Raw genomic sequence first — 55,659 nt, 5'->3', positions numbered from 1 at the left:
CCGCATCCGGGTCGCCGAGCAGCAGCGCGACGTCGTGTCGGGACTGCAGGACGCCGGTCTGGCCGACGCCGGCCTCGCGATAGCGCCGCTCCATGTCGGCGTGCAGCGCGGTGACGCGCTCCCGCGGGAACCGGCTGTTGCTCGCGAGCCGCCCGGCCATCCACTTGTACTGGAACAGCAGGTCGACGTGCACGCCGGGGTCGATCGGAAAGCGCACGGGGTCCGCATCGTGCTTGCCGACGCACCATCCGAACGACGCGAGCATCGTGTCGGTGTCGCCCGCCATGTGCGCCGACGGGGTGAGGTGCATGCGCGCGCGATAGGCGAGCTCCTCCTCGCCCGCCTCGTCGGCGAGCCGCACGGCCTCGTCGAGCAGCGCGCGCTCCTCCGGTCCGACCGGAAGCTCCGCCGCCTCCTCGAGAAGCCGCTCGATCTTCCGCGCCTTGCGGCTTCCGGGTGCGCTCATGCCTGTTCCCCTTCGAGGTCTCCGGCGATCCCGACGCTCAGGGTCACCATGTCGTTCATCGCCGACGTCAGCATCCGGCGATCGGCCGCGGTGAGCGGCCGATGCGACGCGAGCAGCGCCTGCACGTACAGCAGCTTGACCGTGCGGTCGAAGACGAGGTCGTCGCCGAGCGCCGCGAGGCGCGCGACGAGCGGGCTCGTCCAGTTCAGGCAGAGGCGCACGGTCGCGGCCTCCCTGCCGTCCTCGCGGCGGCGCTCCTCGATGAGGGCGCTCACGTCGCCGAGCACGTCGCCCCAGATCCCGCCGGATGCGACCTCGCGCGCGCTGTCGCGCTCGATGCGGCGCACGACCTCGGGATCCACGACGCAGAGCGCGGGCAGCTCGGCGGGAGCGAACCCGCGAGCCGAGACCGAGCAGCCCACCTCGGCGAGCGCGGCCGTGGCCCGCTCCTCGAGCGCGACGGCCCTCGCCCGCTCGGCAAGCGGCGGCGGCGTGAGCTCGTCGAGGAGCTCGCTCACGGTGACCCGCGAGACGGGGAAGTCCAGCAGCTCGGGCAGCCGCCGCAGCAGCGCGGCGTCGTACGCGTATCCGCCGTTCACGACGGGAGCGTCGGACGGCACGATCGCCGCGACCTGGCGGAATTCGTCGACCGTCTCGGCGTAGCGCGCCGCGTCGTGCCGCCGGGTCAGGTCGGCGATGGTCATGTCGCCCGCCGACGTCTCGACGGTCAGCCACGGCAGCACCGTGCGCGCGAGCTCGTCGTCGTGCGCCGCCATCGCCTTGAGCGCGAGCTGGTGCACGGCGAGGAACTCCTGGAACTTCCACGGCCGGGTGGTCGCCTGCCGCAGGATCCACGCGCGGATGGCGGCACCCAGCTGCTCGCGGGTGTGCTCGAGCGCGGGGTCCTCCACGAAGGCCTCGCGGCTCGCGGTCGGCGAGAGCCCCGACGTGTCGAGCACGCATCGGGCGAAGAAGGCCCAGTCGGGCAGCAGGCCGTCCAGGTGCTCGCTCACGAGCATCCGACCCAGGTGCACCGTGCTCGCCTGGCGCGCACCGGGCGGCGGCGCGAACGGGAGCACGAACGCCACACCCTCCGTCCCCGTCCCCGGGACGGAGAGCGGGATGACGTCGAGCGGCCGCCGGCCGAGCAGCTCCGTGCCCAGCGCGAGGAGCTCGTCGGACGGCTCATCCGCCGCGGCCCCGAGGAAGACGGGCGTGCGGGTGACGGTGTCGAGCGTGGCGTCGTCGTTGCGGATGGCGACCGAGACCGGCAGGTACTGCCCGAAGCGCGTCGCGAGGGCCCGGACGCGGTCGGGCGCGAGCAGAGCCGCGTCGTCGGGGCGCGGCTCCAGCACGATCTCGGTGCCCACGGCCATCCGCGCGGTCTCCTCCGGGTCGAGCTCCCGGATGCCGAACTGCCCCGATGCGTCGCCGATCCACTCGATCGCGGGCGCGCCCTTCGCCGATCGGCTGCGCACCACGATCCGGTCGGCCACCATGAAGCAGCTCAGCAGGCCGATGCCGAACTGGCCGAGGTAGTCCGCGCGTCGGGCCTGCAGGAGGTCGTCGCGCTTCGACGAGCGCCCCACGGTCGACAGCAGCTCGGCGGCCTCCTCGGCCGTGAGGCCCACGCCGTTGTCGCGGAAGCGGAAGGGACGTCCGGAGGCGGCCGGCTCGATCTCGAGCACGCCGGCGGGAGCTCCTCCGTCGAGGTCGCGGCGCGCCCGGATGGCGTCCCGGCCGTTCTGGAGCAGCTCGCGCAGGAAGACCTGGGGGCTGGAGTAGATGTGGCGGCTCAGGAGGTCGACGACCCCGCGGAGATCGACCTGGAAGGGCCGGACGTCAGGGGCACCCGATTCGAACCGCACCCGTCCAGCCTACGGATGTCGGTGAACTCCCGGTGCGCGCGGGGCCGTCAGGCGACGGGCGCATCGGCTTCGCCGCTCGCGTCGAACTGGGCGGCGAGCTCGAGGCCGCGGCGCGCCCACGCGATCTCCTGGCGCGCCTGCTCGATGAGGCCGTCGTAGGCGAACACCTTCCACGCGACGATCCGCTCGTGCTGGGCGACGGGGTGGCGCTCGAGCCGCCGACGCAGTGTGGGATGGCTTCGGTCGAGGAGCGAGGCGCGTGTCGACTCGAGCTTCTCGAGATGCGCGGAGTAGAACGCGATGTGCTCGTGCATCCGAGCGCGCACGGCGTCGGCGTCCGCCCACTCCAGGTAGGCGGCCTTGAGATACGCGGGGTCGCGCTGTCGGCGATGGGCCGTCGGCGCGGCGAGCCAGGAGCGGAGCTCAGCCATCCCGATCTCCGTGATCCGGTAGAGCTTCTTCGTGCCGCGCCCGCCGTCGTCGATCTCCTCGACCTCGAGCGCTCCCTCCTCGGCGAGGCGCCGCAGCTCCGGGTAGATCTGCGAGTCGGGTGCGTGCCAGACGTGCGCGACCGACTGGCTGAACTGACGGGATACCTCGTAGCCGGTCATGTCCTGCCCGCTGAGAAGCGAGAGAAGCGCATAGCGGAGACTCACCCGATCACCCTATGCACTCGGCGCGAGCTCTTGCGGATCCCTCTGCTCATAGGTATGGTCAGCCGCACGGTTTACCTATCTTCATAGGTATCTGCTCGAGGAGGAGCGATGGAACAGCCACCCCGTTCGGTGACCGCGAAGGTCTTCGACTTCCCGCGCAACGCCTGGTACGTCGCGGGCTGGGACCACGAGATCACCGGCGCGAAGCCCTTCGCGCGCACGATCGCCGGCATCCCGATGGCGCTGTGGCGGACGACGGACGGCGCGGTGAGCGCCCTCGCCGACGCCTGCTGGCATCGCCTCGCTCCCCTGTCGATGGGCAAGGTCATGGGCGACGAGATCCAGTGCCCCTACCATGGCCTCCGCTACAACTCGTCGGGGCGCTGCACGGCGATGCCCGCCCAGCGCACTCTCAACCCGAGCGCGCTCGTGCCGTCGTACCCGGTCGTGGAGCGGCACCGCTACGTCTGGGTCTGGCCGGGCGATCCCGACCTCGCCGACCCGGCGCTCATCCCCGACATGCACCAGATGGACGACCCCGCGTGGGCCGGCGACGGGCTCACGATCGAGGCCGGGTGCAACTACCAGCTCATCCTCGACAACCTCATGGATCTCACGCACGAGGAGTTCGTGCACTCCTCGAGCATCGGGCAGGAGGAGCTGAGCGAATCCGAGTTCCACCTGACGCGAGACGGCGATCGACGGGTCACGGTCACCCGCTGGATGCTCGACATCGAGGCGCCGCCGTTCTGGCGGAAGAACATGCGCGACCGCTTCCCGGGGTTCGAGGGACGTGTGGACCGATGGCAGATCATCCACTACGAGGCACCCGGGACCATCCTCATCGACGTGGGCGTGGCCAAGGCCGGCACGGGCGCGCCCGAGGGCGACCGCAGCCAGGGCGTCAACGGCTACGTCATGAACACGATCACGCCCGAGACGGACCGCACGAGCCACTACTTCTGGGCATTCATGCGCAACTACCGCCTCGAGAGCCAGCGCATCACCACCCAGCTGAGAGAAGGTGTGAAGGGCGTGTTCGCGGAAGACGAGGCGATGCTCGTCGCCCAGCAGCGCGCGATCGACGCGAACCCCGAGCACGCGTTCTACAGCCTCAACATCGACGGGGGCGGGATGTGGGTGCGGCGCATCCTCGACGAGATGCTCGCGGCCGAGGGCAGGGCGTCCAGCGCCGATCCCGCCCTCGACGGCGCGACGTCTCGGCTCCAGGCCGTCACAGCGGGCTGAGCGGCGACCAGGATGGCCATCGACAGCATCGTCACGTGGGGCATCTCCGAGGTGCTCGAGTCCGAGCTCGTCTCCGATCGCGTGCGCCGCATCGTGCTCGCCCCGCAGGAACCCGTGCACGCCCGACCCGGCACTCACGTGGACGTGCGCCTGCGCCCCGACCTGGACGGGACGGCGAAAACGCTCACCCGGTCGTACTCGATCGTGCGCAGCGAAGACGACGGGCGCCGTCTCACCCTCGCCGTACAGCTGGCTGCGCGCAGCCGCGGCGGCTCGCGTCGCATGCACGCTCTGCGCCCCGGAGATCGGATCCCGACCACGGCGCCCCTGCAGAACTTCCCCCTCGGCGTCGGCGCCGCCCGCTACGTGCTCCTCGCCGGCGGGATCGGCCTCACCGCCACCATCGCGATGGCCGAGACGCTGCGCGTTCGCGGGTCCGACTACCGGCTCATCGTGATCGGCAGAACCCGTGAGGCGCTGCCGTTCCTCGACGAGCTCGCCGAGCGGCACGGCGACCGACTCGAGCTGCGGCTGACGGGCGCCGTTGGCCGTCCCGACCTCGCACGCCTCGCCGAGGACGTCGCCGCGCACCCCCTCGCTGCGCGCACGGAGATGTACCTGTGCGGGCCGGTCCCGCTCATGGAGGACATGAAGCGCGCCTGGCTCGGGGCGGGCCTCGCTCTGCCCAGCCTCCGCTTCGAGACCTTCGGCAATTCCGGATCGTGGGAGCCCCAGGACTTCGTCGTGCGACTCCCCCAGCTCGGACGCAAGATCGGAGTGCCGGCAGACGCCACGGTTCTCGAGACCCTCGAGGACGCGGGCATCGCCGTGATGTCCGACTGCCGGAAGGGCGAGTGCGGTCTCTGCGCCGTCCGCATCCTCGAGGTGTCCGGCCGCGTGGACCACCGCGATGTCTTCTTCGACGACGCGCAGAAAGCCGCCGACGACCGTCTGTGTCTGTGCGTCTCGCGTGCCGCCTTCCCCCCATCCCCTCAGGCGCCGGCCGGCCGCGGCGTCCTCACCCTGGAGCTCCCATGACAGCGCCCACCACTCGGCCGCCCGCTGCGGCGCGCCTCAGACGACGTACTCCATGAGCTCGCGGCCGAGTGCCCGGAACGCCTCGTGCGCGCGGTCACGGTGCAGGATCCCGGCGTCGTCGAACTCGACGAAGAGCGCGTAGGCCACGGCGCCGCGCGCTCCCGCGAGCACGCCGGCCTCGGCGCGCACGTCGGGCGCCCTGCCCGTGCGATTGAGGAAGAGGAGCCCGTGGGGGTCGTCGTCGTGAGCGAACGGGTCGAGCCCCGTCGCGCTGCCCACGAGGCTGAGATCGTGACCCTGCGTCAGCCATTCCGCACCCTGCGCGCTCACCGCGGCGTTCACGACGCGACCCGACACGATGTCGGCGAAGAGCCGCGCGAACTCGCGCGCCGTTCCGAGCGCGACGTGCGGGGCATCATCCGGCCCTCGCCGTTCGCGGAAGTGGTCGAGCAGAGCCGACCGCGGCATCCCGAGTGAGACGAAGCGCCGGGTCACCCTCTCGTGCCCGACCCGGTCCAGCAGGGCGTTCGCGGCGAGCGCGTCGTCGGTCGTGGCGGCGAGGATCGCGAGGTCGCCGGCGGGGAGCTCGCGCGTGCGCAGGTGCCGCCACACCCCTGACATCCGCACGGGGTCGAGCGGATCCCGCGCGACGATCTCGTCGGGATCCAGCTCTCCGGCGTCGAACTGCGCGGCGGCCTCGATGAGCAGCGGCACCGTGCCCACGCCGCCGACCGGCAGGGTCACGTGGTCGTCTCCGCTCAGCAGCACCGTCTCACGGTCGAGGTCGACGACGTGCACGCCGGCGCGGGCGTCCGCCGCGACGAGGGCCTCGATCGAGCGGAGCGTCGCGGTGAAGGTCGGCTGCAGGATGGCACGGCGACGCAGGCGGCGCGCCTCCCGACGCTCGCCGCGCAGCGAGACGGCTTCCTTCTGAGGCTCGATGGCCACGGGTCCCTTCCCATCCGCTCGCACCCGCGAGCGGCGACGTCGGGGTGCTCTCGGCGACGCCCGCTCCGCGATGGATGCAGGTGTGTCTCGATTATGCCCGCGCGGGAGCCGCCCTCAGCGAACTCTCACCAGATCGTCACGCGCTGGTCCTCGGGGAGCCACAGCGCGTCGCTCGGCTGGACGTCGAAGGCGGCGTAGAACGCGTCCACATTGCGCACGATCTGGTTGCACCGGAACTCGTTGGGCGAGTGCGGGTCGATCGTGAGGAGGCGGATGGTCTCGGCCTCGCGCGACTTCTGCTGCCACACCTGCGCCCACGACAGCAGAAGGCGCTGCACACCGGTCAGGCCGTCGACGATCGGCGCCTCCTCGCCGCCGAGCGAGAGCTCGTAGGCCTTGAGGGCGATGCCGAGACCGCCGAGGTCGCCGATGTTCTCGCCGATCGTGAGCGCTCCGTTGACGGTGTGCGACGCGTCGAGGCCCTGCGGGACGAGGGCGTTGTACTGCTCGATGAGCGACCGGGTGCGCTCCTCGAAGGCGGCGCGGTCCTCCTCGGTCCACCAGTCGTTGAGCGCCCCGGTCCCGTCGTAGCGGCTCCCCTGGTCGTCGAACCCGTGGCCGATCTCGTGCCCGATGACGCCGCCGATCCCGCCGTAGTTCGCCGCGGGGTCGCGATCGGCGTCGAAGAACGGCGGCTGCAGGATCGCCGCGGGGAAGACGATCTCGTTCATGAGCGGGTTGTAGTACGCGTTCACGGTCATCGGCGTCATGAACCACTCGTCGCGGTCGATCGGCTTGCCGACCTTGCCGAGCTGCCGGTCGTGCTCGGCGATGTTCGTGCGGCGGACGTTGCCGATGAGATCGGTCGCGGTGATCTCGACGGCGTCGTAGTCGCGCCACTTCGCGGGATAGCCGATCTTCGGGGTGAAGGTGTCGAGCTTCTCGAGCGCCTTCTCGCGCGTCGCAGGGCTCATCCACTCGAGCGTCGAGATGCTCTGGCGGTACGCCTCGGTGAGGTTCGCGACGAGCTCGTCCATCGCGGTCTTCGCGCTCGGCGGGAAGTGCCGCTCGACGTAGACGCGGCCGATCGCGTCGCCCAGCGCTCCCTCCGCGAGCGACACACCGCGCTTCCAGCGCTCGCGGATGGTCGGCACGCCGGTGAGCTCGGTGCCGTAGAAGGCGAAGTTCTCATCGACGAAGTCGTCGGACAGGTACGGCGCGAGGGCGTGCACGACCTGGAACCGCAGCCACGCCTTCCAGTCGTCGAGGCGCTCGGCGACGAGGAGCGAGCCGAGGCCCTCGAGCGCCGAGGGCTGGTAGACGACCGCCTCGGCGAACACCTCGGGCCTGCCCGGCGCGACCGCGTCGCGCCACGGCGCGAGGTCGACGCCCGCGAGCTGCTGGATCTCGTCCCACGACTTCAGGTTGTAGGTCGCGACGGCGTCGCGGCTGCGGACGTTGTCCCAGTGGTGCGACGCGATGTCCTTCTGCAGTGCATAGAGGCGCTCGGCCTGGCCCGCGGCGTCGTCGACGCCCGCCAGCTCGAGCAGGCGCTCCACGTGACGGCGGAAGGCCGCGCGCGTGCCCTCGAAGTTCTCGAGGCGGAAGTAGCTCTCGTCGGGGAGCGAGATGCCCGACTGGACGAGGAACGGGACGTAACGCGTGGGGTCGCCCGGGTCGGGCTCGACGAACACGCCGATCGGGCCGCCCAGGCCCTCGCGGTCGAACTCGCCGGCGGTCCGCAGCAGCGACGCGACGTCGGTCACGGCGTCGACGCGCTCGAGCAGCGGAACGAGCGGCGCGGCGCCGAGGGCGTCGATGCGCTCGGTGTCCATGAAGCTCGCGTACAGGTCGCCGACCTTGCGCGTCTCGGTTCCCGGGTCGGCGCCCTGCGCCTCCTCGACGATCGCGCGCACATCCTTCTCGGCCTGCTCGGCGAGCTGGTGGAACGCGCCCCAGCGGGCCTTGTCGCCCGGGATCTCGGTCCGGTCGATCCAGGCGCCGTTGACGTGGCGGTAGAGGTCGTCCTGCGGCCGGATCTCCTCACTGAGCTCGTCGAGGGCGATACCGGAGGGGAGCGATTCAGCCGTCATGCGCTCCATCGTATGCACAGCCCCGGACGCGGGCGCCGCGTCGTCGTGACTACAGAATCATCATCGCGGTGATTGACTACGAAAACGTAGTCGGATAGCCTGACGACGATTTCGACATCAAGTAGGGGGTGCCGTGTACGAAGGAACCGTGCGCAGACCGGACGACCTCGGCCTCGCGCTCCAGCAGGCCCGCAAGGCCGCGGGGCTCTCGCAACGCGAGCTCGCCGCGCGGATGGGGATCACGCAGCGCTATGTGAGCGAGATGGAGTCGGGGCGACCGGTGACCGCGGTCGCCCGTCTGGTGGAGGCGCTGCACGAGGTCGGTGCGGTGCTCACGGTCGCCATCCCGGAGGGCGACGACACGGATGGGTGACCTCGTCGTCGGGCTCCACGGCGACGAGATCGGCGCCCTCGTCGGGAGCGGCTCATCGTTCGACTTCCGCGCCTCGACCGAGGCCATCCGACGTCACGGAGTGAACAGCACAGTGCTCTCGCTCGCCGTCCCCCTCACTCCGCGGCCGGAGCCGCGACGGCGCGCGATGCGACAGAACTTCTTCTCCGAGCTCCTGCCGGAGGGCGACGCCCGACAGCAGCTGGCACGCCAAGCGGGGATCCGGGACGAAGACGACACGATCGCCCTGCTTCGGGCCTACGGCCGCGATGTCGCCGGTGCGATCCAGATCTGGGACCCGACGGTCCCCGGAGAGCCGCGCACCCCGTCGGTCGCGCCGCTGGACGAGGCCGCGGTCGCAGACCTGCTCCGAAACGTCGCCGCCCACCCACTCGGCAACGCACCGCAGCGCGGGAAGTCGTCGCTCGCCGGCGTCCAGAGCAAGGTCGTCCTCGTGCGGGACGGAGACGCTTGGGCCAGGGCTGTGGACGGATTCCCGTCGACGCACATCATCAAGCCCAAGGTGGCGAGGCACCCCCATCTGATCTTCGACGAGGAGTACGGCTCCCGATTCGCCCGAGCGCTCGGCCTCGCCGGATTCGAAACGGCTGTCCGACGCTTCGAAGACATCGACGCCCTCATCATCGAACGCTACGACCGAGCTCGCGATCGGGCGGATGGACGGATCCATCAGGAGGACTTCAACCAGGTTCTCGGGCTGCGCCGGAACGACAAGTACGAGGCGTATGGCCGGAAAGGACTGAGGGATGTCGCCGCCCACCTCTCGCGAGACGACCGCCTCAGGCTTCTGCGGATGACGGCCCTCTCAGTGGCGGTCGGGAATCTGGACATGCATCTGAAGAACATCTCGCTTCTGCATGAAGCGGACGGAGGATTCACGCTGGCGCCGATGTACGACGTCGTCCCTCAGCACTTCCCCGAGTACGGGAACGACGGAGAGGTGGCTCTCAGCATCGCCGGCGTGTTCGACTTCGCCGGCGTCCGCCGAGATCACCTGGAGGCGGAAGCGGACTCCTGGGGAATCCGCGGCGCCGACGCAGCGGTCGCCGATCTGCTCGCGGACGTCATGCGGATCGCAGAGCTCGAGAGGCCGCATCCTGCGGCCCATCCTGGCCTCGAGGAGATCGTGCGTCGCACGGCTGAGAACCTGCTCGCCGGCAGGACCGCGACCGGGCTCGACGAGGCGCCGCCTCGACGCCGGGCACCCGCAGGTGCTTGGGAGTGGCGGAACGCGACCGGACCCGCGGCGGGATGGTGACCGCCCGCCGCTCCCTCGACCGCGACATCCTGCGGCTCGCGGTCCCCGCTCTCGGCTCGCTCATCGCCGAGCCGCTCTTCCTCGCGGTGGATGCGGCCATGGTCGGGCACCTCGGCATCGACGAGCTCGCGGGCCTCGGCATCGCGTCCGCGGTCCTCACCACGATCGTGGGCCTCATGGTGTTCCTCGCGTACTCCACGACCCCCGCGGTCGCGCGCCGCTTCGGCGCGGGCGACGTCCGCGCGGCCGTCTCGGTCGGCATCGACGGCATGTGGCTCGCGCTCGGCATCGGCGCCGCCCTCGCGGTCGCCGGGACCTTCGCCGTCCCCGCGCTCGTCGCGGCGTTCTCGCCGGACGCGGCGGTCGCCGGGCACGCCGAGGCGTACCTCGGGATCTCGATGTGGGGTCTTCCCGCGATGCTCATCGTGTTCGCCGCGACGGGCCTCCTGCGCGGGCTGCAGAACACGATCGTGCCGCTGTGGATCGCGGGCGCGGGCTTCACGCTCAACGCCGGGGTGAACTGGCTGCTCATCTACGGGCTCGGATGGGGCGTCGCCGGGTCGGCGGCCGGAACCGTCCTCGTGCAGTGGGGCATGGTCGGCGCCTACGTCGTCGTCATCGGGCGGCTCGCGCGACGCCACCGCGCGACGATCCGTCCGCACCGCGAGGGGCTCGGCGGCTCCGCCCGCTCGGGCGGATGGATGTTCCTGCGCACCGTGAGCCTGCGCGTCGCGACGCTCGGCACGGTCTGGGTGGCGACCGACCTCGGCACGCGCGAGCTCGCCGGATGGCAGGTCGTCTTCACGATCTTCTCCACGACAGCGTTCGCGCTCGACGCGCTCGCGATCGCCGCGCAGGCCCTCGTCGGCAAGGCGCTCGGCGAGAGGGACCCGCGGCAGGTGCGCGCCGTGCTCGGCCGCACCGTGCTGTGGGGCGTGTGGGGCGGCGTGGCGGCCGGCGTCGTCATCGCCGCGCTGTCGGGCGTCATCGGCGTCGTCTTCACGGGCGACGCGGAGGTGGCCGCCGACATCCAGCCCGCGCTCCTCGTGCTCGCGGTCTCGCAGCCGATCGGCGCCTTCGTGTTCGTGCTCGATGGCGTGCTCATGGGCGCGAACGACGCGCGCTACCTCGCGATCGCGGGAGGCCTGAACCTCCTCCCCTACCTGCCCGCGCTCATCGCGCTCGCGTGGCTCTCGCCATCCGGACCGGGAGCGCTCGCGTGGCTCTCCGCGACCTACTACGGGGTCTACATGCTCGCGCGCGGCGTCACGCTCGGCGCGCGCATCCGCGGCAGGGCGTGGATGGAGCAGGCCGCGTAGCTCAGGCGCTCTCGAGCTCGGCGATCACGACCTTCTTCTGCTGCATCATCACCTGGATGGCCGCGGGGCTGCTCACGAGCTCGCCCATGTTGCGCGGGATGATCTGCCAGCTGACGCCGAACCGGTCCTTGCACCATCCGCACTGCTCGGCCTCGGGCACGTGCGACAGCGCCTCCCAGTAGCGGTCGATCTCCTCCTGCCCGTCGCACGAGACGACGAACGACACGGCCTCGTTGAAGGTGAAGAGGGGCCCGCCGTCGAGGCACACGAAGTCGACCCCGTTGAGCGTGAACTGCCCGTTGAGGACCTTCCCGCTCATGCCCGTGAAGTGGGCGTCGAGCTTCTCGTCGGGGTACTCCTCGATGCTGCGGATGCGCGAGTTCGGGAAGACGGAGACGTAGTACTCCATCGCCTCCCGCGCGTTATCGTCGAACCACAGGCACGGCTGGATGCGGGCGAGCTCGGCCATTTCGGACTCCTTCGGCGTCGACGGTCGCTGACGCCGCTCACGCTACGCCCGCGCGCGGGTCGCGTCGAGGGGTGGCATCACGCGTCACGCGCGTATCGCCGGGCCCACTCGTACATGACGATCGCACCCGCCGCGGAGGCGTTGATCGAGCGCGTCGAGCCGTACTGCGTGATCTCGATGTGGCCCGAGGCCGCGGCGAGCGCCTCGTCCGTCAGGCCCGGCCCCTCCTGGCCGAAGAGGAGCACGCACCGCTCTGGCAGCTCGGCCCTGTCGACGGGCACGGCGTCGCCCACGTTGTCGACCGCGATGATCGGGAGCGCCTCCTTCGCGGCCCAGGCCGCGAACGACGCGACATCCGGATGGTGGACGACGTGCTGGTAGCGGTCGGTCACCATCGCGCCGCGCCGGTTCCAGCGCTTGCGGCCGATGATGTGCACCGACTCGGCGAGGAACGCGTTGGCGCTGCGCACGATCGACCCGATGTTCATGTCGTGCTGCCAGTTCTCGATCGCGACATGGAACGGATGGCGGCGCGTGTCCAGGTCGGCGACGATCGCCTCCATGCGCCAGTAGCGGTACCGGTCGACGACATTGCGCGAATCGCCGTTCGCGAGGAGCTCGGGGTCGTAGTGATCGCCCTCGGGCCACGCGCCGGGCCAGGGCCCGACGCCGTGGGTCGACGCCTCGCGGTGGGGCTCGGGCTGCGCGTCCGTCACCGGACGAGGCTACCGGGTGTCAGCGCAACACGGCCCCGGCGCCCAAGTCCACCTGTCGGACCCGTGGGGCTCGTGTGCGCGTGTCGACCCCACCCGGCGACACCAGCCCCAGCCATCCGAATCCGCACACGCACACGCACACGCACACGCACACGCACGCCGGCAGCGCCCACGCAACACGGGGCCGCTGCCCGAGCCCGCTCAGCGCACGTGACCCGTGTGCCCAGGGACGACGGGCGTCTCGACCCACTGCCCCGACGCGGCCGACTCCTCGGCCGCGGTCAGCACCTGCGCCGACGCGAGCGCGTCGTGGATGGTCGAGGTGTCGGATGGCTGCCCCGCCACCGCGAGCAGGAACTTCTTCGCCTCGATCGTCTTGAGATCGTCGTAGCCCATCGACGTGCCGGACCCCGGCTGGAAGCGCGCGAACTCGGGGAAGGTCTCGTCGGCGAGCAGCCGGGTGTACCCGAGGCTCTCGCCGGAGCGGCGGATGGCGAGCTCGAGCTCGTTGAGGCGCTCGAAGTCCCAGCGCAGCGAGCCCTCGGTGCCGAAGACCTCGATCGCGTACTCGGCCTTGGGTCCGACCGCGAGCCACGAGGCGTCGAGCGTGCCGAGCGCCCCCGCGGCGAGCGCGGAGTCGTCGAAGCGCAGCAGCATGTTCGCGTAGTCGTCGTTCTCGACCGGGAGCATCCGCCCCTCGTCGGGCGTCCCGGCGAGGCCCGGGCGCTCCGTGATGAACGTGCCGGTCGACGCGGTCACCGAGCCGATCGGGCCGAGCAGGAAGTGCACGAGGTCAACGAGATGGCCCATGAGGTCGCCGAGCACGCCGGATCCGCTCGTCTCGCGCACGAAGCGCCATGCGCGCGGCGACTGCGGGTCGGCGCTGAAGCCGCCGAAGAAGCGACCGCGCACGTTCGTGATCCGGCCGAGGGCGCCCTCCCCGATCAGCTGGCGTGCCCGCTGGATGGCCGGCGGCTGGCGGTAGTTGAAGCCCACGGCCGACTGCACGCCCGCGTCGACGACGGCGTCGCGGATGGCGGCGGTCTCGTGCGCGCCGCGGCCCGCGGGCTTCTCGATCCAGATGTGCTTGCCCGCCCGCGCGGCCGCGACGCCCACCTCGGCATGCAGGAAGTTCGGCGCGCAGATCGAGACGACGTCGACGTCGGGGTTCGCGAGCACCTCGCGATAGTCCGCGACGGCGCTCTCGTAGCCCAGCACATCCGTCGCGTACGAGCGGCCCGCCTCCGCGGTATCCGCGGCCTGGACGAGGCGCGGCCGCAGACCGAGCTCAGGATAGACCAGCGGGAGCGCGCGGTAGGCGCGGCTGTGCAGCCGGCCCATCCAGCCGACACTGACGAGGCCGACGCCGATCTCGCGGACGGGGGATGCGGTCATCGACGACCTCCGGGGCACGGGCGACGACGACGTCGCGGGAACGGGACCACACCACGCTACGATCGCTCATTCCTTTTGTCAAGACATTAGCTCTTTCACGACCGCAGCGCGCCGCCGTAGGCTGATCGCGTGGCTTCACCCGCGGCGGACGACTACCTCAAGACGGTGTACTCGCACACCGAGTGGCAGGACGACCCCATCACGCCGTCGGTGCTCGCCGGGAAGCTCGGCGTCGCCCCGTCGAGCGTGACCGAGATGGTGAAGAAGCTCGCGGCAGCTGGCCTTGTCTCGCACGTGCCCTACGGCGCCGTGCGGCTCACGGAGGAGGGCGAGCGTCGCGCGATCGGCATCATCCGCCGGCACCGTCTCATCGAGACGTGGCTCGTGCGCGAGATGGGCTACGGCTGGGACGAGGTGCACGACGAGGCCGAGGTCCTCGAGCACGCGCTGAGCGACCGGCTGCTCGAGCGGATCGACGAGCGCCTCGGGCGCCCGTCGCTCGATCCGCACGGCGACAAGATCCCGGATGCCGAGGGCCAGATCGAGCGCGAGGCCTTCGTCCTGCTCGCGGATGCCCCGGTCGGGCACGTCGGCCGGGTGCTGCGCGTGCGCGACCGCGACCCCGAGCTCCTGCGCGAGATCGAGGGCGCCGGCATCGACGTCGGCCGCGAGGTGGCGGTCACCGAGCGCGGCGTGCTGCTCGACGGCGACGACGTCGTGCTGCCCGAAGGTGCGGCCGACGTGATCTGGCTGACGGCGTAGTACCGCAGTACCGCACCGCCCCGCGAACATCCGCCTCCGCGCCGACGCGGCAGGGCACCTGTCCTCCGTAGCGTCGGAGGCATGATCACGGCAGAGAACCTCACGAAGCGCTTCGGCGCCAAGACCGCCGTCGACGGCATCTCGTTCGAGGTGCGGCCGGGGCAGGTCACCGGCTTCCTCGGGCCCAATGGCGCGGGCAAGTCGACCACCATGCGCATGATCGTCGGCCTCGACCGGCCAGACGCCGGCTCGGTCACGGTGAACGGGCGCCCGTTCGCGCAGCACGCCGCTCCCATGACCGAGGTCGGAGCGCTCCTCGACGCGAAGGCCGTCCACCCGGGGCGCACGGCGGAGGCGCACCTGCGCATGCTCGCCGCGACGCACGGCATCGGGATGGCCCGGGTCGCCGAGGTCATGGAGCTCACGGGCATCGCCGGAGTCGCGAAGCGCCGCATCGGCGGCTTCTCGCTCGGCATGCACCAGCGCCTCGGGATCGCCGCGACCATGCTCGGCGACCCGCACACGCTCATCCTCGACGAGCCCGTCAACGGCCTCGACCCCGAGGGCGTGCACTGGGTGCGCGGGTTCGTCCGCTCGCTCGCGGCCGAGGGGCGCGCGATCTTCCTCTCCTCGCACCTCATGAGCGAGATGGCGCAGACCGCCGACCACATCATCGTCCTGGGCAAGGGCCGCATCCTGGCGGACGCGCCCGTGGGCGACTTCCTGCGCGGGTCCGAGCGCGAGCGCACGCGCGTCCGCTCCTCCGACGCGCGCCGGCTGGGTCTCCTCCTCGCCGACCCGGGCGTCGCCATCACCCAGGCGGCCGCCGACACGCTCGACGTCGAGGGCCTGCCCGCGGCGCAGATCACGCGCGTCGCCGTGAACGCCGACATCGACGTGCACGAGCTCGTCCCCCTGCGCGGCTCGCTCGAGGAGGCCTACCTGGCTCTCACGGGCGACGCCGTCGAGTACCGCAGCGACCCCGCCGCTCTCGCGGCCTGAACGGAGTTCCCATGACCGCCATCGCCGCGGCTCCGCGCCGCACCGCCTCTCTCGGCGCCCCGCGCCTGACCTTCTCCCACCTCGTCCGCGCCGAGTGGATCGGCCTGACGAGTCTGCGCGGCACGATCGCCTCGCTCGTCGTCGGGACCGTGCTCGTGCTCGCCGTCTCGGTCGGCATGACCGCCCTGCTCCTCGCCGTGAACGGCGACCCGGCGGGCGCGCCGCCCGCGCTCATGATGACCCTCGGTGCCGCGACCGTCGCGCAGATCATCGCCGTGCTCGTGGGCGTGGGCGTCTTCGCGAAGGAGCACGCGACGGGTTCGCTCCGCACCCAGCTGGCGGCGGCACCGCGCCGCGTCGCGACGGTCGGCGCGAAGGCCGTGGTCGTCGCCGTGAGCACGTTCGCGTGGTCGCTCGCCTCACTGCTCCTGTCGTTCGCGGGCGTCGTCGCCGTCGGCGCCGTCTGGGGCGTCGAGCCCGCCCTCGACGACGCACTCACGGCCATCCTGCTGCCGATCGTCGGCGCGGCGCTGTTCACGGCGCTCGTCGGCGTGCTGTCCCTCGGCGTCGCGGCGCTCCTGCGCTCCGAGACCTGGTCGGTCACGCTCGTGCTCGTGTTCCTCCTCGTGCTCCCGACCGTGCTGCTGACGCTGCCGTTCGAATGGGCGCCGACGATCCACGACGCGCTCATGGCACCCGCCGGCGACGCCCTCATGACGCCGAACGCAGACGTCGACGGCGAGACCGTCCGCGACATCGCGATCGCCTTCGCGTGGCCGATCGCGGCACTCGTCGCCGGGATGGCCGTGGTCCGCCGCCGCGACGCGTGACCATCCGCTCATCGGGCCGATGGCCCCGTCCCGCGCGGGACGGGGCCATCCGCATAGGGTCGGAGACGTGAGCAGCGCAGAGGGCACGAGGACGGGCGGACTGGACCTCGCCCTCCCCCGCCCTCCCGGCGTCATCCGGCGATGGGTCGATCGCCATCCGCGGATCGTCGACGTCCTCATCGTCTTCACGTGCCAGATCGCGCCGGCCCTGCTCACGCTCGTCCTCGCGGCCGCGGTCCCGGAGGACTTCCCCCTCGACGGATGGTCGGCAGCGGGCGCCGCCGCATCGATCGCCGTCGGCTCGGTCGCGCTCGTGGTGCGGCGCGAGCGCCCCCTGATCGCCGCGATCGTGTGCGGCAGCCTGGCCGTCCTGCCGCTCCCCTTCAGCATGGGCGGCCATCTCGCCGTCTTCGTCGCGCTCTACGCGCTGGGCGTCCACAGCACCCCGCGGCGCACCTGGATCGGCTACGGGATCGTGGCGGCGGTGACGGTGATCGTCTCCGGCGTGGCGACGTGGCTCACCCTCTCGGGTGCCGTGCTCCCGGAGGACCCGGACATCAGCCCCGCGGCCACGGCCGTCCCGAACGCGATCGTCTACCTCGTCCCGACCCTGCTCGGGCTCTCGGTCGGCAACCGCCGCCGGTACATCGACGCGATCATCGCGCGGGCCGCCGACCTCGCGCGCGAGCGCGACCAGCGCGCGCAGCTCGCGGTCGCGGATGAGCGGGCGCGCATCGCGCGCGAGATGCACGACATCGTCTCGCACAGTCTCACGGTGATGGTGACCCTGTCGGAGGGGGCGGCGGCGCAGGCCGAGACGGGCGGGCCGCGCGCCGCCGAGGCCATGCGCCTCGTGGCTGAGACCGGCCGGTCGTCGCTCGCCGAGATGCGGCGTCTGCTCGGCGTCCTGCGCGCGCCCGACCAGGCGGCGCAGCTCGCGCCGCAGCCGGGCGACGCGGATCTCGAGGTCCTCGCCGAGCGCTTCCGCGAGACGGGCCTCCCCGTCCGCCTCACGCGGATCGGCACCCCGATCGCCGACCGCGCGCTGCAGCTCGCGGTCTTCCGGATCGTCCAGGAGGGCCTCACGAACGCCCTCCGGCACGCGCCGGGCGCGCGGTACGCGGCCGTGACCATCCGCCGCGAGGACGGGATCGTGACCGTCGAGGTGCGCAACGACGCGCCCGCGCGGCAGAGCACCGCGCCTCCCGGGCGCGGGACAGGCATCATCGGGGTGCGGGAGCGCGCCGCTCTGTACGCGGGTCACGTGGACGCGGGGCCGACGGCGGATGGCGGATGGCTGCTGCGCGCGCAGCTGAAGGAGGAGCAGGGATGACCGGGGAGCGGATCCGCGTCGCGATCGCCGACGACCAGCAGCTCGTGCGGATGGGGCTGCGGATGGTGCTCGACGCCCAGCCCGACATCGAGGTGGTCGCCGAGGCCGAGGACGGCGAGCACGCCGTGGCCGTGGCCAGCGACGGCGGGGTCGACGTCATCCTCATGGACGTGCGCATGCCGCGGCTCGACGGGATCGCGGCGACCGAGCGGATCGCGGCCGCGGGGCCCCTCCCCCGGGTGCTCGTGCTCACGACCTTCGACCTCGACGAGTACGCGTTCGCCGCCCTGCGCGCAGGCGCGAGCGGCTTCCTCCTCAAGGACGCGCTGCCGGCCGACCTCCTCGGCGCGATCCGCGCCGTGCACGCGGGCGACGCCGCGCTCGCGCCGAGCGTCACCCGCCGGATGATCGAGCAGTTCACCGCGCACGCCGCACCGCGGCCATCCGCCGAGCTCGACGCGCTGACGCCGCGAGAGCGCGAGATCTTCGCGGCCATCGCCGAGGGCCTCACGAACGACGAGATCGCCGCGCGGTTCTACCTCGCGTCGTCGACCGTGAAGACGCACATCGGGCGGCTCCTGCAGAAGCTCGGGGCGCGTGATCGCGTGCAGCTCGTCATCCTCGCCTACGAGGCAGGGATCGCCGGCAGCTGACGCGTCAGCGGCCGGCCAGGCGCGCCCTTGTTCACGACGGCTCGTCGCCTTCCAGAATCGCGGCGACGCCCTGCGGTCGAATCCTCGAATGATCGGCGATCTGATCGCGTGTCATGCCTGTCCTCGCCAGCTCCGCGACGAGGGGTGCCAGCTCCTCGAGGATCTGCCGGTGATCATCGCCCCTCCGCGCCGAGGCGATGATCCGCTGGACCTCGCCCAGAAGCTCGCGCTGTCTTTCGGATGGCCGGAAGGGGGCCGTCCCTGCGTGGATCGTCCAGCCCCTTCTCGCTTCCACCGGGGGCCGGTCATTCCGGGCGGAGCGCGGGTCCGCAGACGGGTCAGACATGATGACCTCCTTGTCAGCGCAACGTACCAGTGCCTCGATCGCGCCATCCATCAGGACGCGCGCCCCGAAGCGCCCCTGCGCGGGTTTGCAATCGCCGGGATCGCGGGCAGCTGACGCGTCAGCGGCCGGCCAGACGAGCCGCGCGCGCGAAGGGCCACTCCATGCCCGAGAGCCGCTCGCACGTCTCCCAGATCCGCTGACGCACCTCGGGGTCCGACGACGTGCGCGAGGGCTGCTGCCGGGTGGGCTCACCCCGCGTGATGAGGCGCGGCCCCCAGTACTCGCCGCCCGTGATGGCGGGGTCGACGAGCGCGCGCACGAGCGAGGCCGCGCCGCGCTCCTTGGACTGCGCGATCGGGGCCTGGAGGCCATCCTTGAAGCGCTTCCACGCACTCGGCTCGTTCACGCCCTGCACGCGCGGCGTGCGCCCGCCGATCGAGTACCCGGGATGCGCGACGACGCTCTCGACGGGCACGCCGGCGTCGCGCAGGCGGACGTCGGCCTCGATTCCGAGCGCCTGAACGACGACCTTCGACTGCACATAGGCGCGATACGCGTGGTACCCGCGCTCGAGCTGGATGTCGACGGGGTCGTACGCGCCCATGCGCGTCGACATGCTGCCGAGCCACACCATGCGCGGCGTCCAGGTGCGGGTCGCCGACTTCGACAGCGTCGTCAGCAGCTCGGCGGCGAGCACGAAGTGCCCGAGGGCGTTCGTCGCGAGGACGAGCTCGCGGCCGTCGCGGGTCGTCTCCCGCTGGCGCGGGGTGTGGACGATGCCCGCGTTCAGCAGCACGCCGTCGAGGCGCTGCCGCTTGAAGAGGCCGCCGCGCACACTCGCGGCCGCCGCGCGGATCGACCCGGTGTTGCTCACGTCGAGGAGGAGGGTCTGGACCGAGGCATCGGGCACCCGAGCCTCGAGTGCGTCGTGCGCTGCGGCGAGCTTGTTGGGGCTGCGCCCGCTGAGGATGACGTGGGCGCCTGCGCGCGCGAGCTGCTCGCTCGCGAAGTAGCCGAGACCCGCGTTGGCGCCGGTGATGAGGTAGGTGCGGCCGGTCTGATCCGGCAGGCGCGCCGGATCCCAGCTCCGGGGCGCGTGTTCGGTCACGAGACGAAGATACGCCGAACGGCATGCCTTCGGGAGCATGCCGCGAGCGCGCGCCGGAAACCGCGTCTCGGCGCGCGGAGCGTCGCGGCCGAGCCGCACGCTCTCTAGGCTGATGCCATGGCGCGACGCGACGAGATCGAGTGCTGGCTGACCGACATGGACGGCGTCCTCGTGCACGAGGAGCAGCCCATCCCCGGCGCGTCCGAGCTGCTCGCGCAGTGGCGCGACACCGGCACGCCGTTCCTCGTGCTCACGAACAACTCGATCTTCACGCCCCGCGACCTCGCGGCCCGTCTGCGCGGCTCGGGCATCGACGTCCCGGAGGAGCACATCTGGACGAGCGCCCTCGCGACGGCGGCGTTCCTCAAGCAGCAGAGCCCCGGCGGCTCGGCGTTCGTCATCGGCGAGGCCGGCATCCTCACGGCCATGCACGAGGCCGGGTTCATCATGACCGAGACGAATCCCGACTACGTCGTCGTCGGCGAGACCCGCAACTACTCGTTCGAGGCGCTCACGAAGGCCGTGCGCCTCATCAACAACGGCGCCCGGTTCATCTCGACGAACCCCGACGCGACCGGGCCGAGCGCCGAGGGCGTGCTGCCGGCGACGGGCGCGATCAACGCGCTCATCACGAAGGCGACCGGCAAGGAGCCCTACATCGTCGGCAAGCCCAACCCGATGATGTTCCGGTCCGCCCTCAACCGGATCGGCGCGCACAGCGAGAACACGGGCATGATCGGCGACCGGATGGACACCGACATCGTCGCGGGCATCGAGGCGGGGCTGCACACCGTGCTCGTCATGACCGGCATCAGCACGCGGACCTCGATCGAGCAGTACCCGTTCCGGCCCGACGAGATCGTCACCTCGGTCGCGGAGCTGCTCGACCCCGAGGTCGAGGGCGAGGGCGGCGCCGAGCTCGACGCGGGGGTCTGAGGATGTCCGAGCGCGACCTGCTCTTCGCCGCGACGTTCGTCATCACGGCCGGCACCCTCGTCGCGTTCGTCTGGCAGTACATCCGCCGCAACCGCGACGACGACTGAGCGCCTCGACGTCGAGGCTCCTCCCGGGGTCCGCCGCAGACCCGCGGGTACGATCTCAGACGTGAGTCTGAACGAGGTGCTGCTGCGCATCGACCGACTCGCAGCCGGGCGCCAGCGCGACATCCGCGTGCCCGCCGTGCGCCTCGCCGATCCGACCCTGCACCGCGACTGGCTCGTCGTGCGCGTGCTCCTCGGGGTCGCGATCATGCTCGGCGTGAGCGCGCTCGGGATCGCCTTCTGGCTCACCATGCAGGGCATGCCGGAGCCATTCATGGTGTGGATGCGCAGCGCGGTCGTGCTCGGACTCACCGGCGGGCTCGGGTACTTCTCGTTCCGCGCCGAGCAGGGCTGGTACTGGGCCTACTCGCGCATGCGCCTGTTCTCGTTCATCTTCCCGTGCGTCACCCTCGCGATCGCCGCCATCCCGGGGATCTACCCGCTCTGGATGACCGTCGAGCAGCTTGCCTTCGCCGCTCTCATGCTCGGCGTGGGCGTGCTCCTCACGACACCGCGCATGCGCGCCGCCTACCGCCGGGCCTGAGCGGGTCGCGGCGTCGGCGGAATCGGATGGCCGAGGCGCGTGTGCGCGTGTCGGTCCCGCGGGTCCACACCAGCCCCAGCACTCCGATTCCGCGTACGGGTCAGGCGCGCAGCACGAGCGCGGCGGCGCCGATGATCGGCCCATCGCCGCCGAGCGCGCTGCGGACGACACGGGTGCGCTGCGCGTACGGCAGGGCGGCCCAGTCGCGCAGCGCCGCCGCGACGAGGTCGACGTAGTCGTCGGACACGTTCGAGAAGCCGCCGGAGATCGCGATGACCTCGAGGTCGAGCAGCGACGACGCGTCGGCGAGCGCCTGGCCGACCGTCTTCGCCGACCGCTCGATCGCCGCGCGGGCGATGCGGTCGCCCTCCGCTGCCGAGCGCGCGAGGTCCTCGCCGGTCTCGCCGTGCCATCCCTGCAGCTGCGCCCAGCGGACGCTCGCGGGGCCCGCCGCGATCTCCTCGACGGTCAGCTCGCCGACGTGCATCTGGCCGAGGTGGCCGGCGTTGCCCGACGCCCCTCCGATGGGGATGCCGCCCATCACCACTCCCCCGCCCACGCCCGTCGAGACCACGAGCGACAGGGAGGTGCGCGCGCCCGCGGCGGCGCCGAGCCACGACTCGGCGAGCGCGAGGCATCCGCCGTCGTGTCGGAGACGGACGATCGGATCGAACTCCCCGCTCGAGGCGATGACGGCATCGCGAACCGCCTCGACGAGACCGAAGCCGTGCACGCCAGGCATGTTCACCGGATGGATGGAGCCGGTCGGGAGGTCGATCGGCCCTGCGCTGCCGATGCCGGCGCCCGCGAACTCCGCACCCTCGGGCAGGTGCGCCAGCGCACGCGAGACGACGTCGGTCACGGCCGCCCGGAGGCCGTCGGGCGTGATGGCGGGCCCCGTGGGTCGACGGTTCCGGCTGGGCGCGAGGATCGCGCCCTCGTCGTCGACGAGTGCGGCGTCGATCTTGGTGCCGCCGAGGTCAACGGCGAGCGCGATGCGGGTCATGAGAGCTCCTCTGCGGATGGCCCGAGGCGCGGGCACCCCACAGCGTAGCGGCGACCGCGATCGCCGCTGCGACTACTGGGCCTCGAGCCCCAGGTCGTCGAGGTCGATCGCCGCGAGCCAGCGGAGGCCCTCGGCCTCGATGCGCTCCTGCGCCCCCGTCCGCCGGTCGACGATCGTCGCGACCGCGACCACCTCGGCGCCCGCCTTGCGCAGCACCTCGACGGCCTTGAGCGGCGATCCGCCCGTGGTCACCGTGTCATCGAGCACGACGACGCGCTTGCCCTCGACCTCGGCTCCCTCGATCTGGCGCCCGCGACCGTGGTCCTTGGGCTCCTTGCGGACGACGAAGGCGTCGACGGGCGTGCCCGCAGCCACCGAGGCGTGCACGACCGCGTTGGCGATGGGGTCCGCACCGAGCGTGAGCCCGCCGACCGCCGAGACGCCGTCGATGTCGCGGATGAGGTCGAGCATGATGCGGCCGATCGCGGGTGCCGCGCGGTGATCGAGCGTCAGCTTGCGCATGTCGACGTAGTACGTGGCCTTCTTGCCGCTCGAGAGCGTGAAGTCGCCGTGGAAGACCGCGTCCTCCTTGATGAGCCGGATGAGCTCCTGGCGGTCGGCTTCGAGTTCGGGCGTGGATGCGATGGCCATGCGCTCCAGCTTAGAGACGATGGGCTGCCGCGGAGGACGGCGACGGCGCCGTTGACGGCACCCACCCCGCCCAGGTCGCAGTTGGCGGCCCCCAACCGCCGATTCCGGACGCAAACCGCGACCGGAACGGCACCTCCTTCGCCCAGGTCGCAGTTCGCGGCCGCCAGCCGCCGATCCAGGACGCAAGTCGCGACCTGAACGGCACCCACCCCGCCCAGGTCGCAGTTCACGGCCCCTAACCGCCGATTCAGGACGCAAACCGCGACCCGGACAGCGCGACGGCCCCCGACAAGCCACGACGCCGCCAAGCGACGGCCCCGCGGGGCGACGGCCGTGTCCGCGGCGGGAAATAGGCTGGGAGCATGCGCCTTGCCACCTGGAACGTGAACTCGATCCGCGCGCGCGTCGACCGCATCGTGTCGTTCGCCGAGCGCCAGCACATCGACGTGCTCGCCATGCAGGAGATCAAGTGCAAGCCCGAGCAGTTCCCGTACGCCGCGTTCGAGGCGGCGGGCTACCACGTCGAGGCGCACGGGCTCAATCAGTGGAACGGCGTCGCGATCGCCAGCCGAGAGCCCCTCGAGGATGTGCAGCACGCCTTCGCGGGGATGCCCGGGTTCAAGAAGGGGTACGACGGCGACGACGCTCCGCACGAGGCGCGCGCGATCTCGGCGCTCGTCGGAGGCGTCCGCGTATGGAGCCTCTACGTCCCGAACGGCCGCTCGCTGAACGACCCCCACTACCAGTACAAGCTGCGGTGGCTCGAGGCGCTCCGCGAGGCGACGCGCGCCCAGCTCGCGGCGGAGCCCGACCTCCCGCTCGCGCTCGTGGGCGACTTCAACATCATCCCGTTCGACGAGGACAACGGCGACCCGGACATCGTGCCGGGCGTCTCGACGCACGTCTCGCAGCCCGAGCGCGACGCCTTCTTCGCCCTCGAGACCGCCGGCGTCTCCGACGTCGTCCGCCCGCTCGTCCCCTCCGGCTACACGTACTGGGACTACCAGCGCCTGAAGTTCCCGCGTGACCAGGGCATCCGCATCGACTTCATCCTCGGCTCCCGGGCGCTCGCCGACGCCGTCACGGGCGCGTTCATCGAGCGCGAGGAGCGCAAGGGCGACTCCCCGAGCGATCATGTGCCCGTCGTCGTGGACCTCGACCTCTCCCCTGCGGAGGACGACGACGTGCCGATGATCTTCGGCTGATCAGCCGAGCGCGTCGAGCCAGTCCGCGACCTCGCGCGCGGTGCGCAGCCTCACGAGCGTCACATCGGGCCAGCTCTCGAGGCGCGCCGGGAGCGACGCCTCGCCCGTGCGGTACTTGTCGCGTGTGCGCCACGCCCACCGCACGATGTGGTCGGGGTCGACGAGCGCCGAGAGGATCGGCGGCTCGACGTTCCCCGCCCGCCACAGGCGCTCGCGCCGGATCCGGCGCCGGATGGTCCGGCGGATGACGCGCGCCATCGTGACGCGCGTGGGCAGGTCGATCCAGACGACCGCCTCCGCGCGGGCGAGCAGGACCGGCCGCGCGCCCGTGTACTGCCACTCCGTCACCCACGCGTCGCGCGCCGCGAGGTCGCGGACATCGGCAGCGAACGTCGGCCGGGGCTGCCAGCCAGGGCCCCAGTGGAGATCGTCGAGCTCGACGTGCGGGATGCCCGTCCGCTCCGCGATGCGGGCGGCGAGCGTCGACTTGCCCGAGCCGGACACCCCGGCGATGAGGATGCGCCGCGCCGTGAACTCCACCGGAGGAGCCTATAGGCGCGCGCCCTCCCGTCGCTCAGTCGAAGGTCCCGGTGCGCACCTCGAGATCGACCGGCGCGTACCGCAGCAGGACCGCTCCGCTCTCCCCCGCCACCGGCGGCGCCGTGAGCCGCAGGGTCGCCGGCGCCGCGCCATCCGGGAAGACCTTCTTCCCGCGGCCGAGCACGACCGGGTACACCCAGAGGCAGAGCTCGTCGAAGAGCTGACGCGAGAGCAGCGTCTGCACGAAGTCGATGCTGCCGATCACGGCGGTGAGCGCGTGACGCGAGCGGATGGCCGCGATGTCGGCCTCCAGATCGTCGCCGATGCGCGCGCTCCCCTGCCATGAGAGATCGGGCTCGCCGCGGGAGGCGACGTACTTGGGCACGGCGTCGAACTTCCGCCCGATCGGCCCGTTCTCACCCGTGGTGTGCTGCGGCCAGTAGCCGGCGAAGATGTCGTAGGTGCGCCGGCCGAGCAGCAGCGCATCCATGGCCTCGATGGCCTGTCCGACCTCGCGGCCGACGGTCTCGTCGAACAGCGGCGCCTGCCAGCCGCCGAAGGGGAACGCGCCCGAGGGATCCTCCTCGGGGCCGCCGGGCGCCTGCGCGACGCCGTCGAGGGTCGTGAAGAGGTCGATGCGGATGCGGCCTCGCGTGCTCGTCTGCTCGTCCATGAGCTCCTCCTGGGGTCAGGCCGCCTCCGCCGTGGCGGTCGAACGGCCGGGATCGATGTGGAAGGTCCTCGCGAAGCGCTCGAGGTGCGAGACGTCGCCCACGAGGAGGTGCGCGATCTGCCGATCGATCGCGTCCTGCGGCGCGATCTCGCCCGAGATCACGCCGCGGATGCCCGGACCCGCCACGATGACGGCGTCCGGTTCGCCACTCGGGGTCGCCCCGCCGACGGGCGGCGTAGGCGGCGCGAGCTGCGCGATCGCGAGCTGGCCGCCCGCGACGTCGGCGCGCAGCACGACGTCCCCGACGTGCAGCTCATATGCCGTGCTCGGAATAGCCTCGGCGACATCCGGTCGGAACGCGGTGCGCAGAGCCATCGTGAGCGAGTCCGGCGTGACGGCGTCGCCCTCCTCCGGCTCCCCCATGCTCTGGAATCCCCAGCGCCCCAGCGCGAGGACGATCGGCTCGAGCTCGCGCCCGTACGGCGTGAGCTCGTAGACGAGCCCGCAGCGCGCGATGGGCACGCGACGCACGACGCCCCCCGCCTGCAGCTCCTTGAGCCGCGCGCTGAGGATGTTCGTGGGGATCCGGGGCAGGCCCTGCTTGAGATCGGTGTAGCGCCGAGGGCCGACGAGCAGGTCGCGGATGATGAGCAGCGCCCACCTCTCCCCGACCAGCTCGACGGCCGTCGTCACGCCGCAGTACTGCCCGTAGCTGCGTGCTGCCAAGCGATCAGGCTCCCTGCTCGGCGAAGAAGGCCTCGGGGCCCTTCTCCGCCGCCATCGGGTCCATCCACAGGAACTCGATGATGTTGCCGTCCGGGTCGGCCATGCTCACGGAGTACATGAAGCCGTAGTCCTGGGGATCCTTGTTCTCCGATCCGCCGGCCTCGAGGATCTTCGCGCGGATCGCGTCGACGTCCTCGCGGGAGTCGCGGCTCAGCGCGGTGATGACCTGCGCGCCCTCCGAGCCGAGCACGACCGACTTCGACGTGAAGGTCGCGAAGTACTCCTTCTTGAGGACCATGAAGAAGACGTTCTCGTCCCACTTCACGCACGCGGCGTTCTCGTCGGTGAACTCGGGGACGATCGTCGTCCCGAGCGACTCGTAGAACGCCTTCGCGCGGTCGAGGTCGGTGACGGGCAGGTTGACGAAGATGTGAGTGGCCATGACGGTGTGCTCCTCGCGTATCGCTCTGGTCTGTTTCGCGCCGCCTCTGTGCGGCACGGCACCAGCTTGTTAAAAGCAAGCACTCTTGTCAAGAGCAAGTTCTTCCGTCTCGCGACGGATGTCGGGACGGCGCAGAATGCCTACGGTGGAGGGATGACCGCCACGACCGCGCCCGCCGAGCCCGAGGCGGAGATCGACGAATCAGAGCCGCTGAATCGGCGCGTCACGCCACGGGACCTGCGCAAGGACGCGATCCTCGCGGTCGCGCTCTTCGGCGCGGCCATCGTGAGCATCGCCCTGACCGCCGTCTCCGGCGCGTACCTCACGGAGCCCGAGAACGCGGGGTGGTCGCTCCTCGCGAGCGTGTTCATGACCCTGCCGCTCGCGCTGCGCCGACGGTTTCCCGTCACGGTCGCGGCCGTGATCTGCACCGCGTACTTCGTGGCCACGTCGTTCCAGGTTCCGGAGATCTACGTCAGCCAGGTGACGATGTTCATCGGCATGTTCACGATCGGCGCCTGGGTCGACGATCGACGCCGGGCCGCGCTCGCGCGCGTCGTCATCATCGTCGGCATGTTCGTGTGGCTGCTCGTCACGACCTTCGTCGGCGCGACTGACACCGAAGCGCTCCAGGAGAACTTCCCGGGCGGACTCTCCCCGTACATCGCCTACATGCTGCTCATGTGGCTCATCAACGCCGCGTACTTCGGCGGCGCCTACTATATGGGCAATCGGGCATATGCCGCCGCGCGCGACCGCGCTGTGCTGCAGCGGCGCACGCGCGAGCTCGAGGAGGAGCGCGAGCTCACGGCGGCCCAGGCGGTCGCCCTCGACCGCGTGCGGATCGCGCGCGAGCTGCACGACGTCGTCGCCCACCACGTCTCGGCCATGGGGGTGCAGGCGGGGGCCGCCCGCACCGTGATCGAGCGGGACCCGGAGGCGGCGCGCCGCGCCCTCTCGGTCGTCGAGCAGTCGGCGCGCTCGGCGATCGCGGAGCTCCGCCACCTCCTCGACACCCTCCGGTCGCTCGACGGCGATCCCGACTTCGCGGTCGGCGCGCCGTCGACGCTCACCCTCGAGGGGCTGCCCGCCCTCGCGGAGGTGATGACCGCGTCGGGGACGCCCACGCGGCACGTCGTCGTGGGCGCCCCGGTGCCCGTCCCAGATCTCGTGCAGGTCAACCTGTACCGCATCGCGCAGGAGGCGCTCACCAACGCCCGTCGGCACGGCGGCCCCGACGCCCGCGCCGAGATGCGCGTGCGCTACACCCCGGACACCGTCGAGCTCGAGGTCGTCAACACCGGCCGCGTCGCGCTGGACGCACGTCCGGGTCTCGGTCAGCTGGGGATGCGCGAGCGCGCGATCGCCTCGGGCGGCCAGCTCGAGCTCCGCCCGCGCGAGCAGGGCGGCTACCTCGTGCGCGTGACCGTGCCGCTGGCCGCGCCCGTCACCGCAGAGGAGGATCCGTCATGACCTCGCCCATCCGCGTCCTGCTCGTCGACGATCACGCCACGATGCGCGCCGGATTCCGGATGATCCTCGAGGCGTCGGGGATCGACGTCGCGGGGGAGGCGGCCACGGGGGAGGAGGCGGTCGCCCGCGCGGCCGAGCTGCGCCCCGACGTCGTCTGCATGGACGTCCAGATGCCCGACATGGACGGCATCGAGGCCACGCGCCGCATCGTCGCGGCCGGAACGGCGGCTCAGGTCGTCATCGTGACGACCTTCGACCGCGACGACTACCTCTTCTCCGCGCTCGACGCCGGTGCCAGTGGATTCCTGCTCAAGAATGCGGGCCCTGAGGAGCTCGTGGGCGCCGTGCGGGTCGTCGCCGCGGGCGACGCGCTGCTCGCTCCCGAGGTGACGCGGCGCGTCATCGAGCGGCACACGGCGTCCGCCCCTGCCGCGTCCGCAGGCCCTGGGGACCCGTCTGCGGCGGGTCTCACGGAGCGCGAGCTCGAGGTGCTGCGGCTGCTCGCCCGGGCCATGAGCAACAGCGAGATCGCCCGCGAGCTGTACATCGGCGAGGCGACTGTCAAGACCCACGTGTCGAACCTGCTGCTGAAGCTCGGTGCGCGCGATCGCGTCGCCGCCGTCGTATACGCGCACCGGCATGGACTGACCTGACGCCTCACGCGGGAGGCGGCTCCCCCGCGCGACGGAGGCGCGCGTTCCTCCCCGCGGGGGACGCGCGCCTCCGCGCCCGCCCGTAGCGTGTGAAGCACACGATGAGGAAGGGAGCGCGGATGCTGAGACTGCGCGGGATCACCAAGCGATACGGCGAGCGGCAGGTGCTCGACGACGTCTCGTTCGACGTCACGCCCGGCCGCCTCACGGGCTTCGTCGGCGGCAACGGCGCGGGCAAGACGACGACGATGCGGATCGTCCTCGGCCTGCTCACCCGCGACGGGGGAGAGGTCACGCTCGACGGCGCGCCGCTCACGCCGGAGGAGCGCCGCAACTTCGGCTACATGCCCGAGGAGCGGGGCCTGTACCCCAAGATGAAGGTCCTCGACCACATCGTCTACCTCGCCCGCCTGCACGGCTTCGGCAGGGCCGAGGCCACCCGCAGGGCCACCGAGCTGCTCGAGCAGCTCGGCCTCGCCGAGCGCCTGGGCGACAACGTCGAGACCCTCTCGCTCGGCAACCAGCAGCGCGCGCAGATCGCCGCGTCGCTCGTGCACGAGCCGCGCGTGCTCATCCTCGACGAGCCCTTCTCGGGGCTCGATCCGCTCGCGGTCGAGACCGTCGCGTCGGTCCTGCAGCAGCGCGCGGCCGACGGCGTCTCCGTGCTGTTCTCGTCGCATCAGCTCGACGTCGTCGAGCGCCTGTGCGACGACCTGGTCATCATCGCGGGCGGCACCATCCGCGCGGCCGGCGGGCGGGACGCCCTCCGCGAGCAGCACGCGACGAACCGCTACGAGCTCGTGTCGGATGGCGATGCCGGCTGGCTCCGCGGCGAGCCCGGCGTGCAGGTGGTCGACTTCGCGGGCGGCTTCGCGGTCTTCGACGTCGACTCCGACGACACGGCGCAGCGCGTGCTGCGCAAGGCCGTCGACCTCGGGGCGGTCGCGAGCTTCGCGCCCCAGCACCCCTCGCTCTCCCAGATCTTCAAGGAGGTCATCCAGTGAGCACCCCCACGAGCGTGCGGTCGACGCACCGCACCCCGGCGCCCGCCCCCACGACCGCGCAGAGCGTGTGGCTCGTCGCCGAGCGCGAGCTCGCCGCGAAGCTGCGCAGCAAGGCGTTCCTCATCTCGACCGCCATCCTCGTGCTCGGCGCCCTCGCGGCGGTGCTGTGGATGGGCTTCTCGGCCGCAGGAGGGGGCACGACGCCGGTCGCCGCGACGCAGGCCGTGGCGGCGCAGCTGAGCGCGGCGGACGCCCTCGAGGTCATCGAGGTCGACGATCGAGCCGAGGCCGAGCAGCTCGTCGCAGCGGGCGAGGTGGATGCGGCCGCCGTGCAGGACGACGCGTCGCCGACCGGCGTCACCGTCATCGCGCAGAGCGAGGCGCCGGCGTCGGTCATCGCGGCGCTGTCGCTGTCGCCGACGGTCGAGCTGCTGGATGCGGGAGCGGGGGAGGAGGGCCCCCTGCGCTACATCCTCGGGATCGTGTTCGGCATGGTCTTCTTCATGGCCGCGATGTCGTTCGGCACGCCCATCACGCAGAGCGTGATCGAAGAGAAGCAGACCCGCGTCGTCGAGATCCTCATCTCGGCGATCCCGGCCCGCGTGCTGCTCGCGGGGAAGGTGCTCGGCAACACCATCCTCGCCCTCGCGCAGATCGTGGTGCTCATCGCGGTCGCCGTCGTCGGCCTCATCGTGACGGGGCAGACGGAGTTCCTCCAGGGGCTCGGCGCGCCCATGGTCTGGTTCGCCGTGTTCTTCCTCTTCGGATTCATCCTGCTCGCGGCCATGTTCGCCGCCGCGGGCTCCCTCGTCTCCCGACAGGAGGACTCGGGTCCGACCCTCACGCCGCTCATCTACCTGACGATGATCCCGTACTTCCTCGTCATCTTCCTCGGCGACAACCCCCTCGTCATGACGATCCTGTCGTACGTGCCGTTCTCGGCCGCGGTCGGGATGCCGCTGCGCCTCTTCTTCAACGAGGCGCAGTGGTGGGAACCGCTCCTCTCGCTCGTCGTGCTGCTCGGCTCGTGCGTGCTCGTGATCGCGCTCGGCGCCAAGATCTACGAGAACTCGCTGCTGCGGATGGGCGCGCGCGTCAAACTCAAGGACGCTCTGAAGGGCTGAGCCCGACGCGCGAGACGCCGTCGCCCTCGCGGGCGGCGGCGTCTCGCGTTTCCGCGTGTTGCGTCGGCTCGCGGCGAAGAGCATGCGCCGGAATACAATCGTCCCCGCGGAGGTTCCCTCTCCCATCGGGCAACGGCGCCCACCGAGTCCACCGACCAGCAAGGAGCACGCCATGGGCGCCACGACCCTCGACCGCACCGCGGCCACCGACCACCCCGTCCTCGATGTCCTCGCCGACCGCTGGAGCCCGCGCGCCTACGACGCGACCGGCGCCGTCGACGAGGCCAAGCTCGCGAGCGCCCTCGAGGCCGCCCGCTGGAGCCCGTCGGCCTACAACGTGCAGCCCTGGCGGTTCATCGTCGCGCGCCGCGGCACGGCCGAGCATGCGTCGGTTGTCGAGTCGCTCGTCGAGTTCAACCAGCTCTGGGCCGCGAACGCCGCCGTCCTCATCGTCGCGGTCGCCGAGACGGCGAACGAGGAGGGCCGCGCGAACACGCACGCGGTCTACGACCTGGGCCAGGCCGTCGCGCACCTCTCGGTGCAGGCCCACCACGACGGACTCGTCGTCCACCAGATGAGCGGCTTCGACCCCGAGGTCGTGCGCGAGCGCTTCTCGCTCGACGCGCGCTTCGCCCCGACGACCGTGGTCGCGCTCGGCGAGCTCGGCGACGTCGACGCCCTCCCCGAGGCGCTCCGCGAGCGCGAGACCGCGCCGCGCGAGCGCCGTCCGCTCGCCGAGACGGTCATCGTCGACGCGCGCTGACCTGACGAGCGCGAGGTGGTCGCCCGCGGCGTCGACGTCGACGCGCACCGTGTCGCCGTCATGCACGCCGCCCGACAGGATGGCCATGGCGAGGCGGTCCTGGATCTCCTGCTGGATGAGGCGGCGCAGCGGCCGCGCACCGTACACCGGGTCGTAGCCGCGCTCGGAGAGCCAGGCGCGGGCATCCGGCGTCACCGCGAGCGTGAGCCGACGGTCGCCCAGCCGCTCCTGCAGCGCGTCGACCTGCAGCTCGACGATCTGCGCGAGGTCGTCCTGGCTGAGGGCCTGGAACATCACGATGTCGTCGAGACGGTTCACGAACTCCGGCTTGAACGCCTGCCGCACGAGGAGCATCACCTGCTCGCGCTTGGCCTCGGCGGAGATCGTCGGATCGATGAGGATCGGCGATCCCAGGTTCGAGGTCAGGATGAGGATGACGTTCTTGAAGTCGACCGTGCGGCCCTGGCCATCCGTCAGCCGTCCGTCGTCCATGACCTGCAGGAGCACGTCGAAGACCTCGGGGTGGGCCTTCTCGACCTCGTCGAGAAGCACCACGCTGTAGGGCCGCCGGCGCACCGCCTCGGTGAGCTGCCCGCCCTGCTCGTAGCCGATGTAGCCCGGAGGGGCGCCGACGAGGCGCGAGACCGAGTGCTTCTCGCCGTACTCCGACATGTCGATGCGCACCATGGCGTGCTCGTCGTCGAAGAGGAACTCGGCGAGCGCCTTCGCGAGCTCGGTCTTGCCCACGCCCGTGGGGCCGAGGAACAGGAACGACCCCGTGGGCCGGTTCGGGTCGCTGATGCCCGCACGCGAGCGCCGGACGGCATCGGAGACGGCCTTCACGGCCTCCTTCTGACCGATGAGCCGCCTGCCGAGCTCGGCCTCGAGGTGGAGCAGCTTCTCCGTCTCGCCCTGCAGCAGGCGCCCGACGGGGATGCCCGTCCACGCCGCGATGACCGACGCGATGTCGGCGTCGGTGACCTGGTCCCCGACCATCCGCTCGTCGCTGCGCTCGGCCTTCTCGGCATCCGCGAGCTCGCGCTCGAGACCCGGGATCTCGCCGTAGAGCAGGCGCGACGCGCGCTCGAGGTTGCCCTCGCGCTGCGCGCGCTCGGCCTCGCTGCGTGCGGCGTCGAGCCGGGTCTTGAGGTCGCCGACGCGGTTGAGCGACGCGCGCTCGGCCTCCCAGCGCTCCTGCAGTCCCTTCAGGTGCGCCTCCTCCTCGCGGAGGGTCTCGCGGAGCTTCTCGAGCCGGTCCTTCGACGCGGCGTCCTTCTCCTTCTTGAGGGCGAGCTCCTCGAGCTTCAGGCGGTCGACGTGCCGGCGCAGCTCGTCGATCTCGAGCGGCGCGGAGTCGATCTCCATGCGCAGCCGCGACGCGGCCTCGTCGATGAGGTCGATGGCCTTGTCGGGCAGCTGCCGGCTCGGGATGTACCGGTGCGACATCCCCGCAGCCGCGACGAGCGCGCCATCCGAGATCGCGACCTTGTGGTGCGCCTCGTAGCGCTCCTTGAGACCGCGGAGGATGGCGACGGTGTCCTCGACGCTCGGCTCGCCCACGTAGACCTGCTGGAAGCGGCGCTCGAGAGCGGCGTCCTTCTCGATGAACTCGCGGTACTCGTTGAGCGTCGTCGCGCCGATCATGCGCAGCTCGCCGCGGGCGAGCATCGGCTTCAGCATGTTCGCCGCGGCCACCGACCCCTCGCCGCCGCCCGCGCCCATGAGCACGTGCAGCTCGTCGATGAACGTGATGACGCGGCCCTCGGACTCCGTGATCTCCTGGAGCACCTTCTTGAGGCGCTCCTCGAACTGGCCGCGGTACATCGCGCCCGCGACGAGGGCGGAGATGTCGAGGGCGATGAGCTCCTTGCCCTTGAGGCTCTCGGCGACGTCGCCGGCGACGATCCGCTGGGCGAGCCCCTCGACGACCGCGGTCTTGCCGACACCGGGCTCGCCGATCAGCACGGGGTTGTTCTTCGTGCGCCGCGTGAGCACCTGGCTCACCCGGCGGATCTCGCTGTCACGGCCGATCACGGGGTCGAGCTTGCCCTGCTTGGCGCGCTCGGTGAGGTTGATGCCGAACTGCTCGAGGGCGCTCTGCTGCTCCTCCTGCTGCGGCATCTGGTTCGCCTGCATTCCTGTCCTCCCTGAGTCACGGTGACTCTAAACCTGAGTCGAAGTGACTCAAGTTTATCAGCCACCTGACCCGCGGGGAAGGGCGCGGCTCAGATCCAGCCGCTCTCCTCGGCGACGAGCACGGCCTGCTGCCGTGTCTCGACCCCGAGCTTGCCGAGGATCACCGAGATGTGGTTCCGGACCGTGCCCGGCGCGAGAGACAGCGAGCGCGCGATCTGCCCCGTGGTCTCGCCGCGTCGTCCCACGCGCAGCACGTCGAGCTCGCGCGGGGTGAGCGGGCAGCGCTCGTCCGCGAGGGCGTCGGCCGCGATCTCCGGGTCGACGTACCGGCCACCGGCTGCAACTCGCCGGATGACCTGGGCCACCTCGCCCGCGCCGCGCGACTTCGGCAGGAACCCCGCGACGCCCGAGGAGAGCGCGCGGCGCAGCACGCCCGGCCGCGCATGGCGCGTGACGACCACGCACCGCGTCGCGATGCGCCGGCTCAACTGCGCGGCGACCTCGACGCCGTCCAGACCCGGCATCTCGAGGTCGAGGAGGCAGACGTCCGGCTCGACGCGCAGCGCCTCCGCGACCGCCTCGGAGCCGTCGGCGCACTCGGCCACGACCTCGATGTCGTCCTCGAGGCGCAGGAGCGCCGCGAGCGCGGAGCGGATCATCGCCTCGTCGTCGGCGAGCAGCACGCGGATCATCGGACGACCTCCTCGGGAACCTCCACCACGACGGCGAACGCGTCGGGGTCCCGTCGGACGTCGAGACGCCCGCCGACCTCGGCGACACGGCGTCCGATCCCCTCGAGGCCGGCGCCGTCGCGCGCCTCGGCGGCCCCTGCGCGGTCGTTCGCGATCTCGTAGCGCCATGCGCCGTCGACGCGCGCGAGCGAGAGGCGCGCCATCCGCCCCCCGCCGTGCCGCAGGACGTTGGTCGTGGTCTCCCTGATGACAGGCCCGAGCACGGCACCGGGCGCCTCGTCGGCATCCGGTGGCATCTCGAGCGCCGCCGCGACCCCCGCGGCCTGCAGGAGGTCGCGCGCGTTGGCGAGCTCATCCGACAGCGGCGCCGACCGGAAGCGCGTCGCGAGGTCGCGCGTGCCCTGCGTGGCATCCGCGACGCTCACCCGCGCGGCCCGCACCTGCTCGAGCGCCGCGCCGGTCTCGCCGCGGTCCATGAGCTTCTCGGCCAGCTCGAGCTGCAGCGCGATCACCTGGAGGTGGTGCCCCTGGAGGTCGTGCACGTCGGTCGCGACCCGGAGCCGCTCCTGCGTCGCCGCGAGCCGCGACTCCGCGACCCGCGCGCGGTCGAGCGCGACGAGCACATCCCACCACCACAGCGACAGGACGGCCACTCCCGGCAGCATGACGCAGAAGGCCGCGAGCATCGGCGCCCCCTCGACCGCGAGGATGCCCCCGCCGCCGCGCGCGTCGACCCACCATGCCGCCGCGAGCGCGGCCGTCATCGCCATGACGAGGCGCAGGCGGACGCCGCGAGACCAGTTGAGCAGGACCACGGCGTGCGCGGGGAGCAGGAGGCCGAGGAGCCAGCTGTGCGTCAGGACGCCGAGGACCGCGCCCGATGCGGCCGCGACGAGCACGAGCGGCACGAGGCGCTTCGCCACGAGCGGGTCCGACTCGCTGCGCGACCGATGCACGAGGAGGAGGGGCACGGTGCACGCGACCCACACGACGCCGACGGCTCCGGCGAGGAGCCCCTGCCACGCGGCCCCGCTCGCGACGGCCCAGGTCGTCGTCCAGAGCAGGGCGATCATGGCCTCGAAGAAGATCACCGCGCTGATCGTGTACCACCATGTCGCGGCGATGCCGCGCGTCAGATCGATCGCGCCCCGACGCGCGTCCCCCGATGTCGCCTTCACTCTCACCACAGTACGGCCGTGACAGATGTCACCCCCTGCGCGTGCAGCTCTCCCGCACTCCGGTGACACCTCGGCACTGCCGCGATCGGCCGCGGCGCGATGGAGTGGAGACATCGCCGGAGAGACCCCTCCGCAGCACAGCCGACAGGAGCACAGCATGAACCTCATCGAGACCTTCCAGAACCTCGTCGCCCAGGTCCCGGAGTTCGCCCAGCCGCTCATCGTCGCCCTCGCGGGCGCCGTCCCGTTCATCGAGGGCGAGGGAGCCGCGGCGATCGGCATCATCGGCGGCATCCACCCGGCGATCGCCGCCGCGGCCGGCGCGATCGGCAACTTCCTCTGCGTCGCCGCGCTCGTGCTCCTCGGCTCGGGCACCCGACGCGCGATCGTGACGCGGCACCGCGAGCGCGTGGCGGTCGCCGCGGGCGGCGGCGCGATCACCGAGGGCGGCACCGCCGTCGCGGCCCCCGCTGCGTCGCCCCGCAGGGAGAAGTTCCAGCGGGCGCTCGTGCGCTACGGCGTCCCTGGCGTGAGCCTCCTCGGTCCGCTCCTCCTGCCGACGCAGTTCACCGCGACGATGCTCGCCGCCGCCGGCGTGGGCCGCGCGCGCATCCTCTTCTGGCAGGGCATCGCGATCGTCGGCTGGACGACCCTCATCACGCTCGCCCTGACCGGCATCATCTCGATCGCGAGCTGACCCCCGCGCTACGCGGCGACGAGCGGATCGGCCCCTGCGGCCATCCGCTCGTCGCCGTCTGCCATCTCGGGGCACGCGAAGCGCGCGCGATACGCGGCCGGCGAGATCCCGAGCACGCGCGAGAAGTTCTGGCGCAGCACCGCGGCCGAGCCGAAGCCGCAGTCGGCCGCGATGCGGTCGAGCCCCCAGTCCGTCCGCTCGAGCAGGCGCTGCGCCTGGATGACCCGCTGGCGCGCGAGCCATGCGGCCGGCGTCGTGCCGAAATCGGCCTTGAACCGCCGCGCGAACGTGCGCGGCGACATGTGCGCACGGTGCGCGAGCTCGTCGACGGGAAGCTCGCGGTGGAGGTTCTCGAGAGCCCAGTCGGCGACCGGCGCGAGCGACAGGCTCGCCTCCGCCGGCAGCGGGTTCAGGATGAACTGGGCCTGGCCGCCGTCGCGCTGCGGCGGGACGACCATCCGCCGCGCGATGTGGTTCGTGAGCTCGGCCCCGATCTCCTGTCGAAGGAGGTGCAGGCAGGCATCGAGACCGGCCGCCGTGCCCGCGCTCGTGATGATGCGGCCCTCCTGCACGAAGAGGACGTCGGGGTCGACCTCGATGCGCGGGTACATGCGCCGCATCGTGTCGGCGTACATCCAGTGCGTCGTCGCCCTGCGCCCGTCGAGCACGCCCGAGGCCGCGACGACGAACGAGCCGCTGCAGACGGTGAGCACCCACGCTCCGCGTGCGACGGCGCGACGGATGACCTCGCACACGCGCTCGTCGACGGCACCCCACGACGACCGGGGGATCGGGGTGACGACGACGAGGTCGGCCTCGTCGGCGAAGGACAGGTCGGCGTCGACCGTGATCGAGAACCCGAGGTTGGATGCCACGAGACCGGGTGTCGGGGAGACGAGACGGAAGTCGAAGCTCGGCACGCCGTCGGCGCTGCGGTCGAGGCCGAACGCCTCGCACGCCAGCCCGAACTCGAACGGGGCGAACCCCTCCTGGACGATGCACGCGACGGTCTTCATGAGCGCTCCGGTTGGCAGAAATGCGACGATCTGTGGCCATCCTGCCACTCGCGGCAGGAATCGCACAACCGTAGCGTTCCTGCCATGCTCGTCGTCGTCATCGTCACCGCCCTTGTGGTCGCCGCGGGAGCCGCCGTCGCCGCGGCGGTGCTCCCGGGCGGCGGCGCGCCCTCGGACGGATCCGAAGCCGACGCGGCGCGTGCGCACACGGTCGGCGTGACCCCCGTGCAGGGATGAGTCAGCGGCCGAGGACGCGCTCGTAGACCTCGACCATCGCCGCCGTGCGCGACGACTGCAGGAACTCGTGGGCGACGCGCTCGGTCGGGACGGGCGCGGTGCCGGCCGCGATGTCGTCGGCGGCGGTGCGGATGGCCGCGGCGAGCGCCGCGATCCGGCCCGGCTCGTCGTCGGGCGCGGGCACCGCCCAGATGCCGCCGTCGAACTCGCCCGCGATGTCGGGGTCGCTGATGATCGACGGCGTGCCGAGGGTCGCCGCCTCGAACGGGGTCATGCCCTGGGTCTCGAAGCCGATCGAGGTCTGGATGAGGGCGTCGGCGGCTGCGATGCGCGCGAGAGTCTGCTCGTAGGGGAGCCGGCCGGCGAACCGCACGCGGTCGCCGAGCCCCCGCTGCGCCACGAGTCGCCGCGCCTTCTCAAGTTCGAAGCCCCCGCCGATGACCTCCAGCTCGGCGCGCACGCCGGCGTCGGCGAAGGCCTCGAGCGCGGGGAGGAGCCGCTTCTCGGGCGACATGCGCCCGAGCCACACGAAGCGCGGACGCCCGGGGGCGCGGAGGATCGGGGCGGCCTGCAGCACGCGCGCGCGGACGTCGTCGTCGATGCCGTTCCACACGACGTCGACGGGCGCGAAGACCCCGTGCTCCTCGAGCCGCCGCGCGAAGTGGCGCGACGGCGCCGTCACCGCCGACGCACCGCGCGCGAGGCCGCGCAGGTACGCCCATCCGTCGTCGCCCGGTCCTGAGCCGGGCAGGGCGCGCCGTCGCCACGCGTTGAGCGCCCGGAGGACGAGACCCGGGAAGGGCGCGGTCGCCTCGATGCCGACGTCGACCCGGTTGTGCATGGTGTGCACGACCGGAACCCGGAGCCGGCGCGCGAGGCGATGCCCCAGGAACGCGCCCCAGAAGTCGGCCTGGACGTGCACGAGGTCGGGCAGCGGCGTGCCCTGGGCGACCCGGCGGGTCAGCGCGTGGTCGATGAACGCGTCGGCCGAGGCACCCGGCCAGGCGAACGAGTACTCACGGTCCCACGTGACGGGCACGGACGGCAGGTCGAGGTAGGCGGGGTCGTCGCGGTTCACGGGGTCGCGCGACCAGCGCCGGGGCGCGACGACGGTGACGACGTGACCCGCCCGCTCGAGGAAGCTGCGCTGCAGCCGCGTCGAGACCTGCGCCCCGCCCAGCGTCTCGACGTGCTGGTCGCCGAAGATGACGATGTGCACGGCGTCAGGCGGGGAGCGCTTCGCCCCGGTACAGCGCCTCGAACGTGTCGAGCGTGCGCGTGATGTCGTGGGCCTCGACCATCCGCAGGGATGCTCTCTGCATGCGCTCGCGCTCCTCGGGAGCTGCCGTGAGCACATCCGTCAGCCGCGCCGCGAGCGCGTCGACGTCGCCCGGCTCGAAGAGGTAGCCGTTCTCGCCCTCGTGCACGAGGTGCGGGAGCGCGACGGCGTTGGCCGCCACGACCGGCAGACCGGACGCCATGGCCTCCATGGTGGCGATCGACTGCAGCTCGGCGATCGAGGCGATCGCGAACACCGAGGCGCGCGTGAGCGCGTCGCGCAGCACCTCGTCGGTCGTGTGGCCGAAGAACGTCACGCGGTCGGCGATCCCCAGCTCGTCGGCGAGCCGCTCGAGCAGCGGGCGCTGGTCGCCGTCGCCGACGAGGTCGAGCTTGACGTCGAGGGCGGGATCGAGACGCGCGATCGCGCGGAGGAGCACGTCCACGTGCTTCTCGGTCGTGATGCGCCCCACGAACACGACGCGGTTCTCCGTGCGGGGGGAGAGGTCGGCCGTGTACTGCGACTTGTCGATGCCGCAGCTGATGGGGATGACGCCGGCGATGTCGATCGTCGCCTCGAGGAAGTCGGCGGCCTTGCGCGTCGGGGTCGTGACCGCCGCGGTGAGGTCGAACGTGCGCTTGGCGTCGTCCCACGCGAGCTTGACGAGGAGGCGGTTGAGGGCGGGCGGCAGCTTCGTCGAGTCGACGATGTTCTCGGGCATCACGTGGTTCGTGGCGATCACGGGGATGCCGCGCTTGCGCGCCTCGCGGGCGAGGCCGCGGCCGATGACGATGTGCGACTGGATGTGCACGACGTCGGGCTTCACGGCGTCGAGGACCTGGCGCGCGTAGTGCTTCGAGCGCCACGGCCACACGAATCGGAGCCACTCGTGCCACCACAGGTGCACCGACGGCAGCCGGTGCAGGGTCATCGGCTGGCCCTCGATGACCTCGGTGCGCGGCGCCGTGCGCTTCCACGCCGTGTTCGGCGCGCTCACGTGCACGTCGTGTCCGCGCTGGACGAGACCCGCGGCGAGGCGCTCCGCGAACCGGGCCGCCCCGTTGATGTCGGGCGAGAACGTGTCGCACCCGAGCAGGATGGTCAGTCGGTCGGACGCGGAAGTGGTCACGGATGCCTCACAGTGCAGTTCGTGGCGGCGCCATGCGGCCTGGGGGAAGTCTTCCCGAGCCTATTGCAACAGTTTGGAGCTGACTGTGAGGCGTGCCGACGCGGCTCAGCCCTGCTCGGCCCACCACGCGCGCAGCCGTCGCTCGGCCTCCTCGGGGCCCAGCGCGCCCTCATCCAGGCGCAGGTCGAGCAGGAACCGGTACGCCTGCCCGACCACCGGGCCCGGGCCCACGTCGAGGATCCGCTGGATCTCGTTCCCGTCGAGGTCGGGGCGGATGGCGTCGAGCTCCTCCTGCTCGCGGAGAGCCGCGATGCGCGCTTCGATGTCGTCGTACGCGTGCGCGAGACGCGCGGCCTTGCGGCGGTTGCGCGTCGTGACGTCGGCGCGGGTGAGGATGTGCAGGCGCTCGAGCTCGTCGCCCGCGTCGCGCACGTAGCGCCGCACGGCGGAATCCGTCCACGCGCCCTCGGCGTAGCCGAAGAAGCGCAGATGCAGCTCGATGAGCTTCGAGACCGAGCCGATCGTCTCGCCGTCGTAGCGCAGCGCCTGCAGCCGCTTCTTCGCCATCCGCGCGCCGACGAGGTCGTGGTGGTGGAACGAGACGGCTCCGCCGGGCTCGAGCTTGCGGGTGCGCGGCTTGCCGATGTCGTGCAGGAGGGCGGCGAGGCGCAGCTTCACATCGGGCTCGGCGTCCGGATGGCGCGCGCGCTCGTGCTCGATGGCCTGCGCGAGCACGGTGAGGGAGTGCTCGTAGACGTCCTTGTGGTGGTGGTGCTCGTCGACCTCGAGGCGCAGCGCGGGGATCTCGGGGAGGAACTGGTCGATGAGGCCCGTCTCGACGAGAACGCGCAGCCCGCGCACGGGGTCGTCGGTCTGGAGGAGGCGGGTCAGCTCGCCCTGGACGCGCTCGGGGCTCACGATCGCGAGCGTCTCGCGCAGGTCGGCGATCGCCGCGAGCGTGCCCTCCTCGATCGCGAAGCCGAGCTGCGCGGAGAAGCGGGCGGCGCGCAGCATGCGCAGCGGGTCGTCTCCGAAGCTGACCCGCGGATCGATCGGCGTGCGCAGGACGCCCGCGACGAGGTCCTCCACGCCGCCGGTCGGGTCGACGAGCCGCACGTCGGGGACGCGCAGCGCCATCGCGTTCACCGTGAAGTCGCGTCGCGTGAGGTCGGCCTCGAGGGTGTCGCCGAACTCGACGGTCGGCTTGCGCGTCTCGCCGTCGTAGCTGTCGGCACGGTAGGTCGTGATCTCGACCTGCTCGCCCTGCACGCGCGCGCCGATCGTGCCGAACGCCCGGCCGATGTCCCACTGCGCGGAGGACACCGGCGTGACGATCCGCAGGATGTCGTCGGGGCGCGCGTCGGTCGTGAAGTCGAGGTCGTTCGTCGTCCGCCCGAGGAGGGCGTCGCGCACGGGTCCGCCGACGACCGCGAGGTCGTGACCCGCATCGGCGAACGCCTGCGCGAGGGTCGCGACCACGGGCGACGCCGCGAGGTCGCCGAGGCGCGCGAGACCGGCGGCCATGTTGAGCATGGCTTCCAGGGTACCGGGCGGTCGCAGGGCGGCCCTCGAGACTAGCGTCCGTCGTCGAGACCAGCGCCCGGTGCACTGGTCTCGGCGACGAGCGCTAGTCTCACGGACCCGGGGGGCGGGGGCCGGGGCCGGGGGCCCGGGGGCCGGGGGCGGGGTCAGGCGGGGGCGAGGAAGCCGTCGAGGACGAGCTCGCGGACGGCGGACAGGAGCCCCGCACGCAGCGCGTCCTCGTCCGTCTCGAGCAGCTGCGCGAGCGCCGCGACGATCTGCCCCAGGGCGAGCTCCCCGTCGCACGCGCCGACGAGCGCGGCGAGCGCCGGGGCGGCCTGCACGGAGCGCCCGAAGCCGCCGCCCTGACGCAGCTCGATCACGCTGGGGTCCGCGGCGCCGGGGAGGTGGTGACGAGACTCGGTGACGTCGGGCGCCGCCCGCAGGTGCAGGGCGAGCAGCTCGGCGTCGGCGAGGGGCGCGATGCGGTCGTGCGCCGCGAGCACCGCCGCGAGGTGCGTTCCGAGCGCGCCCTCCGACGGGATCGCCTGCGTGACGCGCTCATAGCGCGCGAGCCGCGGCGCGCCATCCGCCCTCCTCAGGAGCACGTAGCCGAAGCCGATCGCCGTGACGCCTCGCTCCGAGAAGTCGTCGAGCCAGGCGTCGAGGAGTCGGTCGTGCTCGGGGCTGCCGGGGGCCGTGCCGCCGTCGCGGATCCACATCTCGGCGTAGGCGATCGGGTCGAGCTCCTCGCGCTCGATCACCCACGCCTCGAGAGCGACGTCGGACGCCTCGACCCAGGCGCGCATGCGGTCGAGCCCGGGCACGCCGTCCTTCGTCTCCCAGTTCGCGAGGAACTGCGCGGTTCCGCCCGGAGCGAGGTGGCGGCCGACGCCCGCGACGACCTGCTGCACGAGCGCATCGCCGACGAGCCCGCCGTCGCGGTACTCGTACGCGGGCACGCCCATGACCCGCGGCGTGATGACGAACGGCGGATTCGACACGATGCGGTCGAACACCTCCCCGGCGACGGGGTCGAACAGCGACCCGGCCCGCGTCTCGATGCCCGTCGCGCCCGCGAGCGCCGCATTCAGCTCCGCGAAGCGGAGGGCGCGCCGGGAGATGTCCGTCGCGACGACCCGGTCGGCGAAGCGACGGGCGCGCAGGGCCTGGATGCCGCACCCCGTGCCGAGGTCGAGGACCGTCCGCACGGGAGTCGGAAGCTGCAGACCGGCCAGCGTGAGGGATGCTCCGCCCGCGCCGAGCACGTGATCCTCCGCGAGCGCGCCCCCGCCGAGGGCGATCTCGTCGAGGTCGCTCGCGAGCAGCCACTCGCCCGGACCGCGGTCGTCGTGGAAGGACTGGGGGCGGATGACCGCGAGCGGCGCGACGACGTCGGCGTCGACCGCGGCGAGTCCGAGTGCGACGAGCCCGCGGGCGCCGACTCGGGGGAGCGCGGCGTCGACCGCGGTGAGCGGCTGCCCGACGCCGAAGACGAGCAGCCGCGCGAGGACGGCGAGCGCGTCGTCGCGCTCGCGGATGGCCCGGAGGGCGGGGGCGCGGAGCCCGCGCCCGATCGCGTCGTCGGCCTCGACTCCCCACATCGCGCGCAGCGCCTCGGATCGGAACCGGGCGGCCGAGAGGTCGGCGGCGAGGTCGCGGCACAGGGCGGAATCGGGGTGCGGGCTCACCCGACCATTCAACCGCGCGCTCGTGTCATCCGCTTCCCCGCGCCGCTCCGAGCGAGCTCGAAGGGAGCTCACAGCGCACTTTTAGCACTCTCCCCCTGAGAGTGCTAATTTGAAACATGAGTCGATGCGACTCAAGGTGATGTTGCGAACAGCGCCGAGCGAACAGAGGAGGACGATCACGATGGCGATGTTCTTCGATCCGTTCCGTGAGTTCGACCGGGTGGCCGAGCAGCTCTTCGACCGCCAGGGCCCCCGCCTCATGCCGATGGATCTCTACCGCGATGGAGACCACTACGTGCTGAGCGCCGACCTTCCCGGCATCGATCCCGGAAGCGTCGACATCGATGTCGACGGCCAGCTCCTGACCATCCGCGCCCAGCGGACGGGCCGCAGCGAAGAGGGCGTGAAGTGGATCACGCGCGAGCGGCCGACGGGCGCGTACATGCGTCAGCTGAACCTCGGCCAGGGCATCGATACCGAGCGCATCACGGCGACCTACGAGAACGGCGTGATGAGCGTGCTCATCCCGATCAGCGAGAAGGCGAAGCCGCGCAAGATCGAGGTGCAGCGCTCGGGCGACAGCAGCCAGACGCTGACGGCCCCCGAGCTCACCTCCTGATCCCCCGGATCATCCGCGCGCACAGGGAGAGGGGCAGATGCGATCGCATCTGCCCCTCTCCCTGTGCGCTGGCTATGCGTCGCGACGCGCGCCCTCCGACGGCGTCACCGTGAAGGTGTGCGGCGCCCGGAAGCCGCGTTCCGCGAAGGCCGCACGGGCCGCCTCGGCGACGGCGTCGACTCGATCGGCGTCCACGAGCGCGATCGCCGCGCCGCCGAAGCCGCCGCCGGTCATCCGCGCGCCGATCGCACCCGCCGCGAGCGCGGCCTCGACGGCGGTGTCGAGCTCGGGCACCGAGATCTCGAAGTCGTCCCGCATCGACGCGTGCGACGCCACGAGGAGGTCGCCGATGGCCCGCGGCCCGGCCGAGCGCAGCGTGGCGACGGTGTCCAGCACACGCTGGTTCTCCGTCACGATGTGCCGCACCCGGCGGAAGGTCACCTCGTCGAGCGTCTCCGCGGCGCGCGCGAGGTCGTCGACCGACAGGTCGCGCAGCGAGGGCACGCCCATGTCGGCCGCGCCCTTCTCGCACGAGGCCCTGCGCTCGCGATAGCCGCCCGTCGAGTGCGCGTGCGTGACCTGGGTGTCGATGACCAGCAGGGCGAGCCCCTCCCGGGCGAAGCCGAGGTCGACGGACTCCGTCGCGAGGGTCCGGCAGTCGAGGAAGGTCGCGGCGTCGGGCCGGCCGAGCGTCGACGACACCTGGTCCATGATGCCCGTCGGCGCGCCGACCGCCTCGTTCTCCGCCGTCCGCCCGATCTTCGCGATCGAGAGACCGTCGAGCCCGAGCTCCCACAGATCGCTGAGCGCCGACGCCGTCGCCCCCTCGATCGCCGCCGACGAGGACAGTCCCGCGCCGACCGGCACGTCCGATGCGAGGGCGATGTCGAGGCCGCCGACGTCCGACGCGCTGCGCCCGCTCGCCGCGAGGGCGGCCCAGGCGACGCCGAGGGGATAGGCGGCCCACTCGGGCACCGATCCGCTCTGCACGGCGTGACCCGCTGCGCCGTCGAAGGTGGCCGCGAGCGCGTCGATCGACAGCTCGAACGGGGCCCGGTCGAGGGTCGAGATGACCCGGATAATGCGGTCGCCTCGCATGCCGACCGCGGCATACGTGCGGTGCTCGATCGCGAACGGGAGCACGAAGCCCTCGTTGTAGTCGGTGTGCTCTCCGATGAGGTTGGCGCGCCCCGGCGCCGACCAGACGCCCACCGGCTCTCCGGCGGTGAGCGAGCGGAGCAGCTCGATCGCCTCGTGCTGCGCGGTCATGCCCCCACCGCCTCGCGCAGTCGCTCTGCGGTCTGCTCGGGCGGGACATCCCCGATCCACGCTCCCATGGCGGCCTCCGATCCGGCGAGGTACTTGAGCTTGTCGGCCGCGCGACGCGGCGAGGTGAGCTGCAGGTGCAGCCGCGCCGTGTCCCTCGCGACGTCGACGGGCGCCTGATGCCACGCCGCGATGTACGGCGTGGGGGTGTCGTAGAGACGGTCGACGCCCCGCAGCAGACGCAGGTACACCGAGGCGAGCTCGTCGCGCTCGGCGTCCGTGAGAGCGGCGAAGTCGGGGGCGTGGCGCCGTGGCGCGAGGTGCACCTCGACGGGCCATCGCGCGGCGAACGGCACGTACGCGATCCAGTGCTCGGCCTCGAGCACGACGCGGGGACCCTGCTGCTCGAAGGCGATGATCCTCTCGAACAGATCGGCGCCCTCGCGCTCGATGGCCTGCAGCAGGAGCTTCGTGCGCGGCGTGATGTAGGGGTACGCGTAGATCTGGCCGTGGGGATGGTGCAGCGTCACGCCGATCTGCTCGCCCCGGTTCTCGAACGGGAAGACCTGGCGGATGCCCGGCAGGGCCGAGAGCGCGGCGGTGCGGTCTGCCCATGCCTCGATGACGGTCCGAGCGCGGGTCTCCGTCTGCGTGCCGAAGGAGCCCTCGCGCTCGGGGCTGAAGCACACGACCTCACAGCGGCCGACCGACGTGCGGCTGCGGCCGAGCCCCGGCGCGTCGAGGTCGTCGAGGCCGAGCGGCGGGTCGACGGCGGCGGGCGCGTCCCCCGTGGCGACGTCGAGTGCCGGGCCGAACGACGGCGACTTGTTCTCGAAGACCGCGACGTCGTAGAGGCTCGGCACCTCCGACGGGTTCGTCGGCGTCTGCGGGGCGAGCGGGTCGAGTTCGGCCGGCGGCAGGAACGCCCGGTTCTGGCGCGCGGCGGCGACCGAGATCCAATCGCCCGTGAGCACGTCGCGACGCATCGTCGCCGTCTCGGGCCGCGGACCGAGCTCGCGCTCGTCGATGCGCCGCTCCTCGGGCAGCGTCGTGCCCGGGTCGTCGTAGTAGATGAGCTCGCGCCCGTCGGCGAGACGCGCGACGCGCTTGACCACGCCGGCGCCCAGCGTCGTCCCCGGTGCCACCATGGCTCCTCCGTTCCTGCGCGATGCCGCGCGTGTTGACGTCAACATGGATGGTAGTGCAAAGTGGGTCGCAGGAGAAGGGAGACCCCATGGCGCAGGTGTCGGCCGCCGACGTCGCCCGACTCGCCGGGGTCTCGGGCCAGACCGTCTCGCGCGTCGCCAACGGATCTCCTCGCGTCGACCCGACGACCCGCGCGCGGGTCGAGGCCGCCATGGCTCAGCTCGGCTATCGGCCGAACCGCACCGCGCGCGCCCTGCGGACCGGCCGCACCCGCACGATCGGCGTCGTCGTGCGCACGCTGGCCTCGGTCGGCAACACCCGCATGCTCGAGGCCGTCACGCAGGCCGCGTCGGCCCGGGACCACGCCGTCCTCGTGGTGACGCTCTCGGAGGACGCCGAGCGCGCCGACACGGCGTTCGCGGCGCTCGCCGACCACGGCGTCGACGGCGCCGTGGTCCTCAACGAGGCGACACCGAGCATCCACGAGGCCGCGGAGCCCGGGTTCCCCGTCGTCGCGGTCGACGCCGACACGAGCGAGCGGTTCACCGTCATCTCGTCGGATCACGCCGGCGGCGCCGAGAGCGCCACCGCGCACCTCCTCGCGCAGGGGCACGCCTCCGTGCATCATCTGGCCGGCCCCGCGGGCTCGTTCGCCGCCGCCGAGCGCGAACGGGGATGGCGCGCCGCCCTCGCGGCGAGGGGCGCGACCGCGCCGCGTCCTCTGCGCGGAGACTGGACGGCCGCGACCGCCCGCGATCTCGCGGAGGAGCTCGTCGCGGACCCCGCGGTGACCGCGGTCTTCGCGGCGAACGACCAGATGGCGCTCGGCGCCCTGCACGCCGCCCACGCAGCGGGGCGCGACGACCTCGCTGTCGCCGGGTTCGACGACGTCGTCGACGCGGCGGACTACTGGCCGCCGCTCACGACGGTGGCGCAGGACTTCGACGAGCTCGGCTCGACCGCGGTCGACCTGCTCCTCGCGCTGCTCGCGGGCGACGTCGTGGCCGACCGCACGATCGTGCCCACGCGCCTCATCGTCCGCGAGAGCTCGCTGCGGCCCCGGTGACCACTGCGGCACGCCTCGCAGGGCGCGTCCAGCCGTGTTCGTAGGATTGAACGGTCCCGTGCGCCCTCGCACGACCCGATGAGCAGGATGTCCATGACCCACCGCCGCACGGCCGAGGCACGCAGCTGTCTGCGACGTCTGGGCGCGCCGACCGCGGTCCTGCTCGCGCTGCTCCTGGGCGCCCAGCCCGCGCTCGCGTCGGTCCCCGATGCGACCTCCGAGCCATCCGATGCGCCCCGCCGGCACGTGACCGCTCCGAAGGAGAGCGGGCAGGAGGCGCGGGTCGGCGTTCCCGCAGACGCGGACGACGACGACCAGGCGCCCGCTCTCTCGCTCCTCCCCGCACAGCAGGGAGTGCTCGGCGCCGGTGCCGCCCTCAACGCGACGGCGACGATCGCCAACCCCGGCGCGGAGGCGCTGCCGGCGGGCACGCTCCGCCTCGACATCGCGCGCTCGGCACTCGGCGACCGCGCCGCGCTGGACGCCTGGCTGACGTCGGGCGACGCCGACGGAGACTTCGCGACGCTCCAGACCGCACCGGTCGACGAGGTCGGCGGAGGCGCGAGCGCGACCGAGGAGCTCTCGGTCGCGGCGGATGTCGCCGGCCTCGAGGGCCTCGCAGCCGGCGTCTACCCGCTGCGCGCGACGCTCGGCGCAGGCGCGTCCGCGGTCGAGGGCCGCAGCGTCGTCGTGGTCGCCGACGGCGAGCGCGCGCCGGTCTCGGTCATCGTCCCGATCACCGCGCCGCCGACCGCGGCGGGGCTCCTCACCGCCGACGAGATCGGCACCCTGACCGGCCCCGACGGCGCGCTGTCGCAGGCGCTCGAGGCCGTCGCCGGCACGACGGCCGTGCTCGCGGTCGATCCGGCCATCCCGGCGGCGATCCGCGCGCTCGGCACGGCAGCGCCCGCTGCCGCCCTCGAGTGGCTCGAGCGGCTCGAGGAGCTGCCGAACGAGCGCTTCGCCCTCCAGTTCGGCGACGCCGACGTGACACCGCAGATCCAGGCCGGCCTCGCGGCGCCGCTCGCGCCCACGAGCCTGCGCGCGTTCGAGAGCGGCGAGAACTTCGCGGCACCGGAGCCGACGCCGTCGGCCACGCCCGCCGCGGAGGAGGAGCCCGCCGCGCCGGACGAACCCGCCTACCCCTCCCTCGAGGAGCTCCTCTCCATCGGCGAGGAGGCGGCGCGCGTGTACTGGCCGGCCGAGGGATCCGCGGGCCCCGACGTCGTGTCCGCTCTCGCCGTGGAGGGAGCGACCACGCTCATCCCCTCGACGTCGACCGCCGAGGGAGCAGAAGGAGCCGCCGTGCCCGCGCGCGCCGAGGGCGCGCTCGTGTACGACGAGGCCATCTCCGAGGTGCTCAGCGCCGCCGCGCTCGACCAGAGCGCGCACGAGGACGATCTCGTCGAGGCCTCCGCGGAGCTGTGGTTTGCGGCGCACGAGACCGGAGGAGCTCCGCTCCTCGTCGCGCTCGACCGCCCCGCCTACCCGGCCGACGACGCGGAGGCGCCCACGGCCATCCGCACCGAGGAGAGCCTGCGCGACGCCATCGAGAGCGTCACCCGCAATGCTTCGGTCGAGGCCGTGCCGCTCACCGACGTCCTTGAGGCCGAGGCGCAGCCCGTCACGGTGTCCGAGGTCGCGCCGGAGCCGGAGCGCACCGCGGCGGTCTCGGCCTTCACGTCCGCCGAGCCGGGCCTCGCGCACATGGCGTCGGCGCTCGACGAGCCCGAGCTGCTCACGGGCCAGGCGCGCGCCGAGGCCCTGCAGCTGCTCGGCGTCGGATGGACCGACGACCCCGACCGCTGGCGCGAGGCCATCGGCGCGCACGCCGAGCTGACCGCTCAGCGCGTCGACGGCATCGGCGTCACGGTGTCCGACCAGGTGCAGCTGCTGAGCGCCGAGGCGCCGCTGCCGGTCTGGGTGCGCAACAGCCTCGCGTGGCCCATCACGGTCGTGCTCGAGGTGCAGCCCGACAACGTGCGCCTCGACGTGCAGGAGCGCATCGAGGTGCAGGTGCCGGCGGGCAGCAACCCGCGCGTCGAGATCCCCGTCGAGGCGCGCGTCGGAAGCGGCGAGGTGCAGCTCGCGGTCTCGCTGTTCACGGCATCGGGCGAGCAGATCGGCGGCGTGCAGACCATGGACGTGACCGTGCGCGCCGAGTGGGAGCGCATCGGCATCGCCGTGCTCGTCGCGATCATCGTGCTGCTCGTCGTGGGCGGCGTGATCCGCACGGTGCTCCGGCGACGCCGGCGGATGGCCGAGCGCGCGACCCCGGATGGCGCGGATGCGGACGGCGCGACGGCGGACGGCGCGGATGGCCCGCCCGCAGGGGAGAGGGACGCATCGGATGACTAGCCTCGGCCGCTCCAGCGCCATGATCGCGGCCGGGACGCTCGCCTCGCGGGTCACGGGTCTCGTGCGCTCGATCGTCCTCATCGCGGCGGTCGGCTCGTTCGGCAACGCCTCCGACGCGTTCACGGCGGCGAACCAGCTGCCGAACAACATCTTCATGATCATCTCGACGGGCGTCCTGACGGCCGTGATCGTGCCGCAGATCGTGAGGTGGAGCGCGCGCGAGGACGGCGGGGCCTCGCACATCTCGAAGTTCATGACGCTGGGCGGTGTGCTGCTCGCGGGCGCGAGCGTGCTCGCGATGATCCTCGTCTGGCCGCTGATCTGGCTGTACGGCGCCCGGTTCGACCCCGACACCATCGCGCTCGCGGTCGCCTTCGCCTACTGGTGCCTGCCGCAGATCTTCTTCTACGGGATGTTCGCGCTGCTCGGCGAGACGCTCAACGCGCGCCGCGTGTTCGGCCCGTACGCGTGGGCGCCGATCGTCAACAATATCGTCTCGATCGCGGGATTCGGCGTGTTCATCGCCGTGTTCGGCGGCCATCAGTCGTCCCTCGCGCAGTGGACGACCGCGGACGGCGGCTGGAACCTCCCCAAGGTGGCGCTCCTCGGCGGCGTCGCGACGCTCGGCATCGTCGCCCAGATGTTCGTCCTGCTGTTCTTCTGGCGACGCACGGGGCTGAGCATCCGCCCCGACTTCCGCTGGCGCGGCATGGGCCTGCGCGAGGTCGGCAGCCTCACGAGCTGGACGTTCCTCATGATGGTCATCGGCCAGCTCGTGTCGATGTACCAGCAGAGCACGATCTCGGACGCGTCCGGGCAGGCGTCCGTGACCGTCTGGTTCACGTCGTGGCTCGTGTTCATGCTCCCGTACTCGGTGATCGTCCTCTCGATCGGCACCCCCTACTTCACCCAGCTCAGCGAGCACGCGGCTGCCGGGCGCGACGACGAGGTGCGCGCCGACATCGGCCGGGCCATCCGGATGCTCGGGCTCCTCTGCGTGCTCGCCACGGCGGCCGTCATGGCGGCGGCGGCGCCCGTCGCCCGGATCTTCACCGAGAACGGGGAGCAGGCGGTCGAGGCCTCCCTCGTGCTCATCGGATTCCTCATCGGGCTCGTCCCGCTCGCGGTCCAGTTCGTCGTGCAGCGCACGTTCTACGCCTACGGAGACACGCGGACGCCGTTCTGGTTCACGGTCTTCCAGGGCGCGCTGTCGGTGACCTTCGCGACGGCTTCGATCCTCGTGTTCTCGACCGACGACCTGCGCCCCTACCTCACCGCCGCGGTGGCCACCGGGCAGTCGCTGTCGAGCACGGCGCAGGTCGTGCTCGCGACCTGGCTCCTCCGGCGTCGTCTCGGGCCGCTCGGCCTCGGCGTCTCGCTCCGGGCCCTGCTGCGCTTCGCGCTGGCGGCCCTCCCCGCCGCCGGTGCGGGCGTCGGCGTGTACCTCCTGTGCGGCGGCGCCGGGGGATGGATGCTCGACGGCATCGCGCAGGCAATCGCGGGGTGCATCCTCATCGGCGGCGCCACGGCGCTCGTCTACGTCGTCGCCCTCGCGGTCCTGCGCTCACCCGAGCTGAAGTCCGTCACGCAGCTCATCCGCGCGCGGCTCAGGCGCTGACGCTCACCTGCGGCGGGCGCCTTCCGAGGCGCGCCCGCCGCAGGCGGTCACCGGAGCGCTGGGGACGCCTGCCGGTGCGGCTCCGGGCGCTGGGGTCGCCCGAGCGGAGCACCCGCGGAACGCGGGCGCCTCCGACGCTATCGGCGCGGTGCGAGCGTCTCGGGCGCGTCGCCCGTCGCACCACGCCAGGCGGGCAGTTCCACCCGGGCAGAACGGGGAGTCGTGGTCAGAATCTCCGCGAGACCTGCCGCCCCGGCTCTCGGGCTCAGTCGGCGCGCGCGATCCGCGGGTCCATCCGGCCATCCATCCACTCGCGCACGACGTCGTTGAAGAGGGGGACATCCTCGACGTTCCAGACGTGGTGCATCCGAGGGACGAGGCCCGTCCGCGCGGTCGGCAGCGCTGCCCGGAGCACGGCGAGGGACCGGCGCACGACGGCCGGCTCGCGTTCCCCGGCGACCGCGAGGAGGGCGCCGCCGTAGGCGCCGAGACCCGTCGGCACGCGGCCCGCGTCGACATCGGCCGACATCGCACGGGCGGTCTCCTTCCGCACCGAGAGCCCGTGCCGCACGAACTCGTCGCGGGCATCCTCCGGCAGCCGGAAGGCCGCGGCCTGCGCACGCCAGAACCAGGCGGCGTCCCACAGGGCGAGCTGCAGCGCGGTGATCGCCCGCGCACTGCGCCCCACACCCGTGAGCGGTGCCCCCGTCACGAGCGCTCGCGGCACATCCGCCCCGTGCCGGGCCAGCAGCCGGAGGGCCACGACTCCGCCCAGCGACAGTCCGACGAGGTCGAACGCGCCGCCGACCCCGGCCGACCGCACCTGCGCGACGACGTCATCCGCGACGGCGTCGAGGCCGGGCCAGTCCTCCGCCGTGCGCACGCCGAATCCCGGCAGGTCCGGCGTGAGGACCAGCCGGTCGCGGAACGCCTCGACCTGCGGCGCCCACATCCAGTTGGCGACGTTCCCGCCGTGGAGGAGCACGAGGGGCCGAGTGCCCGTCTCCGCACGCGCCGGGTGGATGACGGGGAAGGCGCTCATGGCAGGTCCGCCTCGATCTCGTCGATCCAGGCGAGTTCCGCCCGCATGTGCGCGATGCCGTTCGCGAGCGTCGCCAGACGGAAGCGGGCAGCGCGATCGCGGGGTGCGCCCGTCGTGTCTCGGATGCTCTCGAAGTGCGCGAGGAGCTCCTCCGCCTCCTGACGGCGCACCGCGAGAAGCCGACGGAGAGCCTCCGGCTCGAGCCCGTCGGCGAAGAATAGACGCGCGAGGAAGGGGTCGCGGTCGGCATGCGCCTCGACGGGCGAGACCAGCCATTCGGCGAGCGCCGCCCGCCCCTCCGCCGTGATGCGATGCACCTGGCGGTCAGGTGCGCCCGCACCGGGCATGACCTCGACGGCCGCCAGCCCGTCGTCCACGAGGCGCGCGAGCGTCCGGTAGATCTGCGCCTTGTCGGCCGCCCAGAAGTGCCGGGCGGTGGAGTCGAAGTGCCGCTTGAGGTCGTAGCCGGTCATCGGCGCGAGAGCGAGCAGGCCGAGGATGATGCGGGAGAGGGTCACGCCCCTAGTAGACAACACATCTAGGTGACTCGTCTACTAGTTCCGGCGACTCAACCAGACGCAGGCGGATTGAGCCCGACCCACCACATCGCCTCCGTGTCATCGACGTCGAGAACGACCTCGGCGCCGTCGGGGACCGTGATCGCGCCGGAGGCCGTCGTCCCGCAGACCATGTCGAGCACGAGGCCAGCCTCCGGCGTCGAGACCCGGACCGACACGCTCTCCGCACCCGCGCACGCCCCGACGATCTCCTGCGGACCAGGCGGCACAGACACCAGCGTGACGGTACCTGGCCCGTCGCCTCCGCCGCCACCCCGCCCATCCGGGTCCTGCAGCGCGTGCTCCATCCGCTGGGCCCAGTCGGTGAAGTCCTCGCCCCCCTCTGGGGACGGAACGCAGCCGACGAGCACGAGCGTCGACGCGACGCCGAGGGTCGCGAGCACAGTGCGAAGAGGTCTCACGGATCCATCCTGGCAGGGGTACGCCCTCGCCCCTCAATCCTGGCGGAACACGGCCACGCCGCGCGGAGGCAGGGTCTTCCCGCCGAGAAGCGGCGCGCCGGCGACCCCGTCGAGAGGCAGCTCGTCATCCGTGCGATTGAGCACGAACGCGAAGCGCGCGCCGTCCGAGCCGCGCAGCGTGAGCGCGGCTCGCCCGCGCAGCGCCTCCGGCAGCTCGCTCTCGACGCCCGCGCCCTCGAGCAGCGCGGGGACGATCGTGGCGAGCCCCTCGGCGCCGAGGCGCGTCGAGACGTAGGCGGCGGATCCTGCGCCGACGGCGCGCCGCGTGACGGCAGGGGAGCCGTCGAGCTCGGACTCCGCGTAGCGCGCGAGCACCTCGACGCCCGGGTCGACGAGGTCGACGGGCTCGCTCCAGAGGGTGCCGATCGCGCCGGAGTCGAGGCGGATGGTCTCGCCGTCGTACAGAGGACGGAACTCCTCCACGCGCACGCCGAGCAGCTCCCGGAACGCGCCGGGGTAGCCGCCGAGCCACGCGCGGTCGTCCTCGTTCACGGCACCCGAGAAGTACGTCGTGACGAGGTGCCCGCCCGCCTCGACGTAGGCCGCCAGCGTCTCCGCGAGCGCGGCCGGGACGGCGTAGAGCACAGGGGCGATGACGAGGCGGTAGCCCGAGAGGTCGACGTCGGCGGGCACGACGTCGACGCGCACGCCGGCATCCCGCAGGGCGGTCCACCAGTCGAGGGCCTCCTGCCGGTACCGCAGCAGCTCGGTGGGGTGGGAGTCGAGCTCGCTGCCCCACCACGAGTCCCAGTCGAACAGGATGGCGACAGGGGCCGGCACGGCCTCGGCGCCCGCGATGTCGTCGAGGCGCCGCAGCGTCGCGCCGAGCTCGACGACCGAGCGGAACACCCGGCTGTCGGGGCCGGCGTGCGGGACCATCGCCGAGTGGTACTTCTCCGCCCCCGCCGCCGACTGGCGCCACTGGAAGTAGCAGACGGCGTCCGCTCCGTGGGCGACATGGGTGAGCGAGTCGCGGACGAGCTCACCTTCGCGCTTCGGGCGGTTCACGCTCTGCCAGTTGACCGCGCTCGTCGAGTGCTCCATGAGGAACCACGGGCGGCGATGCGAGATGCCCGAGACGAGCGCCGCCGAGAAGGCCAGCTCGTCGTACGACTGCGGCCCGGGGTGCCGGTAGTGGTCGTTCGAGACGAAGTCGAGCTCGTGCGCCCAGTCGGCGTAGTCCGCGTGCTGCGTCTCGCCCATCACCATGAAGTTCGTCGTGATGGGGATGTCGGGGGTGATCCGCCGCAGCAGATCGCGCTCGGCGATGAAGTGCTCCTTGAGCGCGTCGGACGAGAAGCGCTTGAAGTCGAGCTGCTGCGTCGGGTTCGGATGCGAGTCGACTTCGCGCGGCGGGAGGATCTCGGAGAAGGACCCGTACTGCTGCGACCAGAACGCCGTGCCCCACGCGTGGTTGAGTCGCTCGATCATGCCGTAGCGCCTCTCGAGCCATCCGCGGAAGGCGCGCGCCGCGTCATCCGAGTAGTCCCACGCGTTGTGGCAGCCGAGCTCGTTGTTGACGTGCCACGCGACGAGCGCCGGATGGTCCCGGTAGCGTTCGGCGAGCGACTCGACGAGGCGCAGGGCGTAGCCGCGGAAGACCGGCGACGTCGGGCGCCAGTGCTGACGCGCGCCGGGAGAGAGGATGTGCCCGTGGTGCGTGACGGGGAGCACCTCGGGGTGCTTGATCGTGAGCCACGGCGGAGGAGACGCCGTGGCCGTCGCCAGGTCGACGCCGATCCCGTTCGCGTGCAGCAGGTCGATGACCTCGTCGAGCCACGCGAAGTCCCACGTGTCCTCTGCCGGCTGGATCTTCGCCCACGAGAAGATCCCGACCGAGACGACGTCGACGCCCGCCTCGCGCATGAGGCGGACATCCTCGTCCCACACCTCTCGGGGCCACTGCTCGGGGTTGTAGTCGGCGCCGTACGAGATGCGTCGCGTCGTGCCTTCGGGGGTGCGCAGCCAGCGGTGCGTCTGCATGGTTCGGCTCCTTGTCATGGGGATGGCCCGGCGGATGGGCGCGGGACGAGGCGCGGGGGGGGGGGGGGGGGGGGGGGAAAAAAACAACACCCCCCCCCCGCCCAGGGGGCCCCTCCCCCCCCGCGGTCGGCTCAGTTGAACTCGAGCGGGTGGGCGCCCACGCGCCCCGACCCGTCGAGGGG

General features: G+C 72.2%; 53 protein-coding genes and 1 pseudogene (1 of these 54 only partly in view). 24 read left to right on the top strand and 30 right to left on the bottom strand.

What is annotated here, in order from left to right:
• The 3 genes in view from ACWXWW_RS05610 to ACWXWW_RS05600 are tightly spaced (at most 47 nt apart) and all read right to left on the bottom strand, a layout consistent with a single transcriptional unit that may run on beyond the window.
• Positions 1-466, bottom strand: partial view of a hypothetical protein gene (locus ACWXWW_RS05610; RefSeq protein WP_455969232.1) — the beginning only. It extends 2,342 nt beyond the left edge of the window; only the first 466 of its 2,808 coding nucleotides appear in the window; it begins with the start codon at positions 464-466; the stop codon falls past the left edge of the window.
• The gene (locus tag ACWXWW_RS05605; RefSeq protein ID WP_455969230.1) at positions 463-2,334 is read right to left on the bottom strand and encodes an HSP90 family protein; all 1,872 of its coding nucleotides are present in this window, start codon (positions 2,332-2,334) and stop codon (positions 463-465) included. The genes ACWXWW_RS05610 and ACWXWW_RS05605 overlap by 4 nt, the downstream gene beginning before the upstream one ends.
• Positions 2,335-2,381: 47 nt before the next feature.
• Positions 2,382-2,990 (bottom strand): PadR family transcriptional regulator, encoded by a 609-nt coding sequence (locus ACWXWW_RS05600; protein ID WP_455969228.1) that lies wholly within the window; start codon positions 2,988-2,990, stop codon positions 2,382-2,384.
• Between the two features lie 108 nt (positions 2,991-3,098).
• Here ACWXWW_RS05600 and ACWXWW_RS05595 point away from each other — a divergent pair, with 108 nt between their 5' ends.
• Positions 3,099-4,238, top strand: a complete 1,140-nt coding sequence (locus ACWXWW_RS05595) for an aromatic ring-hydroxylating dioxygenase subunit alpha (protein WP_455969226.1) — start codon at positions 3,099-3,101, stop codon at positions 4,236-4,238.
• 12 nt (positions 4,239-4,250) lie between these two features.
• A complete protein-coding gene (locus ACWXWW_RS05590; protein ID WP_455969224.1) occupies positions 4,251-5,276 on the top strand; it encodes a PDR/VanB family oxidoreductase in 1,026 nt (341 codons plus the stop codon).
• Between the two features lie 36 nt (positions 5,277-5,312).
• On the opposite strand, the gene ACWXWW_RS05585 is transcribed toward ACWXWW_RS05590, so the two are convergent.
• Both ACWXWW_RS05585 and ACWXWW_RS05580 read right to left on the bottom strand, forming a co-directional pair.
• Entirely contained in the window at positions 5,313-6,224 is a 912-nt protein-coding gene (locus tag ACWXWW_RS05585; RefSeq protein ID WP_455969222.1) for a serine hydrolase, read from the bottom strand.
• 125 nt (positions 6,225-6,349) lie between these two features.
• Positions 6,350-8,317 carry a M13 family metallopeptidase gene (locus ACWXWW_RS05580; protein WP_455969220.1) on the bottom strand — a complete coding sequence of 656 codons (1,968 nt, stop codon included), beginning with the start codon at positions 8,315-8,317 and terminating at the stop codon, positions 6,350-6,352.
• 133 nt (positions 8,318-8,450) lie between these two features.
• Here ACWXWW_RS05580 and ACWXWW_RS05575 point away from each other — a divergent pair, with 133 nt between their 5' ends.
• Genes ACWXWW_RS05575 through ACWXWW_RS05565 form a run of 3 tightly spaced genes read left to right on the top strand, consistent with a single transcriptional unit; the run spans position 8,451 to position 11,306 of the window.
• Positions 8,451-8,690, top strand: a complete 240-nt coding sequence (locus ACWXWW_RS05575; protein WP_455969218.1) for a helix-turn-helix domain-containing protein — start codon at positions 8,451-8,453, stop codon at positions 8,688-8,690.
• Positions 8,683-9,987 (top strand): HipA domain-containing protein, encoded by a 1,305-nt coding sequence (locus ACWXWW_RS05570; RefSeq protein ID WP_455969216.1) that lies wholly within the window; start codon positions 8,683-8,685, stop codon positions 9,985-9,987. Before ACWXWW_RS05575 ends, ACWXWW_RS05570 begins: the two co-directional genes overlap by 8 nt.
• Complete coding sequence (locus ACWXWW_RS05565) at positions 9,981-11,306, top strand: MATE family efflux transporter (RefSeq protein ID WP_455969299.1); 1,326 nt, start codon at positions 9,981-9,983, stop codon at positions 11,304-11,306. The genes ACWXWW_RS05570 and ACWXWW_RS05565 overlap by 7 nt, the downstream gene beginning before the upstream one ends.
• 1 nt (position 11,307) lies before the next feature.
• Here the strand turns inward: ACWXWW_RS05565 and ACWXWW_RS05560 are convergent, their stop codons facing one another.
• The 3 genes from ACWXWW_RS05560 to ACWXWW_RS05550 all read right to left on the bottom strand — a co-directional run bounded on the left by ACWXWW_RS05560 (position 11,308) and on the right by ACWXWW_RS05550 (position 13,886).
• Entirely contained in the window at positions 11,308-11,775 is a 468-nt protein-coding gene (locus tag ACWXWW_RS05560) for a VOC family protein (RefSeq protein ID WP_271172591.1), read from the bottom strand.
• A 77-nt stretch (positions 11,776-11,852) separates the two neighbouring features.
• Positions 11,853-12,491 carry a TrmH family RNA methyltransferase gene (locus ACWXWW_RS05555; protein WP_455969214.1) on the bottom strand — a complete coding sequence of 213 codons (639 nt, stop codon included), beginning with the start codon at positions 12,489-12,491 and terminating at the stop codon, positions 11,853-11,855.
• A 201-nt stretch (positions 12,492-12,692) separates the two neighbouring features.
• Complete coding sequence (locus ACWXWW_RS05550; protein ID WP_455969212.1) at positions 12,693-13,886, bottom strand: Gfo/Idh/MocA family protein; 1,194 nt, start codon at positions 13,884-13,886, stop codon at positions 12,693-12,695.
• 129 nt (positions 13,887-14,015) lie between these two features.
• On the opposite strand from ACWXWW_RS05550, the gene ACWXWW_RS05545 reads away from it, so the two are divergent.
• The 5 genes from ACWXWW_RS05545 (at position 14,016) to ACWXWW_RS05525 (ending at position 18,466) form a co-directional block, all read left to right on the top strand.
• Entirely contained in the window at positions 14,016-14,648 is a 633-nt protein-coding gene (locus ACWXWW_RS05545; protein WP_271172588.1) for a metal-dependent transcriptional regulator, read from the top strand.
• An 81-nt stretch (positions 14,649-14,729) separates the two neighbouring features.
• Entirely contained in the window at positions 14,730-15,650 is a 921-nt protein-coding gene (locus ACWXWW_RS05540) for an ABC transporter ATP-binding protein (RefSeq protein WP_421074802.1), read from the top strand.
• A gap of 11 nt (positions 15,651-15,661) precedes the next feature.
• On the top strand, positions 15,662-16,480 hold the full coding sequence (locus ACWXWW_RS05535; RefSeq protein WP_455969210.1) for a hypothetical protein: 819 nt from the start codon (positions 15,662-15,664) through the stop codon (positions 16,478-16,480).
• A gap of 67 nt (positions 16,481-16,547) precedes the next feature.
• Positions 16,548-17,813, top strand: coding sequence for a sensor histidine kinase (locus ACWXWW_RS05530; protein ID WP_455969208.1), 1,266 nt, complete (start codon positions 16,548-16,550; stop codon positions 17,811-17,813).
• Complete coding sequence (locus ACWXWW_RS05525) at positions 17,810-18,466, top strand: response regulator transcription factor (protein ID WP_271172584.1); 657 nt, start codon at positions 17,810-17,812, stop codon at positions 18,464-18,466. The genes ACWXWW_RS05530 and ACWXWW_RS05525 overlap by 4 nt, the downstream gene beginning before the upstream one ends.
• Positions 18,467-18,497: 31 nt before the next feature.
• On the opposite strand, the gene ACWXWW_RS05520 is transcribed toward ACWXWW_RS05525, so the two are convergent.
• Both ACWXWW_RS05520 and ACWXWW_RS05515 read right to left on the bottom strand, forming a co-directional pair.
• A complete protein-coding gene (locus tag ACWXWW_RS05520) occupies positions 18,498-18,812 on the bottom strand; it encodes a hypothetical protein (RefSeq protein ID WP_455969206.1) in 315 nt (104 codons plus the stop codon).
• A gap of 118 nt (positions 18,813-18,930) precedes the next feature.
• Entirely contained in the window at positions 18,931-19,920 is a 990-nt protein-coding gene (locus tag ACWXWW_RS05515; protein ID WP_282978414.1) for an SDR family NAD(P)-dependent oxidoreductase, read from the bottom strand.
• Between the two features lie 117 nt (positions 19,921-20,037).
• On the opposite strand from ACWXWW_RS05515, the gene ACWXWW_RS05510 reads away from it, so the two are divergent.
• Together ACWXWW_RS05510 and ACWXWW_RS05505 are read left to right on the top strand one after the other, a co-directional pair.
• Complete coding sequence (locus ACWXWW_RS05510) at positions 20,038-20,856, top strand: HAD-IIA family hydrolase (RefSeq protein WP_282978413.1); 819 nt, start codon at positions 20,038-20,040, stop codon at positions 20,854-20,856.
• 168 nt (positions 20,857-21,024) lie between these two features.
• Positions 21,025-21,504 carry a hypothetical protein gene (locus tag ACWXWW_RS05505; RefSeq protein ID WP_421074809.1) on the top strand — a complete coding sequence of 160 codons (480 nt, stop codon included), beginning with the start codon at positions 21,025-21,027 and terminating at the stop codon, positions 21,502-21,504.
• Between the two features lie 100 nt (positions 21,505-21,604).
• Here the strand turns inward: ACWXWW_RS05505 and ACWXWW_RS05500 are convergent, their stop codons facing one another.
• Both ACWXWW_RS05500 and pyrE read right to left on the bottom strand, forming a co-directional pair.
• Positions 21,605-22,510 carry an ROK family protein gene (locus ACWXWW_RS05500; protein WP_455969204.1) on the bottom strand — a complete coding sequence of 302 codons (906 nt, stop codon included), beginning with the start codon at positions 22,508-22,510 and terminating at the stop codon, positions 21,605-21,607.
• 72 nt (positions 22,511-22,582) lie between these two features.
• Positions 22,583-23,161, bottom strand: a complete 579-nt coding sequence (gene pyrE, locus ACWXWW_RS05495; protein WP_271172573.1) for an orotate phosphoribosyltransferase — start codon at positions 23,159-23,161, stop codon at positions 22,583-22,585.
• 362 nt (positions 23,162-23,523) lie between these two features.
• Between pyrE and ACWXWW_RS05490 the strand changes: the two genes are divergently transcribed.
• Entirely contained in the window at positions 23,524-24,366 is an 843-nt protein-coding gene (locus ACWXWW_RS05490; protein WP_271172572.1) for an exodeoxyribonuclease III, read from the top strand.
• Here ACWXWW_RS05490 and ACWXWW_RS05485 read toward each other — a convergent pair whose 3' ends face one another.
• Genes ACWXWW_RS05485 through ACWXWW_RS05470 form a run of 4 tightly spaced genes read right to left on the bottom strand, consistent with a single transcriptional unit; the run spans position 24,367 to position 26,747 of the window.
• On the bottom strand, positions 24,367-24,906 hold the full coding sequence (locus tag ACWXWW_RS05485; RefSeq protein WP_455969202.1) for an AAA family ATPase: 540 nt from the start codon (positions 24,904-24,906) through the stop codon (positions 24,367-24,369). It lies immediately after the preceding gene.
• Positions 24,907-24,940: 34 nt separating this feature from the next.
• Positions 24,941-25,579 (bottom strand): dihydrofolate reductase family protein, encoded by a 639-nt coding sequence (locus ACWXWW_RS05480; protein ID WP_421074811.1) that lies wholly within the window; start codon positions 25,577-25,579, stop codon positions 24,941-24,943.
• Positions 25,580-25,594: 15 nt separating this feature from the next.
• Positions 25,595-26,305, bottom strand: coding sequence for a winged helix-turn-helix transcriptional regulator (locus tag ACWXWW_RS05475; protein WP_282978403.1), 711 nt, complete (start codon positions 26,303-26,305; stop codon positions 25,595-25,597).
• A gap of 4 nt (positions 26,306-26,309) precedes the next feature.
• Positions 26,310-26,747: a VOC family protein gene (locus tag ACWXWW_RS05470; RefSeq protein WP_455969200.1), complete on the bottom strand. Its 438-nt coding sequence runs from the start codon at positions 26,745-26,747 to the stop codon at positions 26,310-26,312.
• Positions 26,748-26,900: 153 nt separating this feature from the next.
• Between ACWXWW_RS05470 and ACWXWW_RS05465 the strand changes: the two genes are divergently transcribed.
• The 5 genes from ACWXWW_RS05465 (at position 26,901) to ACWXWW_RS05445 (ending at position 31,764) form a co-directional block, all read left to right on the top strand.
• Positions 26,901-28,220, top strand: coding sequence for a sensor histidine kinase (locus ACWXWW_RS05465; RefSeq protein WP_455969198.1), 1,320 nt, complete (start codon positions 26,901-26,903; stop codon positions 28,218-28,220).
• Positions 28,217-28,873, top strand: a complete 657-nt coding sequence (locus ACWXWW_RS05460) for a response regulator (RefSeq protein WP_455969197.1) — start codon at positions 28,217-28,219, stop codon at positions 28,871-28,873. Before ACWXWW_RS05465 ends, ACWXWW_RS05460 begins: the two co-directional genes overlap by 4 nt.
• Positions 28,874-28,992: 119 nt before the next feature.
• Complete coding sequence (locus ACWXWW_RS05455) at positions 28,993-29,877, top strand: ABC transporter ATP-binding protein (RefSeq protein ID WP_455969195.1); 885 nt, start codon at positions 28,993-28,995, stop codon at positions 29,875-29,877.
• Complete coding sequence (locus ACWXWW_RS05450) at positions 29,874-31,001, top strand: ABC transporter permease (protein ID WP_324013252.1); 1,128 nt, start codon at positions 29,874-29,876, stop codon at positions 30,999-31,001. Before ACWXWW_RS05455 ends, ACWXWW_RS05450 begins: the two co-directional genes overlap by 4 nt.
• Before the next feature lie 172 nt (positions 31,002-31,173).
• Positions 31,174-31,764, top strand: coding sequence for a nitroreductase family protein (locus ACWXWW_RS05445; protein WP_271172563.1), 591 nt, complete (start codon positions 31,174-31,176; stop codon positions 31,762-31,764).
• Between the two features lie 6 nt (positions 31,765-31,770).
• Here the strand turns inward: ACWXWW_RS05445 and ACWXWW_RS05440 are convergent.
• The 3 genes and pseudogenes from ACWXWW_RS05440 to ACWXWW_RS05430 form a co-directional block, all read right to left on the bottom strand.
• Positions 31,771-33,900: pseudogene (locus ACWXWW_RS05440) on the bottom strand (ATP-dependent Clp protease ATP-binding subunit); the annotation flags it as partial.
• An 89-nt stretch (positions 33,901-33,989) separates the two neighbouring features.
• On the bottom strand, positions 33,990-34,592 hold the full coding sequence (locus ACWXWW_RS05435) for a response regulator transcription factor (protein ID WP_271172561.1): 603 nt from the start codon (positions 34,590-34,592) through the stop codon (positions 33,990-33,992).
• Positions 34,589-35,770: a sensor histidine kinase gene (locus ACWXWW_RS05430; protein WP_455969193.1), complete on the bottom strand. Its 1,182-nt coding sequence runs from the start codon at positions 35,768-35,770 to the stop codon at positions 34,589-34,591. The genes ACWXWW_RS05435 and ACWXWW_RS05430 overlap by 4 nt, the downstream gene beginning before the upstream one ends.
• A gap of 157 nt (positions 35,771-35,927) precedes the next feature.
• Between ACWXWW_RS05430 and ACWXWW_RS05425 the strand changes: the two genes are divergently transcribed.
• Positions 35,928-36,467, top strand: a complete 540-nt coding sequence (locus ACWXWW_RS05425; protein WP_455969192.1) for a small multidrug efflux protein — start codon at positions 35,928-35,930, stop codon at positions 36,465-36,467.
• A gap of 8 nt (positions 36,468-36,475) precedes the next feature.
• Here the strand turns inward: ACWXWW_RS05425 and ACWXWW_RS05420 are convergent, their stop codons facing one another.
• Positions 36,476-37,483 (bottom strand): GlxA family transcriptional regulator, encoded by a 1,008-nt coding sequence (locus ACWXWW_RS05420; RefSeq protein ID WP_282978392.1) that lies wholly within the window; start codon positions 37,481-37,483, stop codon positions 36,476-36,478.
• An 84-nt stretch (positions 37,484-37,567) separates the two neighbouring features.
• Here ACWXWW_RS05420 and ACWXWW_RS05415 point away from each other — a divergent pair, with 84 nt between their 5' ends.
• Complete coding sequence (locus ACWXWW_RS05415) at positions 37,568-37,720, top strand: hypothetical protein (RefSeq protein WP_455969190.1); 153 nt, start codon at positions 37,568-37,570, stop codon at positions 37,718-37,720.
• A gap of 1 nt (position 37,721) precedes the next feature.
• Here the strand turns inward: ACWXWW_RS05415 and ACWXWW_RS05410 are convergent, their stop codons facing one another.
• From ACWXWW_RS05410 to ACWXWW_RS05395, 4 genes are all read right to left on the bottom strand, one after another.
• The gene (locus ACWXWW_RS05410) at positions 37,722-38,939 is read right to left on the bottom strand and encodes a glycosyltransferase (RefSeq protein WP_271172556.1); all 1,218 of its coding nucleotides are present in this window, start codon (positions 38,937-38,939) and stop codon (positions 37,722-37,724) included.
• 4 nt (positions 38,940-38,943) lie between these two features.
• Entirely contained in the window at positions 38,944-40,128 is a 1,185-nt protein-coding gene (locus ACWXWW_RS05405; protein ID WP_282978389.1) for a glycosyltransferase, read from the bottom strand.
• Positions 40,129-40,233: 105 nt separating this feature from the next.
• Positions 40,234-41,661: a CCA tRNA nucleotidyltransferase gene (locus tag ACWXWW_RS05400; RefSeq protein ID WP_271172554.1), complete on the bottom strand. Its 1,428-nt coding sequence runs from the start codon at positions 41,659-41,661 to the stop codon at positions 40,234-40,236.
• Positions 41,662-41,816: 155 nt separating this feature from the next.
• On the bottom strand, positions 41,817-43,340 hold the full coding sequence (locus ACWXWW_RS05395; RefSeq protein WP_455969187.1) for a DUF7059 domain-containing protein: 1,524 nt from the start codon (positions 43,338-43,340) through the stop codon (positions 41,817-41,819).
• 181 nt (positions 43,341-43,521) lie between these two features.
• On the opposite strand from ACWXWW_RS05395, the gene ACWXWW_RS05390 reads away from it, so the two are divergent.
• The gene (locus ACWXWW_RS05390) at positions 43,522-43,959 is read left to right on the top strand and encodes an Hsp20/alpha crystallin family protein (RefSeq protein ID WP_271172552.1); all 438 of its coding nucleotides are present in this window, start codon (positions 43,522-43,524) and stop codon (positions 43,957-43,959) included.
• Between the two features lie 72 nt (positions 43,960-44,031).
• Here the strand turns inward: ACWXWW_RS05390 and galK are convergent, their stop codons facing one another.
• Together galK and galT are read right to left on the bottom strand one after the other, a co-directional pair.
• Positions 44,032-45,228 (bottom strand): galactokinase, encoded by a 1,197-nt coding sequence (gene galK / locus ACWXWW_RS05385; RefSeq protein ID WP_455969185.1) that lies wholly within the window; start codon positions 45,226-45,228, stop codon positions 44,032-44,034.
• The gene (gene galT / locus ACWXWW_RS05380; RefSeq protein ID WP_324013277.1) at positions 45,225-46,373 is read right to left on the bottom strand and encodes a galactose-1-phosphate uridylyltransferase; all 1,149 of its coding nucleotides are present in this window, start codon (positions 46,371-46,373) and stop codon (positions 45,225-45,227) included. The genes galK and galT overlap by 4 nt, the downstream gene beginning before the upstream one ends.
• An 86-nt stretch (positions 46,374-46,459) precedes the next feature.
• Between galT and ACWXWW_RS05375 the strand changes: the two genes are divergently transcribed.
• The 3 genes from ACWXWW_RS05375 to murJ all read left to right on the top strand — a co-directional run bounded on the left by ACWXWW_RS05375 (position 46,460) and on the right by murJ (position 51,413).
• The gene (locus ACWXWW_RS05375) at positions 46,460-47,437 is read left to right on the top strand and encodes a LacI family DNA-binding transcriptional regulator (RefSeq protein ID WP_455969183.1); all 978 of its coding nucleotides are present in this window, start codon (positions 46,460-46,462) and stop codon (positions 47,435-47,437) included.
• Positions 47,438-47,530: 93 nt separating this feature from the next.
• Positions 47,531-49,795: a DUF6049 family protein gene (locus ACWXWW_RS05370; RefSeq protein WP_455969182.1), complete on the top strand. Its 2,265-nt coding sequence runs from the start codon at positions 47,531-47,533 to the stop codon at positions 49,793-49,795.
• Entirely contained in the window at positions 49,788-51,413 is a 1,626-nt protein-coding gene (murJ, locus tag ACWXWW_RS05365) for a murein biosynthesis integral membrane protein MurJ (protein WP_455969181.1), read from the top strand. Before ACWXWW_RS05370 ends, murJ begins: the two co-directional genes overlap by 8 nt.
• A 265-nt stretch (positions 51,414-51,678) precedes the next feature.
• Here the strand turns inward: murJ and ACWXWW_RS05360 are convergent, their stop codons facing one another.
• From ACWXWW_RS05360 to ACWXWW_RS05345, 4 genes are read right to left on the bottom strand one after another with little or no spacing between them, the layout of a single operon-like run.
• Positions 51,679-52,455 (bottom strand): alpha/beta fold hydrolase, encoded by a 777-nt coding sequence (locus ACWXWW_RS05360; protein WP_455969179.1) that lies wholly within the window; start codon positions 52,453-52,455, stop codon positions 51,679-51,681.
• The gene (locus ACWXWW_RS05355; RefSeq protein ID WP_455969177.1) at positions 52,452-52,973 is read right to left on the bottom strand and encodes a PadR family transcriptional regulator; all 522 of its coding nucleotides are present in this window, start codon (positions 52,971-52,973) and stop codon (positions 52,452-52,454) included. The genes ACWXWW_RS05360 and ACWXWW_RS05355 overlap by 4 nt, the downstream gene beginning before the upstream one ends.
• A gap of 50 nt (positions 52,974-53,023) precedes the next feature.
• Positions 53,024-53,434 (bottom strand): hypothetical protein, encoded by a 411-nt coding sequence (locus ACWXWW_RS05350; protein ID WP_455969175.1) that lies wholly within the window; start codon positions 53,432-53,434, stop codon positions 53,024-53,026.
• Between the two features lie 33 nt (positions 53,435-53,467).
• On the bottom strand, positions 53,468-55,477 hold the full coding sequence (locus tag ACWXWW_RS05345; RefSeq protein WP_455969173.1) for a beta-galactosidase: 2,010 nt from the start codon (positions 55,475-55,477) through the stop codon (positions 53,468-53,470).
• Between the last annotated feature and the right edge of the window lie 182 nt (positions 55,478-55,659).

Source organism: Microbacterium sp. KNMS, from assembly GCF_053851835.1.
This window is presented reverse-complemented; position numbering and strand designations above follow the sequence as displayed.

What these genes read in the sequence shown, in the direction of transcription:
- ACWXWW_RS05580 (WP_455969220.1), bottom strand. Translation starts at nt 8,317, where the DNA reads ATGACGGCTGAATCGCTCCCCTCCGGTATCGCCCTCGACGAGCTCAGT.
- ACWXWW_RS05470 (WP_455969200.1), bottom strand. Translation starts at nt 26,747, where the DNA reads ATGGCCACTCACATCTTCGTCAACCTGCCCGTCACCGACCTCGACCGC.
- galT (WP_324013277.1), bottom strand. Translation starts at nt 46,373, where the DNA reads ATGGTGGCACCGGGGACGACGCTGGGCGCCGGCGTGGTCAAGCGCGTC.
- ACWXWW_RS05370 (WP_455969182.1), top strand. Translation starts at nt 47,531, where the DNA reads ATGACCCACCGCCGCACGGCCGAGGCACGCAGCTGTCTGCGACGTCTG.
- ACWXWW_RS05565 (WP_455969299.1), top strand. Translation starts at nt 9,981, where the DNA reads ATGGTGACCGCCCGCCGCTCCCTCGACCGCGACATCCTGCGGCTCGCG.
- ACWXWW_RS05490 (WP_271172572.1), top strand. Translation starts at nt 23,524, where the DNA reads ATGCGCCTTGCCACCTGGAACGTGAACTCGATCCGCGCGCGCGTCGAC.
- ACWXWW_RS05360 (WP_455969179.1), bottom strand. Translation starts at nt 52,455, where the DNA reads ATGAGCGCCTTCCCCGTCATCCACCCGGCGCGTGCGGAGACGGGCACT.
- ACWXWW_RS05455 (WP_455969195.1), top strand. Translation starts at nt 28,993, where the DNA reads ATGCTGAGACTGCGCGGGATCACCAAGCGATACGGCGAGCGGCAGGTG.
- ACWXWW_RS05425 (WP_455969192.1), top strand. Translation starts at nt 35,928, where the DNA reads ATGAACCTCATCGAGACCTTCCAGAACCTCGTCGCCCAGGTCCCGGAG.
- ACWXWW_RS05460 (WP_455969197.1), top strand. Translation starts at nt 28,217, where the DNA reads ATGACCTCGCCCATCCGCGTCCTGCTCGTCGACGATCACGCCACGATG.
- galK (WP_455969185.1), bottom strand. Translation starts at nt 45,228, where the DNA reads ATGACCGCGCAGCACGAGGCGATCGAGCTGCTCCGCTCGCTCACCGCC.
- ACWXWW_RS05520 (WP_455969206.1), bottom strand. Translation starts at nt 18,812, where the DNA reads ATGTCTGACCCGTCTGCGGACCCGCGCTCCGCCCGGAATGACCGGCCC.
- ACWXWW_RS05375 (WP_455969183.1), top strand. Translation starts at nt 46,460, where the DNA reads ATGGCGCAGGTGTCGGCCGCCGACGTCGCCCGACTCGCCGGGGTCTCG.
- ACWXWW_RS05570 (WP_455969216.1), top strand. Translation starts at nt 8,683, where the DNA reads ATGGGTGACCTCGTCGTCGGGCTCCACGGCGACGAGATCGGCGCCCTC.
- ACWXWW_RS05540 (WP_421074802.1), top strand. Translation starts at nt 14,730, where the DNA reads ATGATCACGGCAGAGAACCTCACGAAGCGCTTCGGCGCCAAGACCGCC.
- ACWXWW_RS05480 (WP_421074811.1), bottom strand. Translation starts at nt 25,579, where the DNA reads ATGGACGAGCAGACGAGCACGCGAGGCCGCATCCGCATCGACCTCTTC.
- ACWXWW_RS05510 (WP_282978413.1), top strand. Translation starts at nt 20,038, where the DNA reads ATGGCGCGACGCGACGAGATCGAGTGCTGGCTGACCGACATGGACGGC.
- ACWXWW_RS05500 (WP_455969204.1), bottom strand. Translation starts at nt 22,510, where the DNA reads ATGACCCGCATCGCGCTCGCCGTTGACCTCGGCGGCACCAAGATCGAC.
- ACWXWW_RS05535 (WP_455969210.1), top strand. Translation starts at nt 15,662, where the DNA reads ATGACCGCCATCGCCGCGGCTCCGCGCCGCACCGCCTCTCTCGGCGCC.
- ACWXWW_RS05550 (WP_455969212.1), bottom strand. Translation starts at nt 13,886, where the DNA reads ATGACCGCATCCCCCGTCCGCGAGATCGGCGTCGGCCTCGTCAGTGTC.
- ACWXWW_RS05420 (WP_282978392.1), bottom strand. Translation starts at nt 37,483, where the DNA reads ATGAAGACCGTCGCGTGCATCGTCCAGGAGGGGTTCGCCCCGTTCGAG.
- ACWXWW_RS05590 (WP_455969224.1), top strand. Translation starts at nt 4,251, where the DNA reads ATGGCCATCGACAGCATCGTCACGTGGGGCATCTCCGAGGTGCTCGAG.
- ACWXWW_RS05445 (WP_271172563.1), top strand. Translation starts at nt 31,174, where the DNA reads ATGGGCGCCACGACCCTCGACCGCACCGCGGCCACCGACCACCCCGTC.
- ACWXWW_RS05390 (WP_271172552.1), top strand. Translation starts at nt 43,522, where the DNA reads ATGGCGATGTTCTTCGATCCGTTCCGTGAGTTCGACCGGGTGGCCGAG.
- ACWXWW_RS05595 (WP_455969226.1), top strand. Translation starts at nt 3,099, where the DNA reads ATGGAACAGCCACCCCGTTCGGTGACCGCGAAGGTCTTCGACTTCCCG.
- ACWXWW_RS05415 (WP_455969190.1), top strand. Translation starts at nt 37,568, where the DNA reads ATGCTCGTCGTCGTCATCGTCACCGCCCTTGTGGTCGCCGCGGGAGCC.
- ACWXWW_RS05345 (WP_455969173.1), bottom strand. Translation starts at nt 55,477, where the DNA reads ATGCAGACGCACCGCTGGCTGCGCACCCCCGAAGGCACGACGCGACGC.
- ACWXWW_RS05465 (WP_455969198.1), top strand. Translation starts at nt 26,901, where the DNA reads ATGACCGCCACGACCGCGCCCGCCGAGCCCGAGGCGGAGATCGACGAA.
- murJ (WP_455969181.1), top strand. Translation starts at nt 49,788, where the DNA reads ATGACTAGCCTCGGCCGCTCCAGCGCCATGATCGCGGCCGGGACGCTC.
- ACWXWW_RS05435 (WP_271172561.1), bottom strand. Translation starts at nt 34,592, where the DNA reads ATGATCCGCGTGCTGCTCGCCGACGACGAGGCGATGATCCGCTCCGCG.
- ACWXWW_RS05525 (WP_271172584.1), top strand. Translation starts at nt 17,810, where the DNA reads ATGACCGGGGAGCGGATCCGCGTCGCGATCGCCGACGACCAGCAGCTC.
- ACWXWW_RS05400 (WP_271172554.1), bottom strand. Translation starts at nt 41,661, where the DNA reads ATGCTCAACATGGCCGCCGGTCTCGCGCGCCTCGGCGACCTCGCGGCG.
- pyrE (WP_271172573.1), bottom strand. Translation starts at nt 23,161, where the DNA reads ATGGCCATCGCATCCACGCCCGAACTCGAAGCCGACCGCCAGGAGCTC.
- ACWXWW_RS05560 (WP_271172591.1), bottom strand. Translation starts at nt 11,775, where the DNA reads ATGGCCGAGCTCGCCCGCATCCAGCCGTGCCTGTGGTTCGACGATAAC.